The following is a 55,736-nucleotide window of genomic DNA, read 5'->3' as shown; positions in this document are numbered from 1 at the left end:
CTTGGTATGATAAATAACAAATTTGAAGAGCACGGACTAAAAAGCGAACGCTCACTCTTTCGCTCGGTCGAGAAGCGAAAACCTTATCTAATCGGCGACTTTGAGATAGAGTGGATACATATCACGCACTCAGTCATTGACGCTTCGGCGTTAGCGATTACGACAAAGGCCGGCACTATCATTCACACGGGCGATTTTAAGATAGATCACACGCCAATTGACGGCTTTCCAACCGACTTAGGACGCCTAGCATATTACGGCGAAAAGGGCGTTTTATGCCTTATGAGCGATAGCACGAACAGCTACAAAGAGGGCTTTACCAAAAGCGAAAGTAGCGTGGGTAAGACCTTTGATGCGATCTTTTCAAAGGCAAATGGACGCGTGATAATGAGCACGTTTAGCTCAAATATCCACAGAGTTTATCAAGCCATTGAGTGGGGACTAAAATACAACCGAAAGGTCTGTGTCATCGGACGAAGTATGGAGCGAAATTTATTTACAGCAATGGAGCTTGGCTACATTAAGCTTGACCGCAAAATTTTCATTGACGCAAACGAAGTTAACAAATTTAAAGACAACGAAGTTCTAATCGTAACAACTGGCTCACAGGGCGAAACGATGTCGGCACTATACCGAATGGCAACTGATGAGCATAAATATATAAAAATCAAACCAACCGATCAGATAATAATCAGCTCAAAGGCGATACCTGGCAATGAAGCAAGTGTTTCAAGGGTGCTAAATTTCTTAATCAAATCTGGTGCAAGTGTGGCGTATCAAGATTTTAGCGAAATTCACGTCTCAGGTCACGCCGCACAAGAAGAGCAAAAGCTGATGATTAGGCTAATTAAGCCAAAATACTTCTTGCCAGTGCACGGCGAGTATAACCACATAGCAAAGCACAAAGAGACGGCGGTAAGCTGCGGTGTAGATGAGAGAAATGTCTATCTAATGAGCGACGGCGATCAGGTTGAGGTGTGCCAAAAGTATATGAAGCGTGTTAAGACCGTTAAGACCGGCAAGGTATTTATTGATAATCAAATAAATAAGCAAATCGCCGATGATGTGGTCATTGACCGCCAAAATTTAGCCGAGGCGGGTGTGGTGATGATAATCGCTCAAATTTCAAGCCACAATCAAACGCTAATTGGCAAACCAAGAGTTATTAGCTACGGACTTGTTGCAAACAAGCAAGACGCCGAGTTTAGCAAGGAGATGCAAGAAATTTTGGTGCAGTTTTTAAGCAACGTCAAAGAGGAGCTTTTAAAAGACAACCGAATGCTTGAAAGCCAAATCCGCCAAGTTCTTAGAAAGCATATTTTTAGAAAAGTCAAAAAATATCCGACAATTGTGCCGATAATATATATAATGTAAGGCGTGGCGTGAAAAATTTATACATTTTTGCTGGTGTAAATGGTGCTGGTAAATCAACATTTTACGTAAATCAGCTTGAAAATGACAGCTTTTATGGTGCTAGAATAAACTCAGATGAGCTCGTTAGAGAGTTTGGGGATTGGAGAAATTTAGCCGATCAAAATAGAGCTGCTAAACTCGCCTTAAAGCTTAGAAATTCTTACTTAGAACGTGGCGTGGATTTTAATGTTGAAACGACTTTAAGTGGCAACGGCATTGTAAATTTCATCAAAAAAGCCATTAAAATGGGCTATGAACTCACGCTTTTTTACGTTGGATTAAGTAGTGTAGCACTTTCAAAGCAAAGGGTTCAAATCAGGGTTAAAAAGAACGGACACAGCATTGATGAGGCTGTTTTAGAGCGTAGATATGAGCAGAGTTTTAAGAATTTAGCTAGAATTTTACCACTTTGCAAAAACGCCTATATTTACGATAACAGCCAAGAAATTGATGATGAAAAAGAGCAGAAATTTTCAAATTTAAGGCTTTTTGCTATCAAAAAAGATGAGCAAATAAGGCTAACAGATGAAGCTAAAAATTCGTGGCTAGACAAGGTTTTAAAATGAGTGAGCTTGTAAATATCGCAAAAGATGTGCTAAGACTTGAAGCAAATGAGTTGTTAAGAAATGCCGAAATTTTAGGCGATGAGATTGAAAAAGCGGTGAGTTTGATACTAAACTCAAAGGGTAAAGTCGTAGTAACTGGTGTTGGCAAAAGCGGTCATATCGGTGCTAAAATCGCAGCCACGCTAGCAAGCACCGGCACGCCTAGCTTTTTTCTGCACCCAACAGAGGCTATGCACGGTGACCTTGGTATGATAGAAAAGGGCGACGTAGTTTTAGCCATTAGTTTTAGCGGAGAGAGTGAGGAGCTAACAAAAATCCTGCCTCACATAAAGCGTTTTGGCGTTAGTGTTATTGGTATGAGTAAAAGTGTTAGTGGCACGTTAGCAAAATTTAGCGATGTGCTTTTAAGGCTTGACATTGACAAAGAGGCCTGTCCGCTAAATGCCGCTCCGACAAGCTCAACCACGCTGACATTAGCACTGGGCGACGCTTTGGCGGTTTGTCTTATGAAAAAGCGTGATTTTAGGAAAGAGGATTTTGCAAATTTTCATCCCGGCGGAGCACTTGGTAAACGACTTTTTGTTAAGGTAAAAGATATAATGCTAACGCAAAATTTGCCAGTTGTTAGTGATGATGTTAGTTTAAAAACTGCGATAGATACGATGACACACGGCAAAATCGGTAACGTTTTACTAACAGATAAAAGCGGTTTGTTAGTAGCTGTTTTAAGCGATGGCGATTTAAGACGTGCCTTGATGAGTGAAAATTTTGACATAAACGACAAAGCTATAAACTACGCAACCAAAAATCCAAAGATAATTGATGATGAAAATATGTTAGCCATTGACGCGCTTAGCGTGATAGAGCAATACAAAATTCAGCTTCTAATAGTAGCTAAAAATGGCAAAATTTTAGGGCTACTTCACATACACGATTTAACAAGTTTGGGGTTAAAATAATGCAAAAAATGCGTCTAAATAAATTCATCTCTCATAACACAAACTACTCGCGCCGTGAGGCTGATGAGCTGGTAAAACAGGGCAAAGTTAGCGTTAATAACAAAGTTGTTAGTGAGTTTGTTAGTGTTAGCGATGACGATAAGATAAAGATAAATGGTAAGCTAGTAAAGCTAAAAAAAGATTTTACGATGATTGTTTATCACAAGCAAAAGGGCGAGCTAGTAACTAAAAAAGATGACAGAGGGCGAAAGACCATTTATGATAACTTGCCACGCGGATTTTCTAAATTTGTAAGCATTGGACGGCTTGATTATGCCAGCGAGGGACTGCTTTTGCTTACGGACGCGCCGGCGATCGCGACCGCTTTGATGAATAGCGACATTGAGCGCGAATACTACCTAAAAATCAAGGGCGAGATAAACGAAGAGGTAAAAACGGCGATGAGAGAGGGTTTTTTCGCTGCGGACGCTACCAAAGGAGCGCACGCTAAAACAGCGATCAAATCAATGGAATTCGCCCCATTTGTTTCATTTGAAATTTTTGGTAGCAGTGGCGGTTACACAAAGCTTAGAGTGATGATAAACGAGGGTAAAAACCGCGAACTTCGCAGATTTTTTGGCTATTTTGACCTTGAAGTTATGGACTTAAAGCGCGTTAGCTTTGGTAGGGTTGATCTTGGTATGCTAAAAGAGGGTAAATGGCGATACTTTGAAAAGAGCGAATATGATGATTTGCGTGATTTTTTAAAGGTTAATAACGTGCGTTACTAACGCGTTAGTGATTTTGTTAGTCCTGCACGTTTTACCATAAAAAGGCAGTTTAAGCCAAAACAAAATAGCAGCTGTGTTAGTAAAGCGTTAGTAAAAAATAGCTAAAATATCGTGTATTACGGCATAAAAGCACTAACAACTAACGTTAGTTAAAAAATATCCACTTTGTAGTTTGTTAAACAAAGTCTTAACAAACTCACGCCTATCCTTTATCTGCCACTCATCTTTGATGAAATTTTCAAGCTCATTTAGCTCGTTTATCTTATCAAAATTAATGGCGACTTCTAGCTCGTTTTTACTAAAATCTGCCTTTTTATTTAGATGATTTGCAAGTAAAATCACTGGATTTTGCGTGTTTAAAAAATACTCAAAATACGCCTTAACGTGCGGTTTTAGCCGTGTTTTACCGCTAATAAATTCCACCTTTTTTAGCTCTTTTGTGCTAATTACTGCGTTTTGATTTGAGATTAATTCAAGCAATGCATAAATTGCCGTTTGCTTATCGTTAAAATTTTCAAGGCTTAAACTTTGAGGATAGTTATCATAAAATTTGGTAAAAATTTCATTAAATTCTGGGTTTAAAAGTGTATTATTTAGATAAAAATTCTCATCTTTTTTCTCCAAACAAGCACTCACATAAAGCCTTGAAATTTCGCTTGGCGTGATATTTACCTCAAAGTCATCACTGCCGTTTAAAACCTCTTTTTTCATTACTAAACTCTTTCTAAACGAGCGGTTTAATAAGAAGTCTTTCATCTGCTCTTTTTGCACTCTTTTTTGATAGTATTTTTCAATATGAGCGTCAAAACGAAACAGCCCAAGCCCTGAGCTAAAAATATCGCCCAAATCGCTATCAAGCAGGTAACAAAGCCCGTATTTGCCGATTTCATCTACGAATTTATAAAAATATGTCGGCTTGTTAAAGTTCTCTAAAAAATCGTGCAAAATATAGTAGTCATTTTTTGGATCTTTTGTGATATTTTGCAAGAAATTTAACTGAGTTTGCATTAGTTTTAGCGTATCTTTTAGCGTGGCGTCTTGTTGTGCTTGAAGTGCGATTTTTAGGTAGTCTGATAGAAATTTCAGCTCGCCTTTTGCCACGCCTAATCTATCATCTTTACCCTGCCCAGCAAAGAGCATAAACTCCCTTAAAATACTAAATGTTGAGTAGCCCGGATATACATTATACGAGATATAAGCGATACCATTTGGCGATAAAAACCGCCTAATCGCCGCTAAAACCCCAGCCCTAACCTCATCACTAACCCAGCTATAAAGCCCGTGGGCAATAATATAATCAAACTCGCCAAGCCCCTTAAAATCGGCATCCGTGAGTTTAAAAATGTCTTTTTGCAAAAGCGTGAAATTTTTAAGCCCCAAGTCGTTTGCGATTTTATTGCCAAGACTTGTTTGCGTTAAAGATATGTCAATGCCAACGACCCGTGCGTCTTGATACTCCATTGCAAATGGCAAAATATTGCCCCCAAAAGATGAGCCAAGCTCTAAAATTCTAGCCGTTTTTAGTGGCGGCGGATTTAGGTTTAAAAACTCGCCAATTGCATTTAGCCTAACTGGCGAACTATCCGCAAAAGCTGCCGAAAAATAGGGCATTTTATCGTAATAATCTTTAACTTCTTGCATTTTTTACCTTTAAAATTTTGGGTATTTTATCAAATTTTCATATCATTTTTTTATTTATTTAATAAATTTTAAATTTTTAAGCAAATACACGGCACAGAGAGAAGGCAGAGTGGTGTTTTTAAAGCAAAAAAACTTGCAATATCAGTAAAGATAACGCTGTGGCTAATACGTGATAAAACTTTTGCAATACATTTAGTCTAAATTTTAAAGCTTTTTTGGTTAAAATTGGCAAAAATTAAAGGCTTAAAATGACTTTTGCAAAACGCATAATCCCCTGCCTAGACGTCAAAGACGGACGCGTGGTAAAGGGCGTGAATTTCGTGGGGCTGGTTGATGCTGGCGATCCAGTCGAGGTCGCCAAACGCTACAACGCCGAGGGTGCTGACGAGCTGTGCTTTTTAGACATTACGGCTTCGCATTTGGGTAATAAAACTATCGTTGATGTCGTAGCAAAGGTGGCTCGTGAGCTTTTCATACCGCTAACGGTGGGTGGCGGGATTAGAGAGATTGACGATATTTCAAGGCTTTTAAACGTGGGCTGTGATAAAGTGAGCCTAAACTCAGCTGCGATAAAGAGCCCAAATCTCATAGACGAGGCAGCTAAAAAATTTGGCTCGCAGTGCGTGGTGGTCGCCATAGATGCCAAAAAAACGGCTAGTGGATACCACGTTTTCATAAACGGCGGTCGGATTGATACTGGGCTTGACGCGTTTAGCTGGGCTAGGCAAGTGGCAAGTCGTGGCGCTGGGGAAATTTTGCTAACCTCAATGGACAAGGACGGCACAAAGGACGGCTTTGAGCTGACGCTAACTGGCACGATGAGCCGTGAGCTAAATATCCCAGTCATCGCAAGTGGCGGAGCCGGGCAAATGGTGCATTTTAAGGAGGCGTTTTTAGCTGGTGCGGACGCTGCTTTGGCTGCTAGTATATTTCACTTTAAGCAGATTGAAATTTTGGCATTGAAGCGATATTTACGTGAAAATGATATCGGAGTAAGGCTTTAAATTAAAAATTTCTAGCCTTTATGGCTAGAAATTTTAAGATTATTTTAGTATCTCATACTTATTGCAAGAGTCTTGCCACACTTCTTTACCAACGATTAGCTGTTTAATATCATTTTTTCCGATATCACAAGCTTTTTTATAGTATATCAAAGCCTTTTGTTTATCTGAATTCTCAATAATTGTTGCAAACATATTGCAACTGAAAACACGATTATTTTCATCACAATAATTTCTAAACATTGCAGTCGCTTTTACTTCATCTTTTTTTACCCCTATGCCGTTATAGTATGCAACTGCCAATCCATCGCAACCATATCCTTCTTTACCATCACAAGCTTTTTTATATAACTCTACTGCCTTTTTGGGATTTTTCTCTACTCCTTGATCAAAAAAATACATATTACCGAGCTGAAAACAACTTGAAAATTTATCCTCACTATCCTCTTTTGCTTCACACGCCTTTGTGAAATATTTTAGGGCTTTTTCGTAGTCTTGTTTTGCTTCAAAACTACCATTATAATATTGTCCACCAGCTAAATTACAAGATTTTACAACTCCATTTTCGCACTCTTTTTCAAGTGTTTTTAAATCACCATTTGCAAATACAAAAGCCGAAGTAACGGCTAAACCTAAGATGACTTTACTAAATTTTATGTTTTTCATTATTTCTCCTTTAAAATTTTAATCTTGCTTGTTAAAAATTTTTAAATCATTTTAGTGTTTTATACTTATTGCAAGCTTCCTGCCATATTTTTTGTGCGTCTTGGTCTTGTTGCACATAAGTCTTATTTTTACCAATATCACAAGCTTTTTTATAGTATATCAAAGCCTTTTGTTTATCTGAATTCTCAATAATTGTTGCAAACATATTACAACTTGTAACATCATTATTTTCATCACAGATATTTATAGATATTGCAGCCGCTTTTGTTATATCTTGTTTTACCCCTATGCCGAAATAGTATGCACCTGCTAGTCCACGGCAACCAAGACTATCTTTACCATCGCAAGCTTTTTTATATAACTCTACTGCCTTTTTAGGATTTTCCTCTACTCCTCCTTGACCAAAAATATATATATTACCAGCCTGAGAGCAACTGTTAAATTTATCCTCACTATCCTCTTTTGCTTCACACCCCTTTGTGTAATATTTTAGGGCTTTTTCGTAGTTTTGTTTTGTTTTATATGTATCACCAGTAGGAAGTTTATATGTATCACCAGTAGCAAGACAAGATTTTGCAACTCCATTTTCGCACTCTTTTTCAAGTGCTTTTAAATCACCATATGCAAATACAAAAGCCGAAGTGGCAACTAATCCAAAGATAATTTTTTTCATTTTTACTCCTTTTAAATTTTTTGCCCTATTCTACCCCCCCCCCCCCATAAAAAACTACTTAAATTTAAAAATTTATTGTTTTTTGATATTTTTAAAGGTTTAAAATGATAGTTTGTATTGCTAGATAGATGTTTGATTATTAAAATTTGAGTGAGATTTTATGTAAAAGCCAAAACCGCACTATTTCATCGGCTTGGCAAATGTAGCATTAGAGGCGTTTAGTTCGCCTCATCACAAGCCATTTTGACAAGCTCTTTGTCGTTTTCATCGGATTTTTTGCCTAGCTCACACGCCTTTTTGAAGTATTCTTTTTGAGCATTCATATCGCCATAAACTCCGCTTAAAGTCGCAAAGTCAAAGCACGATAAAAATCTACCCAAATCACACGCCTTTTTATGATAGCCCAGAGCCTTTTTCTCATCAATCTCCACACCAAGACCACTATCGTAAGCGACATTTAAATTCCAACAAGCGTCAGCGACCTTACCCTCACAGGCTTTACTAAACAGCTCCACCGCCTTTTTATAGTCTTGCTTCACGCCGTCGCCAAACGAATAAGCCCTGCCAAGCTCGTAGCAATCTAGCATATTTTTGCTATCGCAACCGCTTTGTAATCGCGAAATTTCAGCCTCATTTGCAAAGGCAAAAACGCTTAAAAACAAAATAATTTTTTTCATCTTAATCCCTTTTATAAACTTTTGCTAAAAACATTTTTGAAAGCTTTTGCGTCTTATCATCATCGGTGCGGATGATCTCTTTTAGGCTGACGCTCTTGTCAGTATTTACAAAAAAGCTAAATTTATACGAGCGTTTGCCAGTCTGTTTTGGCAGTTCGCCCATCCAAAAAACATTCGGCTCTCTTTGCGACGCCTCGGCTAAAATGCCAAATGAAAACACGCAGTTGTTTAGATAAAGTCCGCTATCTTTTGCATTGTAAGTATTTACAAGCTCGTTTTTAACGCCATTTTCATCGCACTGGGTCTTTACAAAACCGCTCTTTTTGCTATCAAATTTGCAAAATTTATTAGCCACGTTTAGCGCCTCTTCAAGGCTAAATTCGGCTTCATTTCGCAATGCTTTGCAACTCCTATTTATCGTGTTTAAGGCGTTTGCGATAGATTTTTGCTTCTCATCATCGGCTCTTTTGACCGCTTCGTTGTATTTTGCGTTTTGCGCGTCAAATTCCGACTTTAAAATTTCATCTTTGACATCGCAAACTGCGGTTACGACTTTTAAATCATCCTTGCTCTCATCAGCCCACTTCACACTTTTGCAATCCTTAAAGCCGTCTATCGCACTGCCTATCGTCATCATTTTGGCTTCGGCAAAGGTATAGTTTTTGACGATATCTACGTTTGAGTCGCCACAACCTGCCAAAACCGCACCGACTGCGAAAATAAAATTTGATTTTTTCATCACTTCTCCCTTTAAAATTGGCATATTTTATATTATTATTTTAAAAATTGACCTAAAATTTATCGCTTTTTTGATATGATTACCAAAAATTTGTAAGGGTTTGAAATGATAGTTTGTGCTGGTAAGAGCGAGAGTTTTGACTTTGCAACTCCAATAGGCGTTGGGCTTGTTGAGAGTGCGATAAATTTGACTGAAATTTTATGTAAAAAAATGCCAAATCGCATTATTTTTATCGGCTCGGCTGGGCTTTACAAAGAGGGGAATTTGTTTGAAATTTTTGAGAGCCAAAATGCCGCAAACATTGAAATTTCGCTACTTGACGCAAAATCATACGTGCCTGTCCCACAAGAAATTTTCAACGATGTTTCACACGAAACATTCATAAACTCATCAAATTTTATCACAAAAGATGAAGCCTCGGCGCATAAGCTTTTTAATCTCGGAGCATATGCTGAAAATATGGAATTTTTCTCGGTTTTATCGGTCGCAAAGAAATTTAATATCCCAGCTCGTGGTATTTTTATCGCTACAAATTTTTGCAACGAAAACGCACACAAGGACTTCATCACAAACCACGCCCTAGCAAAAGATATCTTGTGCGAATACCTAGAACACAAGGGGATTATTTGAGAAATTTACTAGATTTGACGCTTTGTGAGCTTGAAAACGAGCTAAATCCAAAATTTAGAGCCAAGCAAATTTACGAGTGGATTTACAAAAAATATGCAAACAGCTTTGAGGATATGACAAACTTGCCAAAAGATATGCGTGAAAATTTAAGCCGAAATTTTCACTTTGAGCCGTTAAAATGCGTCCGCTCTGAAACGAGTAGCGATAAGAGCGTGAAGTATCTTTTTGAGGCGACTGACGGCTCACGCATTGAGAGTGTGCTTTTGCCGATGAAAGAGGAGCTCACGCACGAGGACGGCGGTATCAAACGCCACGCCAGATATACGATCTGCGTTAGCTCACAGGTCGGCTGTCGTATGGGCTGTTCGTTTTGTCTAACAGCAAAGGGCGGACTAACTAGAAATCTCACGCCTGGAGAAATCGTAGGGCAAATTTTATGGATAAAAAAGGCGAACAATATCCCATACGAACGCCGTATAAATATCGTATATATGGGTATGGGCGAACCGCTTGACAACCTTGAAAATGTCGCAAAAGCGGTGCAAATTTTAAAAGAAAACGACGGACTTGCGATCGCTCCACGCCGCCAAACCATATCAACCAGCGGTCTAGCAAGTCAGATAAAAAAGCTCGGCGAGAAAAATTTAGGCGTTTTGCTCGCCATATCGCTTCACGCTACGACTGACGAGCTTAGAACGAAGCTAATGCCGATAAATAAGGCATACAACATAGAAGCCGTAATGCAAGCAGTGCGTGAATTCCCAGTAGATATGCGTAAGCGTGTGCTGTTTGAATACCTCGTGATAAAGGGGCTAAACGACAGCCAAAAGGACGCAAAAACGCTCGTAAAGCTACTTCACGGCATAAAGGCAAAGGTAAATCTCATCTACTTTAACCCGCACGAAGGCAGCGAGTATGCAAGACCAGATGCCCAAACGATGATAAAATTTCAAGACTATATGTCGGCTCACGGCGTAAGTTGCACGATACGTCAGAGCAAGGGGCTTGACATCTCAGCTGCGTGCGGTCAGCTAAAAGAGCGAAGCAAGGAGCCACTAACAAGCACTAACACAAAGCTAACAAGTGTTAGTAAAAATGGCATTTTAGCCCCAAATAACGGCACTAACAAACTAACTAACAAAGGATAAAACGTGAGCGGACTTGATATAGCAGAGCTAATTTTTATCGTGGCAGTCATAGCGGTCGGACTTGGACTAATATTTAAAGTCCTAAAAGATGAAAAGAATGCTTAAATTTTTGTGAGATTATAAAATCTGCTTTTATATCAAGCCACGCCTTTTTAGCTTCTTTAATATAATGGCGATTTTTAAAATTTTCATCGCTTAGTTACTTTATTTTACGCCTAAACCTAACAGCTTAGAATTTTTCTTAAAAAAGCAAAAAATAAGTGCAAATTTTATAAAATCACACCAAAAAATAGGGGATAAAATGAAAATTTCACTTCTAACTCACACCGAGCTAAAAGTCTGCTCGCACGCCATTAGGACTTGTTGGCAGAGCTTTGAGCGTGGCGATGATGGCGGAGAGAAGGACATTGAGCTAATTGACAGGGTCGGCAATAAATTCAAACACGCCTCAACGCTTGAACATCTACATTACACGTTTTACATTCAGGGCATTTCTCGGGCATTGCTTCAAGAGTTAGCACGACACAGAATGGCAAGTCTAAGCGTAAAATCCACCCGCTACACGCTAAAAGAGCTAAAAAACGAGCCAAAATTTGAGCTAAACGACTTTACAAGAGCCTTAAAATATATCGTCTTGACTGGCAACGAGCTGGTTGATAACGCAAGTATCAAAGCGCTTGAAAATCTACGTGAAATTTTAGCCACGACCACGACGAGCCTTGATATCGTAAAATACTGCCTGCCAGAGTGCTATAAAACCGAGCTTACGTGGAGCATAAACGCTAGAAGTTTGCAGAATTTTCTATCACTTCGCTCATCAAAATCAGCCCTTTGGGAGATTAGAAATTTAGCAAATGAGCTTTACAAAACCCTGCCAGATGAGCATAAATTCATTTTTAGCGAGTGCATAAAAGGCGAGAATTTGGCCGAGTAATTTAGGGTTTTGCCCTAAATTACATATTTGTCATATATGAGTTGTCATAGCTGTTTTCTATGCGTTTTTGGATATCATTTAGCCAGTTGCCAGCGAGATTTTGTGCCATTTTTAGCTTTTCTAGCGTCTTTAAATTCTCATTTGGCGCGTAAAAAAGGCGATTTAGCTCCAAAACGCTTAAATTTACGCTATCTTTTTTAGCGACCCTGACCTCATCCCCAGCCTTACACGAGCCATTTTGTAGCACTCTGTAATACCAACCGCTCTTGCCAGTGCTAAAAATTTCAGTCGCCATTTTTGCATTGCCCCAGCGTTTTGAGAGATTAAAGCAGGGTTTTCGTGGCTGAGAAACCTGCAAAACAAGCGACCCAATCTCGTGAATATCGCCGATACAGACGCTACTTTCATCAAGTCCGCTAATTGTTAAATTCTCGCCCATCGCACCAAAAGGCAGATTTTTTAAACCCAAAAACTGCTCCCAAGCTGGATAATTTTCGTAAGAATTTGCAAAAATCGCCTTCTCTTTGCCGCCGTGATGCTTCGTGTCAGCCACGCTATCGCCCCTAAATCCAAGCTCATCGGCAAAGACCTCGCCATTTAAAGCGACCTTAAACATAGCCGTTCGCCACGCCTTTTTTAGGGGTTCGGTTGCATTTTTGTCGCCGTATTCTTTGACTTCGCCTATCAAAACTGCCTTTAAAATTGCCATTTTTTATCCTTTAAAATTTTTGCAACATTTTAGCCAAAAAAGACTATTTTTTAAGAATTTTAAGATTAAAATTGAAATTTTATCAAAACAAATCAAGACTATAAAAAGCAAACTTTTGGTATTTTCAGCTGGTGTGGCTGGGTGCTGGACGTTTTTGTCATCAAATTACGATAAATTCAATTTTTTAGTTATAATTTCGCTAATTTTTATATTTATTTTTGGTTTTGGCGTTACCATAAATTTATATCGTTTTAGCGACATAATGAAAAATTTACAAAATTTGCAAAAGGACTTAAAATGAACGTAGCAGATTACGTCCCACTTATTTTATTAGCTAGCTTTATTGTGGGCTACCTTTGGGTAAAAAGCGGTAAAAAAATCCCAGATTTTTTCTAAATCCTAATCGTGTTTGCGTGAGTTAGAGCAACAGCGATTGCGTCCGTGATATCAAGCGGTTTTATCTCTTTTGTAATGCCTAAAATTTTCTTTACCATAAATGCGACCTGCTCCTTTTGTGCCTTTGCCTTGCCAGTTACTGCCTTTTTAACTTGAAGTGGCGTGTATTCGGCAAAATCGCCGTGAAGCTGCAAAATTTTAAGACTTAAAGCACCGCGAAATTGTGCGAGTTTAAGCACACTTTTTGGATTATGTGCAAAAAATATGTCTTCAATCGCCACCTCATCAAAGCTGTGATTTTTAAAAATCACATCAAGTCCTTCGCAAAGTTCTGTGATTTGATATTGAAGTGTGCTTGGCTTAATCTTAATCAGCCCAGCCTCTAACAATGCCGTCTTTTTTAGCGTCTTTTCAATAATTGCATAGCCACAATTTCGTGAGCCGGGGTCAATACCTAAAATTTTCATTTTTACCTTTTATTAAAAAGTTTTTCACATATTATTCACAATGTGAAAAAAGTTAAAATTAATTAAATTTAAGATAAAATAGGGGCTTATTTTAGTATAAAAAAGGTTTAATTTTGCTTGTAAATGAAATTTTAGAGCAGCTTGGCAGTCAAATCTCAACCAAAGAGTATGAGAGCTACATAAAGCAGCTTAAATTTAACGAAAAAGCTTCAAATGATGATAATATCGTATTTAACGCACCAAATGAGCTTGTAGCAAAATTTATAAACACACGCTATGCACAAAAAATCGCCTACCTTTTTGAAGTAAAAAGTGGCAAAAAGCCAAATGTGAGCATTCTTGTATCAAACAAAAGCAAAAATAGCAAGATAAATCAGGTCGATATCAAGCAGATGAAAACCCAAAGCACGATGTTAATCCCAAATTTCACATTTGAAAATTTCATCGTTGGTGGCTCAAATCAATTTGCATTTGAAGGCTGTAAAGCAGTGGCAAAAAATCCCGGCACAATGTATAATCCAGTCTTTATCTACGGCTCAACAGGTCTTGGCAAAACGCACCTTTTACAATCTGTTGGTAACTACTGCCTAAACAACGGCAAGGTCGTAATCTACGTAACTGCCGAGCTTTTTAAAAATGATTTTATAAACTCAATCAAACTTCACGCAATGGATAAATTTCGTGAAAAATACCGAAAATGCGATGTTTTACTCATTGATGATGTGCAGTTTTTAAGCCTTTCAGATAGAACACAAGAGGAGTTTTTTCACACTTTTAACGAGCTTCACGCAAATAAATCGCAAATCGTAATGACCTCAGATAAACCGCCAAAAACGCTAAAAGGCTTTGAAGAACGCCTAATTTCACGCTTTGGCTGGGGTTTAATCGTAGATATCACGCCACCAGAACTTGATACGAAAATTCAGATTATCAAGAAAAAATGCGAGTTTAACAATATCACGCTAAGCGATGAAATTGTAAGCTACATAGCAGTAAATTTAGGCGATAGCATTAGAGAAATTGAGGGTTTAATCACGGTTATAACAAGCTGGGCACAAATTATGAAGACCGAAATCACGCTTGATTTTGCAAAAAATGCCCTAAAAGATTACATAAAAGAGAAGCACGAAAATATCACGGCTGATAAAATTTTAGATGTCGTAGCACGTGAATTAAACGTAAAATTAAGCGATATAAAGAGCAAATCAAGAGTGCCAAATATCGTTGAAGCAAGGCGAATTGCAATTTATTTAATTAAAAATTTAACGCAAAATTCTATGCCAAGCATAGCAAAACAATTTGAAGGTATGAAAGACCACAGTGCAATTAGCAAAAATATCAAAAAGATAAATGAGCTAATTCAAACGAATGAAATTTTTCGCCTAAGAGTTGATGAAATAAAAAATAAAATCCTAACAAAATGAGAAAATAAGATGAAAAATGTGAAAAAATGTGAAAAAACCAAAATAGTTTTTCACTTAAAAAACAGCGAATTTTCAGGCGACTTTGAAGTTATTCACGATTTCACGTCGGCTACTAAAACTACTAAAAATTTTAAAAATAAAAAGGAGAAAAAATGAAAGTCTTTATAAATAAAAATGTGCTTGAAAGTATAGTTACAAACACAAATCCATATCTAGAAAAACGTGATTTAAGCGCTATAACTTCACATATTTATATCTGTGCAAAAGATGGAGTTTTAAACATCAAGGCCACAGATTATGAGATAGGTTTAGCATATAAATTATCAAATGCAAAAATCGTTGATGATGGCGTAGCAACAGCAAACGGCAAAAAATTACTTGATATCATAAAAAGTCTAAAAGATGAAGATGTCTTGCTTGAAACGATGAATAACTACCTTTATATAAAGCAAAAAAACTCAAAATACAAACTGCCTATGTATAAATTTGAAGACTTTCCCGAATTCCCAACGATACAAAACAAAGCAAAATTTGACATTGACGCTGTAATGCTCGGACGAAGTCTTAAAAAAATCCTACCAAGCATAGATAACAACAACCCAAAATTTGAGCTAACTGGTGCTATGCTTGACATAAAAGACGGCTACATAAATATCGTAGGCACTGATACAAAACGCCTTTCAATATTTAAATTTGAAACACAAACTCAAAATGAATTTTCACTAATCATCCCAAAAAAAGCCATTCACGAAATGCAAAAGCTATTTTTTGACAAGATAGAAATTTACTACGATGAAAATATCCTAATCGCTCAAAGTGCAAATTTTGAGTTTTTCACAAAACTAATAAACGGCAAATATCCAGATTACAACAAAGTAATCCCAAAAGAGCTAAAAACTAAAATAATGCTAAACAGGGATAAAATAAGCGAAGGCATTAAGACAATCTCAATGCTAAGCGACACGATAAAAATCACAATCGCTACTGAGAGCATTACATTCGAGAGCATAATTGAAGATAATTCAGAAGCCAAAACTACAATAGAATACACAACTGGCGTTCAAGATGAAATTTCAATTGGCGTGAGAAATAAATTTATGCTTGATTTTTTAAATAGCATTGAAGATGATGAGTTTGAGTTCGGATTTAACGACAACCACTTAGCGTTTTTACTCACTTCAAAAGAGTTACAAACGGTAATAATGCCTATAAATTTATAAGAAAAGAGATTAAATGAGCGAAAATAAAATTTACGACGAAGGTAATATTAAGGTATTAAAAGGTCTTGAAGCCGTTAGAAAACGCCCGGGTATGTATATTGGCGATACAAACGTAAATGGCTTACACCATATGATTTATGAGGTCGTTGATAACTCTATTGATGAGGCAATGGCTGGATTTTGTGATACGATAGATGTTGAGATTACACGTGAGGGTAGCTGTATCGTTACTGATAATGGCCGTGGAATTCCGGTTGGTATGCACCCAACTGAAAATATGCCAGCAGCGACTGTCGTTTTAACCGTTCTTCACGCTGGTGGTAAATTTGATAAAGACACATATAAAGTTTCAGGCGGACTTCACGGCGTTGGTGTTTCGGTTGTAAATGCCCTTTCAAAAAAGCTAGTAGTTACCATTAAACGTGAAGGCAACGTTCATCGTCAAGAATTTGCAAAAGGAATTCCAGTAACTGATTTAGAGGTCATTAAAACTACAAACCGAACTGGCACAGCCGTTGAGTTTTGGGTAGATGATGAAATTTTTGAAGTTACAGATTTTGATAAAAATATCCTAACAAAACGCTTTAAAGAGTTAGCCTACTTAAACCCAAAAATCACCATAAATTTTAAAGACCAAAGGGACGGCACAAACGAAAGCTATCACTTTGAAGGTGGATTAGAAAGCTTTGTAAATGATATGAATACAAAAGAGGCGGTAAGCAAGGCCGTATTTTTTAGTGGTGGCGAAGAGGACGTTATGGTTGATTTTGCCCTAATGTATAATGAAACCTATTCAGAAAATTTACTAAGCTTTGTAAATAACATCAAAACCCCAGATGGTGGCACACACGAAGCCGGATTTAGAGCTGGTTTAACTCGTGTTATTACAAACTATATCGCCGCAAACGCAGCCGCTCGTGAAAAAGATACAAAAATCACTGGCGAAGATATCCGTGAGGGCTTAATCGCCGTCGTAAGCGTAAAGGTGCCAGAGCCTCAATTTGAAGGACAAACAAAGGGCAAACTAGGTTCAAGCTACGTTAAACCAATCGTTCAAAAGATGACCTTTGAAGTATTAAGCAAGTATTTTGAAGAAAATCCAATTGAAGCACGCGCGATTATGAATAAAGCCCTAATGGCAGCACGTGGCAGAGAAGCGGCTAAAAAAGCACGTGATTTAACTCGTAAAAAAGAGGGTTTAAGTGTCGGCACGTTGCCTGGCAAACTTGCTGATTGTCAGAGTAAAGACCCAACTATTAGCGAGTTATATTTAGTCGAGGGCGACTCAGCTGGTGGATCTGCAAAGCAAGGCAGAGATAGAGTTTTTCAAGCGATTTTACCGCTAAAAGGTAAAATTTTAAACGTTGAAAAATCACGATTAGATAAAATTTTAAAATCAGATGAGATTAAAAATATGATAACAGCGTTAGGTTGTGGTATTGGCGATGAGTTTGACGCTGAAAGACTTAGGTATCATAAAATCATCATTATGACCGATGCTGACGTTGATGGCTCACACATTCAGACGCTACTTTTAACGTTCTTTTTTAGATTTTTAAATCCAGTTGTTGAAAGCGGCTGCATTTATCTAGCTCAACCTCCACTTTATCGCTATGAAAAGGGCAAAAAAGAGGTGTATTTAAAAGATGATAAAGCGTTAAATGAGTTTTTAATCCAAACTGGAATTGAAGGTATGGAATTTCAAGGCATTGGCAATAACGACTTAGTTGATTTTTTAAAGATCGTCGCCGCTTATGATAACGTTTTAAACGAACTTGCAAAGCGTTTTAACCTACTTGTAGCGCTTCGTTATTTAATAGAAAATCCAGATATCATTGGCAAAAGCTATCCTGAGATGTTTGAAATTTTAAAGAATTTTTTAGAAACTAAGGGCTATAACATACTAAATTCATACGTAAATGAGAGCGAAGCTAGAATTTATGTCCAAACCGAAAACGGACTTGATGAGTTTTATCTAAATGATAATCTTTTTGCAAATCCTCTATTTGAAGAGGCACTTCATATTAGTAAAAAGATAAAAGAGCGTGGTATGGATTTTGGCGGTCGTGATGTGATTGAAATTTTAAAAGATGTTACAGATAACGCTAAAAAAGGCTCAAATGTGAAAATCCAACGCTACAAAGGTCTTGGTGAGATGAACCCAGATCAGCTTTGGGAAACGACGATGAACCCTGAAAATCGCCGCCTTTTAAAGGTTAGCATAGCTGACGCACAAAGCGCAAGTGATACGTTTAATCTCTTTATGGGCGATGAGGTTGAGCCTAGAAGAAATTATATACAAGATCACGCAAAAGATGTAAAACACTTGGATATTTGATGACAAAAGCCCAAAACGCAGAGAGATCCCACCGCTTTAAAATAGCCTTTAAAATTTCTCTGCCTTTTATCCTTTCAACGATGTTTTTTTGCTACATTTTTTTCTCAAAAGATAGCATAACAAGCGATGATATCATACTTTTTACGATTCTTACCCTGCTTTATGTCTATTTTACGACCTATATGATTTATCAGAGTTTTAAAAGTAGCGTAATTGACGGCATTTCGCAGGTTTTTAACCGCCAAAAAATTGTTGAAATTTTAAATAAAAAGATAAAAAAAGCCGATGAAAATCAGAGTTTGGTGCTTATAAATTTAAAAAATGTTACCGATATTTCAGATAGATACGGCTTTGATTTTGGCGATACGATTTTAAGAAAAACGATTGAAAAATTAATTAGAAATTTACACGAAAACGGCATAAAAAACTCAGTCGTTGGCAGATATACAGATAGATATTTTTTGCTTTTTGCCCCAGTTATGAAGCCCAAAATTTCGCATATTTTAACGAGTTTTAGCAAAAAAATTCAAAACGAAGGCATTGATTTTGTTGAGGTCTTAATTGAGTTTGCAATAATCCCAGCAAACCACTCAAAAAATATAAAATCAAGCATAAATTTTCTCTCAAATGAGTTAAATGGTAACACATACAACTACGATGATTTAGACAAATATGAAAATGATGTTTGCAAAAATATCGCCCAAGGCAATTTCATATTTAAAACGCAAAAAGTTGCGAGTTTAGCCGAAAATAACGATATGTTTTCGGTCATTGCCACGCTTAAAACAAACAATTTTGGTAATATTTCAAAGGCGAATTTCACAGATATTGCAAACAAAAATGGTTACGAAATTACACTTGATAAGCAAATTTTTAGCCTTTTTCTTAAAAAAATCGGCAAAAAAAGCAAGGATAAATTTCTAATTGAGATCTCACCTGTTACGATTAGAAACAGCAACTTTTTAAATTTCATCAAAGACCTAGTTTTTGATGATAAAATCAATCCAAAAAATTTCATTTTTGAGTTTAGCGAGAGTGAAATTTACACACACACTAGTCGTTTTAACGAAATTTTAAAGGAGTATAAAAATTTAGGTTTTGGCATTGCTGTTACGCATTTTGGCGGCAAAAATGGGCTATTTTCTTACTTTTTGACACTTGAAATTGACTACATAATTTATGACATATTTTTTAGCAAAAATTACCGAAATCCAAAAATTGCAACGACATTTTTAAAATTTAATGAAATTTGTAAAAATTTAGGCATAAAAAGTGTAATGAAATTCGTTGAAAGGGCTGAAATTTTAGAGTTTGCCACTGCAAATAAAGTTGATTTTGTGCAGGGCTTTTTTATTGAAAAACCAAAAGAGATTAAAGGATAAAAATGAGTGAAAATTTACGATACGGAGAGCAAATTTTAAAGGAATTTGACCCAGAAACTGACCTAGAAATTTGGCAAAATAAGCACGAGCGTGATTATTTGATTAAAATTACCTTGCCTGAGTTTTGCTGTCTTTGCCCACGCTCTGGCTACCCTGATTTTGCGACTATTTACGTTGAATACGTGCCAAACAAGCTTGTTGTTGAGCTAAAAGCGATCAAACTTTATATAAACAGCTTTATGGGGCGAAATATCAGCCACGAGGACAGCATAAATGAAATTTATTCTCTTTTAGAGAGAAAGTTAGAGCCAAAATATCTAAAAATCGTTGGCGATTTTAACCCGCGTGGTAACGTGCATACCGTGATAGAAATTTCTAGCGAAAGCCCAATAAAAAAGCAAAATGAGCCACAGCCAAGAAGCGAAAATAGAGCAAATGGTGCAAGGCGGATTGAAGAGCGCGAAAAAGATAGAAAACGTGATGAAAAGCGTGAATTTAAGAGCGATAAAAAACCAAAAAGTGGCGATAAGAGCGGTTTTAGAAAACCAGCCTTTGCAGATGATAAAAAACCAAGAGTAGTGAAAAAAGATAGATGATAAGTGCAAAACTAATTGAGCATATTTTTAAAGCTGCCTCAATTTCACGCTGGAACGACTATCCAAAAATGGCAAATTTAGTTGAGCTTGACAAACAGGCTCACAAATTTATCATCGCCTATTTTTTAGCAAAACTTGAAAAAGATGTGGATATAAACTTCATCATTGAAGCTGGAATTTTTGAGTTTTTAAGCCGTGTGGTAGTCACTGACATACGTCCTGACGTCTTTCATCACATACAAAAGAGTAAAAGAGAGCAGGTAAATTCGTGGGTTATAAACGAGCTTGAGGATTTAGTTAATGAGATTAATGGCGGAGAATTTTTTAATCGTCTTAAAAACTATCTGCAAAATAGCGACAAATCGCACGAAAAAGAGCGTCTAATCCTAAAAGCAGCAAGCTACCTAGCCACGCGTTGGGAATTTTCTATCGTCTATCAAACAAGCCAGTTTTTAAGCGATATAAACGAGCTAAAACGCAAGGTTGATGAGGAGCTTGAAGATTATTTTGAGCTAATTGGAGTGCGTAAAATCGCGATGAATCAAAAACTAGCCAAGCTAGTTGATTTAAGTGGACGGCTGAGATTTCAAAAACGCTGGGCTCAAACGCCACGAATCCCTGAAACTGCGGTGCTTGGACATATGCTTGTTGTTGCGATTTTAAGCTATTTTTACTCGCTAAAAGTAAATGCGTGTGAAAAAAGAGCAGAAAATAACTTCTTTTGTGCCTTGTTTCACGACCTGCCAGAGAGCCTAACGCGTGACATAATAAGTCCCGTAAAATACGGCATAAAGGGGCTAAACGAGATTATAAACGAGTATGAGATGAGGCTTATTGATGAGCAAATTTTGCCATTTGTGCCTGAAAATTTTAGGGGCGAGTTTAGCTATATTTTAGGCATTAGAAGCCAGGGCGAGAAATTTATTAAAGATGAGTTTGAAAACCGCACTTTTGAGCATAAAATTTTACCATTTGACGGCACGCTTGATAATGTCAATGAAAACCGCTTTAACGCAATTGACGGCAAAGCCCTAAAATACTGCGACAAACTGGCTGCTTACATTGAGGCTGGGATTTCAATAAGCTATGGCGTTAAGTCAAAAGAGTTGCTTGACGGCTTTAAAAATATGTATAAATTTTTTATGGAGAAGCCAAGCGTTAATGGCGTGAATTTTTATGAAATTTGTAAGGATTTTAACGCGCATTTTAATTTAGAGGTTTAAAACCCCCTCTCAGATGGCTGCGGCACACACTATTTACAAGTGCTCTGCTGTGTTCCCACCCTGAAGCGGTGCCCATAAGTAGCATTGCACAGGTCTAAGAAGGAGCGATAGGGATTTTACAAAATCCTTGCTTAAAGCTTGGTAAAGATTAAAATTTAGGTAGCTGAAAAATTAGATAATTTTCATCTCACACGGCGGAGTTTATATTTTCTAAAATTTATGGCGATGAAAAATGAACTATATAGGTTCAAAGTTATCACTGCTTAGTTTTTTAGATGAAAGTATAAATTTAGTCGTTGGCGATTTAAGTGATAAAATTTTTTGTGATATTTTTGCAGGCACTGGTGATTTTAAAAATCGTGTTAAAAAAGTTATTTTAGCAGTATTTTAGCGATGAAAATGCTATGAAAATTGGTATATATCTCTTTGGCTTTGTAAGCTTAGGTTGTTTGTGTTTAAATTTAGAGTGTTATTAGCTCTTAGGTTTGCTCCTTTTATTATTGTATCGTTTGTGGTGTTTATGAATATATTATTGTTTGCTATTAGCTGTGAGTTATTGTTTATTATGCTCTCTTGATTACTATGTCCTTGTGAGTAGTTTAAGCCTAGGCTTCCGCTAAAAATACTTAACGATAAAAGTATAACTAATAAAACCATTTTTATAAATCTCATTTTTTATTGTGCCTTTGTATTCTATTTTAAATAAGTCTAGTTATAATCCAATTTTTTAACTCAATATTTTTTGTTTTATTCATCTATTGACTGACAATCAATTTTCATGTAAATAGTTAAATAAAAAAATATAAAATCCACAGACACAACATTACTATAAGCCAAAAAAATGCAACTCCACCATAATTTGTTATGTCGCCCTCTTTTATCTTATCCCAAGAAAAATCACATTTTCTTATACCATTTTTAAATATATAAAACACATTAATAACAATAGAAAAAATAAATATGGCGTGTATCCCCCATTGTTTATTAAAGATATATGAAATAAACTTAAAAAGTCCAACAAAAACAAATAATATCAATAAAACAGTTATTAGTGTTTTTATAAATTTTAGCAGATTACTTTTCACTTTTGTTGTCCATAAAATAATTTGGAATAACTGCTCCTCCTACACCAGCAACACCTTCAAATTCATTTTTTAGTGTTTTTAAATCATAATTAATTGGCTTTCCTACTACTCCATTTTTTATTATAATATTATTGCCAATTTTACCAGCACCACTAATTCCAAAACCTACTCCTCCACCCATAACACCTTTCTTAAAAATTTCTACGCCATTCATTCCGTCTTTATTATACTCCGCCTGATTGTAAGTTTCCGTTACCATTGAAGCAACTCCTCCCCTAACAACAGAACTTCCTAAACTTGTAGCTCCGCCAGACCACGCCCCCCATAGCAGTATTTAGTCCTAATTCTACCCAATTTATATCCCAAGGATATAAGCTACCTCCATTTCTTTCATATTGAGCGTAAAGGTTTGAACCATCACCTATTGTTCCTCCAATAGCTTGCATTATACAATCATCATTCTTGTTTTTATCCAACGAGTAAAGATAATCAGTGTTTTGTTTGATACTTGGGTCATTTAAGTTTGTGTTAAATTTGTAGTTGTTTATATTATATCCATTAATATCTAAAGCCTTAGCCGACATATCTAGTAAATTCAAAGAGTGATTTATAGCAAATTCGTTTTGTGATTTATCTTTTGGTATAAAAATTCCATTTTGATTATCTTGTTGATGTTGCAGTTCGTGTCTTAAAGCCAATAAAAACTCTGATGAATTTTTATAGACTGAGCGTTTATATACAAAGAGTTTAAATCATCAGAATTAAACTTACCACCACTATAACTTTCAAGATTTGCAAATTTTACATTTAACCCCATTATGTTTGTTATATTTTTAGCCGCTTCTTGCTTTTCTAATACAGAAGTATCGGGGTTATCTATGATACTTAAATTTCTTTCAAATTCTATTTTTTTATCTACTTTATACCCTTTAAAATACTCTCCTATATACTTAAACAATTTACTGGTTTTAGCATTATTTGTTGTAAGAACTAATTGAATAGCCTTTGTAATAGCTGTTGCTCTATTGTAGTCATCTTTTATATCCTTTCTACCCTCTTTACTAAATAATCTCATATCCACACTAACATTTATATTTGATGATATATTTGTGCTGTACAGGTCTTTGTTTATTTTAGTTGTATCTGTATTTAGTCTAGATATATCATCTGAGTTTTCTTTGTCTTTTATGTTTATACTGCCTTGTCCTATTGTAGCTAGGGTTTTAGAGTGGGTGTAGTTTAGATTTTTGTTGTTTGTGTAGTTTATTGATGAGATTTTATTATGTTGGTTTGTGTCTTTGTCTTTTTTATTGTTTTCTTGGTTGTTTGATTAGTTGGTGTTGGTTGTGTTTATGTTTATGGTATTTGCTGTTATGCTTGATAGGGTTGTTTGTTTGGTTGGGGTTATGGGGTTAGCAGTGGCAGAGATGAGGATGAGGATTGGTAAAAAGATATATGGTGTTTTCATTTTAGTTTTTACTCTTTTTGGTAAATTCTTTTTCTATTTTATCAAGTTTTTGAAATTCTCTGTTTTTATTTTCAAATTCTTTATAGTCTTGCAATTCTCCTTTGCATTTAGGACAAATTCCGTTTTTATCTTTTACATCTACGTAATTATAAACTTTTTTGCATTTTTTGCAATGCAATAATTCTGGGTATTTTGGTTTATAAAAAATTCCTATGCATATAAAAAACAAACCTATGGCTAAAAGGCCAAAAATAGTTTTTTCATCAGGTATTTGCCAACCTTGATACTTAAAATAAATTTTACCGCCAAATAAAGCCCAAATTGCTTCTACAATAAAAATAAAACCTAAAAATATAAAGCCACTTTTAACGCCCATTTTCATTTCCTTAATATTGTATCTATGTTATTTTTAATATTACTATCTTCTGAAAAAATATCTTTTATTACAGCTCCAATTTGACCTTTCGTCGTGCTTGGTGGGGTGCTGTCATTAAACATATCGTTAGCAACTTCAAAAGCAGTTGCACCATATATCCAATTTCTCGGATTTAACATAAAATTTCCAAACCAATCTGCATTAGCTTTTGGTGTAAAATTTGTTGGCTTTATGGTTGTTATACTTTTCCCGTCTATAAACATTTTAAAATTCCCTGTTGATTTTCCATTTATTACTTGTGTAAATACTGGTTGCTTGCTAATATTATCAATACCAGCTATGGCATAATTTCTTCCGCCGTATATTATAAGTCCATTTTTATTATATGTGGCGTTTTTCGGTAAATTCTGAGTTATTTTTGCCATAGCGTCTGCTTCTATGTTGTTTAAGGCAGTTTTTATATCAGTAGCTGTTGTTTTTAAGGTATTTGTGCCGAATTTAGCCACACCAGCAGTTGGCAATAATGACGGGATGTCTATATTGTAAATTTTAATATTTATCATTGCAATAAAACAAAGCTTTCAGTTATTTTGCAATTTTCTTTCCCTGATAATATAATCCACTCTTGAACAATCTCTGGTTTATCATCTCTGTTTGTTAAATACGCATAATAACACCCTTTTGGATAGTGCATTACGTATATATATCTATTTTCATCGTAAATTTCCCTGTGGTTTTGATTAGTTTTTGGAATAACAGAAGTTCCTATTTTAGGTTTTAAAACTCTTTCAACAAAAGTTTCATAAGTTGGAATATAATATTTAGAACAACCATTTAATCCTAAAATCATTAGACATAATATGATATTTTTTATATTCACTTATACCCCTTTGCTTTATTTATAACTTCTTTCCTTGTCTGTTTATTATCTCTCTTTAAATCCTTATAAATTCCAATACTTGTCATATTATCTTGTATAAATGGTGCTATTGCAAATGGTGCAGAAGGTATTAAAAGCAATCCGCTTGCAATATCTATAAGAGTATTATTATTTTGTAGATATGTTTTTAATCCTATATTCTCATAATTCCAATTAGATAAAAAGTCGTGTGGTCCTGCAAAGTATTCATTTACATAATCTGTAAAAGAACCTTTGCTATAACTACTACCAAATATAAGTCTTTCTCCTGTTTGAGAGCCACCAAATGGGGCGATTATTTCTTTCATATTTGGGTCTAAATGACTTCCAGCCAGCTTAACTTCATCACCTCTAACGCCCTTACTTCGTGTGTTTTCAGGGACAAATTCTTTGTTTTTCCCAGCATAATCATAATTATCCTTAACATACTTTCTCATCTGTAATGCACTATCGCTTAGTATTGAAGTAATCGCTCCCATTGTAAATCCATCTTTAAAGCTTTCTCCTTTTATCTGTGATGTTATACCTTGACCTACTCCGTTTATAGTAGCGTTTTTAGCATAGTCTGATATATTCATATTTTCTGTTAAGGCATTTGTTCCAAATGCAAAATTTGCATATGATAGCACACCTGCACTTATAGTATTTGTAGCTAGCAAGCCTAGGTCTATGTTTGGTTTGTTACCTGTTATGGCTGATGATATTAGTGCTGTTGATGTTTGGGTTATCACCGCCGATGTCATAGCCGATACAGCAGTAGCACTAGCAGTGCCACTAGCTAGACCTATACCTCCTGCAAAGGCAGCTCCTGCTCCTGCTGTTAGATATGTAATTATAGCTGTTATAATAAGTGCTCCTATACCACTAAGAGTAGTTGTTTTATTCTCCCACTCTTTTGAGTTTAGAGTAGCTTTTATTTGATTTATGGTCTTTTCATCTATTGGGGTTGTTTGGTTTGAGGTAAGCTCTTTTATTATATTGTCTTTAAATTCTTGCGAATTTAGAGTTTGATTTATATTGTTTGCTAGATTTGTATCAAGCTTATCGGTTATATCTTTACCATTTAATATAAACTTATCTTTTACCTTTATAACAGCTGGGATTTCTATCTCTTTTATCTTGCCTTTATCTGTTATGGTAGCTGTTAAAATTCCTGAGCCTTGTTTAAACTCTGTCTTTATATTTGTTTGCTTATCTGAGATTAGGTTTAGGATTTGGGTGTTTATGCTTGCTGTGTTGGTTTGTATGGTTGAGGCTAAGATATTTATGGTGTTTGCGTTTAAATTTATTTGATTAGAATTTAGATTTGAGCCTTGTTTGTTTGTAACTTGGTCTGTTTTGTTTAGAGAGGATTTTGAGAGTCCGCCAAAGCTTGATTTAGATGTTTGTGTTGTTTCTTGGGTTAGGTATGTAGCAGGAGTTAGATTAATATTATCTGCACTTATGTTTATCTCGTTTTGTGCTAATAAATTTGAACCTTGTATGGTTGTGTCTTGGTTTGAGATTAGATTTATCTTTTTAGCGTTTAGGTTTGAGCTAATGGATGTTTCATCTATTATGCTTGTGGTTGTTTGCTTTTTAGATAAAAAGCCTTTGCTTGTTGTTTTACTTGTTAAATCTATGGTATCGTTTGTAGATGTTATTAGTAGGTTGTTGTTTGAGTTTAGGTTTATATTATCACTTGCGTTTAGGTTTGTTGATATTAGTGTAATATCATTTGCTTTTAAATTTATGTTGTTTGCGTTTAGGCTTGAGGTTTGATTAGTGGTTATGGTGCCTGTTAGCTTTGTATCTTTGCCAGATACATTTACATTTATGCTCTCTTTTATGGTATCAATTGTTATTTGGTTATTAGCATTCAGGCTTAGATTGTTTTTAGCACTTAAATTTGAGCCTTTTATGGATATGTCGTTTGCATTTAAGCTTAGGTTGTTTGTGTTTGCGTTGCCTGATAGTATGTTTATAGAGCTATTTGCATTTAGGTTTAGGTTGTTTGCTATTAGGTTAGCGTCTTTGCTAGTGTAGTTATTTGTGTTTAAGATTATATTATCTGCTTTAAATGTGCCGTTATTATAAATATCCCCATTGGTATTTATTTTTATGTTATGCCTAGCTAATACTAGTGAGCCTGTTATACCACCTGTTTGTTTTTGGGTATTATATGAGCTGTTTATTAAAGAGTTTGCATTTTTATATAGGTTATCAAAGTAGTTTAGCATATAAGGCGGATCGGCATAGATTTTATTATTGAGAGATAACATTTAAGTCAAGTAGATATGACCGCTTGTGAAAAAGAGATAGTTGATACGCATCTTGAAAAATAGATTTTAACAGAAATAGCCACTTTGTATTTAGCGTATTGTGGCTTTATTGATACCATTTTGTATAAAGTGGTTATAAATCTAATAAAAATAAACCAGTGTGAGCGTAAAAATGATATTTTACTTTTAATTAAAATTTTTAAAAATATCAATAAAATTTCTAATAACATATCTAAAATTTAATAAAAAATACTTTTTAAGAAACAATAAAGCTAGAAAATTCACTCTCTTTGCATTTTTTATCTCTATGATATCATTGCAATAGCTTAAAAACAGAGAGTTATGCTCGACTATGATAAATGTTTTATCTTTATATATGTTTGTAAAGTAAAGAGATGATTTTTAAAATATCTTTGTTACTTAAACCTTTTACAGGCTTATCTAACCTAAAATTTTACTCTTTTTATCAAAAAAAGCTTAGTCTTTGTTGCTTCGCCAGAGATATTTAAAGCCAATCTATTTAAGACATATGAGATAGTTTAAACTCATCTAATAGCTGTAATTTCTCCTTGATTGTTTTTAGGATATTCTATCTTGCATAAAATCATTAATGTCACAACTTAAAATTTCCCATATATTCATATCAAAAAACTCTAAATTGCAATATATTTTTATCATATCCACTACCATCACAGCTCTCGCACTCGTTATAAAATTTGCTATTATATTTTTCTAAATCTAAAATTCTATCGCTATCACCACATTTTTTACACATTGTGTTTGAATTTTTAGAAAAATATCTACTATTCTTTGAAAAATTAGCACAAAATAGCTGTTTGATACTATTAAAAATTCCAGTATAAGTGGCGATATTTGAGTTTATAATAGCCTTGATAGGTTTTTGAGATGTATATTGGTATGAATTTAAATATCGTAGCAATTGTATTTAAGTAAAGAAGTTTTATCTACGCTAGATTTAGAGCTAATGTCTATTAACCTATTGTGATTAATTGTAATTTGTGCTCGAAATTTTAAAAAATCTAAATTTTGTAGTTTTATTTTTTGACAGATACTACTTTTAAAATTAATCTTTTTAAGTTTAAATTTTTGGCTTTTTCATAATTTTGCTTGGTTATAAATTTTCCGCCTTATTTTTCGCTTTTTAATCCGATATAAAAACCCTCATCGGCTATATTTATTAACTCTTTGTTTCGTTCTATTACGATAATTGTGTTATTGTGTTTATTCCTTTTGTTAAGCGTAATACTTTGCTGGAGGCGTAGTGAACTGGTTGGCTCATCTAGGATAATCATTATGTTATTTAACTTTTTAAGTAAATTTTTTGCTATTCTAAGTCTTTGAAGTTCACTGTCTGATGGCTATGGTATTGACCTGCTAAAACTTAAATGTCCAAGTCCTAAATTTACGCACTTTAACACAAATTTATCTAGCTTTTCAAATGCCAAATCAATACCTATAATTTTAGATTTAAAAATTTTAAAAATATCTTGTAAATCATAAATTTGCACAGTAAAATATCTTTTAATAAATAGCCTAAAATTTCAATATCATTAATTCAGTTATTTAACCTTGTGCTACCACACTTTTTACACAAAATATTTTTTGTGTATTGCTCTAACATTTCTGATGGTTCATTTAACATTAAGCCTTTATAATTAGCTGTTTTTACCATTGTTTTTGTATCTATTTTATAGTTTATTTTGTACTTTTTTAAAGATACTTTATATAAAAGTTTGTGTTGCAGTTCCTTGCTTATCTCATAAAATTTCAAGCTTGGATTTATGTTTATATAATTAGTATATAATTAAAATTTGCGTGCAAAAATCCTTATATAAGTCTAGCTAAGGCAAAAATGGATTATCTTTTATGGTGTTGTTTGTTTCAATTGCCTTATCTAAATCAATCTCCTTTTTAAATCCACGCCCGCAGCACTCGGAGCATAGATTTTTAGGACTTAAAGAGATTGCATTTTTGATATATTTTGTTGATAATTTAGACAAGATTAAGTTTAATTTATTTGATAAATTAAAATAACTTAATATGCTTGATCTTGGATTGATATTAAAATTTAGTTATTTTAAGGCGATACAAATTAGAATATTGTCATAAAAATTAATAATACAATCGCTAATCTCATAATCATCATTTGTTATAGGACGTATTTCATTTTTACTTACGGCATAAATAATATCAAACACCAAACTTGACTTATATAAGACACTACAACCACAAATATACACCAAAGAATTTGGCGCAATACTGATATCTATTTTTTTAAATTATTAGTCTTTACGACTTTGTGTATTATCTTTTTTACAAATCCCATTCGTTAATTAGCCTTTGGAGCAAATTTTCTCTATATTTTTTATTACAAATCACGCTTAACATATCGTTTTTTAAATTTAAACTATTAATTCTACAACCACCAGAGCAGATATATTTTAAATCACACCCTTTGCATTTTTTGATAGCGTCAATTGAAGTCTTGCGATTTATCTCATCAAACTCACCAAAGATTCTATCAGCGCTTTGAGATATGTCTAGATTATAAGAGCTAAACTTGGAACAAGGATAAATTTTGCCATTAACATCAATAACAATACTTGTACCTATGCCACAATTTTTAAATTTTATATTTTGTTTTTTGGTTGTTTTGCTTGAAATTCCTAGCTTTTGTATCTTTTTAATCAGCTCAAGGATTATTTTATTTGAAAATTTTATATCATAATTTTTAAAATTTAGCTCCTTTGGTGCAGCACCTACCATTTCTATCTCGTTGTTTATGCGAATTTCTAAATTTTTATAATCAAGCATCTTTATAAACTCAATTAAGCCATCCTTTATATCTATTAAAGTATCAGGCAACACCGTAATGGCAAGTATTAATTTAATATTTTTTATTTTTATTAATTTTATGGCATTTAAAAGCCTTTTATAGTTGCCTCTGCCCCTGTTTTTCTCATAAATATTTTTTGAGATTCCCTCTATGCTTATTTGTATTTCACTAACCAAGCTTGAAATTTTATCTATGTTGTTTTTATTTATCAAAACACCATTTGTAAAAAGCGTTATCTTATGCTCTTTTAAAGCATTAAGTAGCACAAATATATCTTTGTGCAATAGTGGCTCACCACCTGAAATAACAACCGATGTGTAGCCATTTATCTTTGTTATTTCATCAACTTTTTGGATAATTTTTTCTATATCCACATACTTTTTTTCAACTCTGCCAGCATTAACAAAACAATGCTTACAACGCATATTGCAATCGTTTGTTAAATTGATATGTATATTTTTTTGTATGGTTTCTATTGCCTCTTCATCATGACTATTTTTATACCCATCTTTGTAAAAATTATAGTTAAAAATTTTTTCAAGTAACCTTTCTCTTATGTAAGCACCGCTCTTATTAAAACGCTCGTTATACATATCTAGTGCCTTACCCAAACTTACCTTTTCTAAATATAAAAACATATTATATTCATCACTATCTAGCACGATCCATGTTGGATATTCAGGAGCGATTAGCAAATATTTTGATGAAAATTCATAGGTTGTATATTTGCTTGGAAATTCTATCTTTTGGCTCTCTAAAAGAGAGACGCTATCATCTGTAAAAATCATAAAGAACCTTGAAATTTATTAAACCCTCCAAAAAGGAGGGTGATAATTAGCAGTCTTGTCTCTTGTGTGTTGTTCTGCATTGCGATCTTTGCTTGACAACTTCTATTGGTCTCACATTAGCTTTTATTTGCAGTTTTACAACTATTTTTTTATCTTTCATACAACTTTCCTCCTTTCGCAAAATATTATTCATTTTATTTTCAGTTTGCTTAAAAATCAATAAATTATTTATAAAATTATACTAAGCCTTTTTGTGAAAATTGCATTTTGCGTGTGTGGATATTATATTTTAAAATTTTTAGCTAAAATAATAAAAAGAAAGGATAAAAAATGTCAAAGCAAAGGGTGAATATAGCACCGATTACGGCACGGATTAAGGCATTTATTGTTGATATGTTTATGATTTTAATGCCGATTTTGTATATTGCAACCTACGTTGTGCTTGACGGCAAGGATGATTTTAAGGGCTCTCAGATAGCCATTTTTATCTGTAATGCCCTTTTTGGCGTGTTTTTATCAATATTTTTTAGCTTAAAAGCCCAAACGCCGGGCTATAAATCACAGCAGATTTACCTAATCAGCCTAAAAACAGGGCGAAAAATCAGCTTTTTTCACGCCATTTTTCGCTACATTTGCTTTGTTTTGGCTGGTTTTAGCCTTGTTGGACTTTTGCTCTGCTTTTTTAGAAAAGATAGGCTAAATTTTCACGATATCATCACAAATTCAGCCGCCGTGATAAAAAAGCTATCTTAGCCTAAAACTAGCATCCCAGCCAATCTCCTTAATCGCCTTTTGGCAGTCAATTATATCATCCTTGTCGGCTATGTTAAAAATACCGCTCTTATCGTATTTCATCGCTAAAACCACTGCCAAAGCAGCAGCGTCAGCGTGCAGGCTAGAAACGCCAGAAATCGGCTCATCAAAGCCGGTCCCAGCTCCGTAAAGTAGCCCATTTCTAAGCACAATGCCAGTAAATGGGGCGTTTAGGACTTGCGATTCAAGGCTAGAAACCGCACGTGAAGTCTCGCCATAAATTGGGTCTTCAAAGTTAAGTAGCGGCGACGCTTCGGTGTAGGGCTTGGTGCCGTTTTCGTAGATAAATCCGATGCTTTGGGCGACCATTTTTTCAACCCCGCTTAGAATTGCTGCTTCTACTAAATTTCTCGTGCCGACATCTCTTAGGATTGCGTTTTTTACGAGTGCTTCGCTCATTTTATCAGCTGGCAAACCCTTTGGTAGGTCAGTTAGCTGATGAAGGACGATTTGTGGTCTGATTTTTGCCATGTCAGTTTGTAGTTTTTTAGCGTCAAAAACGTCTAAAACAATGGCTTTTACGCCAAGTTCGTTTAGCAAATTTGCCTTGTCTTTGCTTCTTGTCGTGCCGTAAATTTCATAGCCGTTTTTAAGCAAAATTTCACAAACTCGCCTACCTATCACGCCACTTGCACCAGCTAAAAACACCTTTGTCATAAAAAATCCTTTGAAAATATTTTTGCATTTTATACACAATTTTTAAATAATAAATTAATCAAGTTTTAAGGGGGAGAGGATGGATAAAATGGCTTGCGACAAAAATAAAAGGAGATTTAATGAAAAAAATGATCTTAGGGCTAAGTGTCGTCTTTGGTCTTTTAAGCTAGCTTGCTTTGCTTGAAAAAAAGGTGCGAAAAGAGCGATTTTAAGGCGTGTTTTAAGGCTGGGGAGTTTTATGATTTTGGGCTAGAAAACACCAAAAAAGATCAAAAAAGAGCCATAAATTTCTACAAAAATCCTGCCTAAAAAACGAAGCGATGGCGTGTTTTAGCCTTGGAGTCATCTACTTTGAAGGGCTTGGCGTAAAGGCAAATAAAAATGAAGGTGGCGAATTTTTAAGAAAATCGTGCAAGGCAAATAGCTTTATGGGGTGCGTGAAATTTGCAAGATATAATCAAGAGATTAGCAATAAAAACACGGCAAAAATTTACTTTAAAAAGGCGTGTGATTTAGGCAAAAATAGCCAAAATTTTAAAGAAATTTCGCAAGAAATTTGCAAATTTTAAAGCAAAAAGCCGTAAAATAACGGCTTAATTACCATTGCTACTGGGCTTAGCAACTTACTAATTTTTAATCAGCTGTGCTAAGCTAATTGCCCATATTAACGGCGACACACGCTGTATAAAACTCGCAATAACACGTAAAGACTCGCTTGATAGAATGCTAATTGATTGCATTTTGCCAACACGTGCCAAATCATTTAAGGCGCCCCTTGCACTAATTATCTATTCTACTTGCACCTGCCAAATAAAAAATGTGGTTAAGCCAGTTGGCAAAAATATTAATCAGCCAACACGTGCCAAACACAAATCTTACCAGTAAGGCTTAATTACCCCTGCTGCCGGGCTTAACGGCGACGCTACCGCCTTTACAAAGCGGACACTCATCTGGCGTGTAAATTTCAAACTCAAAATTTCCCAGGGCAAAAAGCGGCTTGTCAAAGGGCAGTTTGCACTCGTTTTTTCGCTCGGTTTTTATGTTTTTAAGTGAGCAAAATCCACGATTTGCAAGGGCGGCAAATGCCACGACTTCGCCACCTAGACTTTCAATGATTTTTGCACTCTCTAACGCCGAGCCACCAGTGGTTATAATATCCTCACAGATTATAAATTTCTCGCCCTTTTTTACCTCAAAACCACGCCTAAGGCTCATCACTTTATCCACTCGCTCAGTAAATATAAAGCGTTTTTTAGCGGCACGTGCTAGTTCATATCCAGCTAAAATTCCACCCAAAGCAGGCGAGCAAACGCTATCAAACTCCACACCATTTTGTGCTATCACACGTGCTAACTCATCAGCCAAACGCCCTGCTAAAATCGGATCTTCAAGCACCTTTGCACTTTGTAGATAAAATTCTGAGTGGTTGCCACTTGAAAGTAAAAAATGTCCTTGCAGATATGCCCCAGCGTCCCTGTAAATTTGCTCTATGTTCATTTTCAGACCTTTAAAAGCTCTGCTTCTTTCTCTTTTACGATTGTATCAATCTTTGTAATATAGCTATCGGTTATTTTTTGCACCTCATCTTGTGCTTTTTTGCTCTCATCTTCGCTTATGGCTTTGTCTTTTTCTAGCTTTTTAACCTCGTCATTTGCGTCTTTTCGCACGTTTCTAACGCTAACTTTTGCCTTTTCACCCATTGCTTTTGCGTGCTTTGCGTTCTCTTGGCGTTGCTCAATCGTCATTGGAGGGAAGAAAAGTTTTACGCCCTCGCCGTCAGAATTTGGATTTACGCCGATATTTGCCGCTTGAATAGCTGATGAGATCGTCTTTATCATTGACTTCTCCCAAGGGGTTATCGTGATAGTTGAAGCGTCGGTTGCGATAACGGTCGCCACTTGATTTAGCGGAGTTTGTGAGCCGTAGTAATCAACAAAAACGTGATCAAGCACGCTGATATTTACCTTACCAGTCCTAAGTGTCGTAAAGTCCCTTTTTAAGGCGGCGATCGCCTTTTCGTTGCCGTCTTTTTGTTTAGCGTAAATTTCGCTTAGCATTTTTATCCTTTCTATTTATTTTGTCGGTGCAACAGGTGCGCTCGGTGCTTTTTGTTCAGTGCTTTTTGGGATTAAAAGCGACTTATCAACGCTGTCAAAGATTGATTTTCTCATCTCTTTATTGTAAGAGTAGCCAAGCATTAGCGTGTTTAAGATAAAAACAATCGCAACAATGAATGTAAATTTTGCCAAAAATCCAGCTGGACCTTTTGCACCAAAGAGGCTTTCGTTGCTACCGCTATATGCTCCAAGCCCGATAGATGAGCTTTTTTGAAGTAAAACGGCTATCGTAATGATGACTGCAAGGACAAACTGCAACACTAAAAATAATGAACTCACGTGATTTCCTTTGAAATTTTTAGGGCTGATTATACAAAAAAAGTTTTAAAATTTTAATAAATCTCTTTTTCAATCTCGTAAAGTTCGTAACGTATGCCTTTAAAAAGCTCTGAATACTCTAAATTTACAAGCTTAAAGCACTCTTCAAGCACACGCGCACTCTCTTGTGCTCTTTTAAAATTTGCCGTGATTATGTCGTTTAAATCGGCTCTTTTTTGCTCATCTTTTGTGCTTGATTTTAGCACGTCATTTGTGCTATCTCTAAATTTTATGAAGTCATTTTGTGGGATTTTTGCCTTGTGGCGAAGCGTCTTGATTTTTAGGGCTAGGGCTTTGTCGTTAAAGCCATATCTTTTTATGTCTTCAACGACTCTAAGCCCCTCTTTTAGTCTATTTAAATTTGCGTCTATAACTCTATAAACGTTACTCATCACGTCCAAAAATGCCTAAAATTTGAAGCAATGAAGTAAATAAATTTACAAAGTCAAGATAAAGTGCAACCGCACCCTCAACTGGCGTTTCATAGTTGCCACGAATGATATTTTGTGTATCATAAAGTATGTAAGCACTAAATAAAATTGCAGAGATGCTTGCAATTACAAGCTGAAACATCGGACTTTGCGTGAAAATGTTTATCAAACTTGCGACTATAACAACGATAAGTGCGATAAATAGCATTTTACCCATTGTCGTAAAATCGCGTTTTGTATTCATCGCAAAAATGCTAAGTCCGCCAAAAGCAACGGTAGTAAGCGTAAATGCCTGAGCTACGATAGCCGCACCACTTGGCATACCCAAAATCGCATAAAGTAGCGGAGTAAGCGTAAGTCCGCTCATAAATGTAAATGCAAATAGCAAGATTAGATTTAGCCCAGCCTTGCGTTTTGCTGCCATTAGGGCAAACAGCGTGATAAACTCAACTATCACGATACCCCAGAACAAAAATTTGTTTTGGATTAGCGTTGCAGCTAGAAAGTAAATTCCAGTGTAAGCACCAGCTGTGGCCGCTAAAAGCGAAGCAGCAAAAAGCTGATAAGTCTGCTTGATAAACGCACTTAGGTTGCTTTGCGCGTAGGTTTGCTCTACTTCACGCTCTTGCGTGTAGTTTCTGTTGTATAAACTCATTTTTTCTCCTTTTTAATTTTTTTGTGAAATTTAGCAAAAATTAGGTAAATAAAGATTTAAAAATTTCTTAAAAAATATGTTTTTGGCTATTTTAAACAAAAAGCTGGTAAAATAAACATAAAATAAATAAAAGCAAGGCAAAATTTTGTTTGATTTTAAAGAGATTTCTGAGATTTTTTTTAACTCACTTGGCAAAAATGCCGATGAAATTAATGCACTTGGCGGTATGACAAACTCAAACTTTCTAATCACTTCAAATGGCGAAAAATTCGTGCTTAGAGTGCCGGGCAACCGCTCAAATCAGATCATAAAACGAGATGATGAGAAGCTAAATCAAACAATCGCTTCAAATTTTGGATTTAACGTAAAAACGGCGTTTTTTGATGAAGTTAGCGGGATAAAAATCACGGAATTTTTATCAAACGCCATAACTCTAAAACCAGCCACACTAAGGCAAAACAGCGAGAAAATAGCTGAAATTTTACGCAGAATTCACAGCTCAAAAATGGAGTTTAGAAATGATTTTAACCCATTTTTGCAGATGAAAATTTATCTAAATTTAGTTTCAAACGAAACGGCATTAAAGTTTAATGGATTTTTAACAGCCCTTGAAATTTTTAACGATTTAGAGCAAAAATTAGCAAAAATCAATCAAAAATTTTACGCCAAAAATGCCATCTTACTCCCAACTCACGGCGATTTGGTGCCTGAGAATATCTTAATGTGTGATGAGAGAATTTTTATCATTGACTGGGAGTATTCAGGGCTAAATGACCCGGCTTGGGATGTGGCTTCGTTGTTTGTTGAGAGCGAGTTTTCAGATGATGAAGAGGAGCGATTTTTAGGGCTTTATGGGGCAGATTTAGGGCTAAAATCAAAGATAGAAACTTATAAAAGCGTGCAAGATATTTTATGGACGGCTTGGAGTTTGGTTAAAATCTCAAACGGCGATGAGAGCTACATAAACTACGCTAAAAAACGGCTAGAATCGGCGTTAGAAAGGGCGTTATGAGCGGATTTTTTGCGGCACTTTTTAGTGGAATTTTATGGGCGTTTGATGGCACGATTTTGGCAAAAATTTCGCTAAATCCGTTAGTTTTGGCATTTTTGCACGACTTTTTAAGCTTTTTGGTTATCTTTTTATTAATTATTTTTTTAAATAAATTTAAATATATATTTACAATCAAAAGACGCTCGTTAATAATCACTGCCCTAGCCTCATTTTTTGGCGGTTTTATCGGTATGGGCTCGTTTGTTTTAGTCATTTCTTACGCAAATATCGGCTTTGCAGCGGTGTTTAGCTCGCTTTATCCCGTAGTTAGCGTGGTTTTAGCAAATTTCATTTTAAAACAAAAGCTTAGTAAAACCGGACTTTTTGGGCTGGGTTTAGCCGTATTTAGTAGCGTTGGGCTTTGTTTTTTAAGCTATGACGTGCATTTTAGCCTACTTGGTGCAATTTTTGGATTAGCTTGTGCCTTTGGCTGGGGTGCTGAATGCGTGGTGATAAATTTAGCCCTAAAAGATGAGCTAAGCCCCTTAAATGCGCTGTTTATAAGGCAGGGTGTAAGCAGTATTTGCCTGTTTTTATTAGCTGTGTTTTTGGGATTTACTATCAATTTTGAAAGCGATTTTTTAGGCTTTAAAAGTCTATTTTTAGCCGCAATTTTTGGTGCGTTTTCATACCTGCTTTACTACTTTGGTATCGCTAAAATCGGCGCTTTAAAGGCAATGGGACTAAATATCTCATACTCATTTTGGGCAATTTTAATTAGCGTAGTTTTGGGCGGCGAATTTTGGGCATTTTTGACACTTTTTGCCGTGTTAATTATCATCGGCTCACTGCTTACAAATTTATAAGGATTAAAATGAATGCGATCATCTTAGCTGCTGGGTTTGGCTCGCGGCTTAAAGAGCTAACAAAAAGCAAACACAAGGCACTTTTTGAGATTTTAGGCGAGCCAAATATTGAGCGAACGATAAAATTTCTAAACGAGCGTGGCATTAGTGAAATTCACGTAATCACCGGCTATTTAAGCGAAAATTTTAGCTATTTAGAGCAAAAATTTGGGGTAAATCTCATTAAAAATGAGAATTTTCACGTCACAAACAACCTAGCCTCATTTGCCCTTGCCCTGCCCTATTTTGGCGATAGTTTCGTTATTGATGCTGATGTCGTGCTTTTAAAAAATATCTTTGAGCTTCGCCAAAATTCGCACTACTACACGACAATTAGGGCAAACTCACAAAAGCCAGAGTGGATTATCAAAACGCAAGAAAATCGCGTCGTTGGCATTGAAATTTCAGCACTCAATGCCCCTTCACTTCTTGGCATTAGCTACTTTAATAAAACCGATGCAGACGTGATAAAACGCCATATTTTATCGCTTAAAAATAGTGCATTTTTAGACCCTAAAAAATATTACGACAACGCCGTTTTAGACGTGATTAGCGATATAAATATGGGCTTTTTAAACGTGCCAAATGAGCTTGTTGGCGAGATTGATGATAAAGATGATTTAGACGAGCTAAATTTAAAAATAAAGAGGCTAAAATGCGAAAACTAAATGATAATGAGTGTAAAAAAGTAATGCTTGAAATGGCAAATGTAATTCACGAAATTTGCCTTGCAAACGATATCAAATACTCGCTGGCATACGGGACTTTAATCGGTGCAATTAGGCACGGCGGATTTATACCTTGGGACGATGATTTTGATATATTTTTAACAAGAAAAAACTATGAAAAATTGATAATGGCTTTAAAAAAGCTTGATGATTTTTACCTGCTTGATTTAAATGATAATGGCTATAATTTAAATTTTGCAAAGCTCTGTCACAAAAGATATGTCGGCGAGTTTTTAGATAAAAAGCACGAAATTTATTTTAAAAATTTTGGCATTTTTATTGATATTTTTTGCCTTGATGAGATTGATAAAGACCAAAAAGATAATCACTTTTTAAAGCTAAGAAATTTGCTTAAAAGCATTGAAATTTTAGGCAATCCAAGCCACGAGCGAAGCGATGAAAATTTAGTTAGAAAAATCGCAAAAAGACTAATTTTTTTGCCAAAAGTTTTATACTACAAATTCTTTTTAAAACGAGAAAAATTGGTTAAAAATTATCAAAAATTAGAGCAAATTTTTAACGGCACAGGACAAGAAAATTTGGGAATTTTATCCGCTGGATTTAAAGAAATTTATCAAAAAAGTGACTTTGTTGATTATCATTTGCAAAAATTTGAGGATTATGAGTTTATGATCGTTAAAAATTACGACAGGGTTTTACGCACATATTACGGCGATTACACGCAACTGCCGCCAGAAAATGAGCGCGTCGGACACCACCCTTACGCCTTTTTTGACACAAAAATTTAGCTTTAAACCTACTTTTGCTATAATCGGCGAAATTTTAGATTTTGGAGTGTTGATGAAGGCGTTGCTTGAACGTGCTGTAAATTTTATGGAGGAGGGCTTTTTAGAGCATAAAGAGCTGTTTGAAAGCCTACAAAATAGCCAAGACCCAAAGGTGCTTTTTATCACCTGCACCGACTCTCGTGTCGTGCCAAATCTCATCACAAAGAGCCTACCGGGCGACCTTTTTACGATACGAAACATAGCAAATATCATCCCGCCATATCGCATTAGCGACGAATTTTTAGCGACCACTTCGGCGATAGAATACGCACTTTGTGTGCTAAATATAAAAACGATTATCGTTTGCGGACACTCAGATTGTGGCGGTTGTAAGGCGATTTTTGACGAGCCAAGCAAATACAAAAACGCCCCAAATTTTCTAAGTTGGATTAAGATGATGACGCCGATAAAAAAAGAGGTGTTAAAATTTAGCAGCGATGATAAGGCAAAAATCGCTTGGATGACAGAGCGATTAAATGTGATAAACTCTATTGAAAATTTACTCACTTATCCAAATGTTGAGAGCGATTTTGAAGAGGGTAAAATTGACATTTACGGCTGGCATTATATCATTGAAACTGGCGAAATTTTCAGCTATGATCCGCGTGCTGGGACGTTTAAACTGCTAAGTGCAGATGAGAGTAAAAAATGATAAACATTTTTAAAATTTTACTGCCTTTTTTGATATGTGTTCTTACTTTTGCGGATAATAATCAGACAACCTTGGTTGATATTTTTGAAAATTTAAAGAAGGTAAATGCTCAAATTGAAATTTTATCGGCTGACCAAAATAGCTCGGTTGATACGAAAATTTTAAACACAAAAAAGAGCGAACTTCTATCAAAAATACCGCAATTTATCACAAAAACCGACTTTTCAGACGCTGATATCAAAAGCTTTTATGCCAAAAAATCAGCCCTTGAAAAAACGCTAAAAAACATAACAAACAAGCAGAGCCAAAACTACGTTAAAAACGCTATTGAGCTTGAAAATTTAAATATCAACGAGCTGTTTTTTAAGAGCATAATTTCTCTAAACGAGCTGTTTAAAAAAGGTGCAAAATCAAGCGAAATTAAGGCAGTTTTGCAAGATGCTCTAATCCAGTCAAGAACCGATTTATATGTGAATTTAAAGGAGCTTTCACAAAATGTCCCTGATAGTTTAAAAGATGAGTTTAATGAGCTTGAAATTTCAAAAAAAACCAGCGAGGACGCGCTAAATTATCTTAAAGAAAACGCCGATCTGCTCGCTTCTAGCTACGTTGCAAGCGAGCTAATTTTTCACTCATCAATTGACACGATAAACGAAAAAATCGGCATTAAAATTGATGGCGTAAATTTTGGCAAAATTTTGCTAATCATCGTGATTTTTGCCTTTTTTATCTCGCTAACTAGAATCCTAGCTCGCCTAACCTACGCGCTCACGCTCTCGTTTTTTGATAAAACCGAACACGCAAAAGCGATAAAAGATCAGATTTTACAAATCATCAAAAAGCCGATCTCATCGCTACTTATTACATATTCGCTAAAAATTTGCATAGGCATTGCCTACTATCCGACACCTATGCCACTTTGGGTAGCAAACACCTTTTCTATCGTTTATATCGTGCTAATTAGCTGGTTTGTAATCACAATCTTAAACGGCTATGGTATGCTAATAATCGGCAAAATCGCCAAAAAAAGCGGCAGAAAAGAGGTTGTAAATTTAATCTTAAAAATTGTCTATTTTATCATTTTTGTAATCTCACTTTTACTGATTTTATCGCGACTTGGCTTTGATATTTCAGCTATCATCGCCTCGCTTGGTATTGGCGGACTTGCGGTGGCGTTTGCTGCAAAGGATATAATCGCAAATTTTTTCGCCTCTGTTATGCTTTTGTTTGATAACTCATTCTCGCAGGGCGATTTGATAAGCTGTGGCGGTATTGAAGGCACAATTGTTGAGATTGGACTTAGAAAAACGACTATTAGAAGTAGCGACAATGCCCTGATTTTCGTGCCAAACTCAACCCTAGCAAGTGATCCGATAATCAACTGGTCAAGGCGAAAAGCTGGGCGTATGATAAGCTTAACAATCGGACTAACCTACGATTCAAGCAAAGAAGCACTGCAAAAGTGCATTAGCGAGATTAATGATATGCTCTTAACACACCCTGAAATTTCAAGGGCTGATAACGGCGGAGCGTTTAGGGGTGCAAATCACTTGAAATTTAAAGAGAGTATCGTTTGCATTGATGATTTAGCTGGGTATAAAAACGCCATTTACGTTTCGCTTGATGCTCTAAATTCCAGCTCAATTGATATCTCTGTGATCTGCTTTACAAAGACGATTTTAAGGGCTGAATACATAAAAATAAAAGAGGACGTGATTTTTAAAATAATGGATATCGTGGCAAAAAATGGACTAGATTTTGCTTTCCCAAGTCAAAGTTTATATGTTGAAAAATTTACACCAAAAGGATAAAAAATGGCATACGATGAAGATGATTTTGAGTTTGATGAAGAATACGTTGATGATGAGGATGAAGTAGGCGAGAGATATAGCTACAACTACGACGAAAACGACTACGAATACGACGACGGCAGCGATGATGAAGAGGGGGAGTTTGAAAACTACTAATGCAAGCAGTTGAAAATATCGGGCAAAATAAGTATAAATCAATAGAAGATATCTATTTATTTATCATAAATTTGCTTCTTGGCGGACACTTTTTGGGCTTTGTCTTTGCGATGATAGCTGGGTCAAATATGATATTTTTATCATTTATTTTTCTTGGCATCACTATCTACATAAAGAGCGTTTATGACACGAGAAATAAGGTAATCTTATCGCTTTGGCTTCACGTTAGCTTTGTGGTTACGGCGATAGTTTATACAAATGTCTTTGGCTGGGGCAGTGGGTTTTATATGTTTATCATAACGCTTGTTGCGATAAACTACTTTTACGCTTGTGAGAATAAAACCCTAACTTACATTGTCGTTTCGCTTGAAAGCCTATTTGTGATATATCTTTATTATCTCTTTGGTAACGAGCCACCTAAGATTGAAATTTGGCTTTTAAACACCATTTTTGCATCGTGTTTTTTAGTAAATTTTATAATTATCGCTAGATTTTGTATGTTTGCTAGTTTTATCTCATCAGCTGGCTATAAAAATCTAAAAAGCGAACGTGAAAATTTAGAAAAAATCGCAAAATACGACCAGCTTACCGGGCTCTTAAACCGCCGAAGTATGGAGCTAATGATCAAGCAAAAGCTAAAATCGCAAAAAGATGACACGGTGGCAAATAGGGTGGTAATGCTAGGCGATATTGATGATTTTAAGCACATAAATGACACCTTCGGGCACGATACTGGCGACTTTATCTTAAAGAGCGTCTCTGATGTGCTAAAAATGACATTTAGAAAAGAGGACTACATTTGTCGCTGGGGAGGGGAGGAATTTTTAATAATCCTGCCAGATACAAAGACCGATTTTATCTATGAAATTCAAGACAGGCTTTTAAGAAACATAAGCTCAATTAGGCTGCCAAACGGCATTTCAATTACGATGACCTTTGGTATGGTTATTTGCGTAAATAGCATAAATCGCGATGTAAGCGATGTCATAGGGCTAGCCGACCAGCTACTTTATAAAGGCAAAAACAACGGCAAAGACCGCATAGAAATGGAAATTTTAAGATGAGTAAGAGCAATATTTTAACCACGAATTACAAGCTAAATAACGTTTTTAAAATTATGAGCTTTATTGTCTTTTTCGCTCACGCAACCTATCTTGTGATATTTGCCGTAATTGGTGCTGAGCCACTTGCGATTTTAAATATTTTTTCGGTTATTATCTATCTAATAATCCCAATCATTTTACTTCAAGAAAACCCAGCTTCAAGCCTTTGCTTGGTGCTTTTTCAGCTTGAAGTGATGATACACGCTATCGCTTGTATAGTCGTTCTTGGCTGGGGACTTGGCTTTGAGTTGCTATTTATCGCATTTATGATGACGACGCTTTTTGCTGACACTGGCAACAAGCAAATCACATATTTTTTTGCAGCCGCACAGCCATTTGCCTTTTTGGTTTTGTTTTTTCTCTATCACGATAGCTATAAAATCACTGGCTATTGGCGAGATTTTTTATTTACTTTTAATATAGTTTGTGTCTGCTCGTTAGCCATTGTGTTGTCGTTTTTCTTAGAAATTTCAAACCGAACAGCCTATCAAAACGCACAAAAAGAGCGAGATGATATCAAAGATATCTCAAATCAAGACCCACTAACAAAAATTTACAACCGCCACGCCTTGCAGGAATTTTTAGATGAAAACCTAAGCCAAGCTAGAAATTTCGCCGTAATGATGGGCGATATTGATAATTTTAAACGTATAAATGACACTTACGGACACAACGTGGGCGACTTGGTGCTTGTAAAAGTGGCAAATATTTTTAAAAATATTTTTAGAAAAAATGACTTTTTGTGTCGTTGGGGTGGGGAGGAATTTTTAGCAATTATTTGCGATATTGATAAGACCGAAGCGATAAATGTCGTGCGTCGCGCAAAGGAGACGATAGCCACTAGCAAGGTAAAGCACGGCGAAACCGAGTTAAACGTAACGATGACCTTTGGACTTGTTTATTGTGATGGAGGCGGCGAATTTGACATTTGGTCGCTGATAAAACGTGCTGACCAACTGCTTTACAAGGGCAAAAATAGCGGTAAAAACATAGTAATGTTTGAGTGAATTGGGGTTGGTTTGAAATGAACCAGCCCTTTATATATGCATAGTATCATCGCTATTTTCAAATCTATCTATGCATTTTTCTTTACAAAACCCCTTAATCTCTTGGCTGTTTCATAAAATTTTACAAGTTTAGTAAAAAATAAAGTCATATTATCTTTGCTAACCCAGAGTATGCCTAGCCCATTTTGGATTAGAATTTTATTAGCCCTAAGCATTGCTGTTCTTTTATTAGCATTAAAAAATAGCTGTGAGCGTGCGATATAAAGCATCATATCTAGTGCGACATCTAGCTTGTTATCCTTGCTTGATATCTCGTTTATTTTGGCTTTTACTTCATAATTTACTGGCAAAATAGGGGCGTAGTTAGTCCCTGAAATTTTAACATTAGCCGTTCTTAAAAAGCTAGAATTTAAGACTATATCCCTACCAACTAATCTATGAATATCTTGTAAATAGCCCAGATTTACTTCATCATTTATTGTCGCAAAAATACTCCCACGCCCTTTTTAAATTAGTAATTATCGCTATTTCTTCAATGGTTTTACCATCCACGCTAAACCCATTTATTATCATTTGAGTTTGTGCAAAAGTGATATCTACCTCCTCTAAAATGGCTGATTTGTGAATGCTATCTGCTAAATTTCATTTAGCGTCATTTTTATCCTTGTATTTTATTGTGGCATTATATTATAATGATGATTTGTGTTTTTTGGTAAAAATTTGTGATTTGATTATGGGGTTTAGCGAGAGTAGGGCGGATTAGAATTACTTTTTTTCATATTTTGCAAACAAAATTTTGTTTGGTTTGCAATAACTTCTTTTGCATTTGTTTTTTATTTGAAGTAGAACGTTGCCTGAAATTTAAAAAGTGTCGCTCACTTTATTTTAAGGGAGAGTGTGGCTTCTTTTGCGTTCTGTTTTTAGAACGAGCAAAGCGAAGTAGGGTCGCCCCTTGCCATAACTCGCAGAGCACAAAAATGGTATCGTAATACCATTTTTGTTGCTGTCTGCTCCCCCACGACAACGCTCTTTTGTGCAAACACCTGCCGATTTTCAATCGGCGTTCGCTAGTTTAGATTTTTTACGTTTTAACATTTTTAAAATTTTGTGTTTTTTGCAAAAATTTTCGCCATTTACTAAGTAAAAACGCTCTATCGTTGCTTTGCTTTTGCAGGCTTTTATCACTGACAAGTTGTGGTAAATTATGCAGTAATTCATCTAAATTATACGCTTAAAAAATTCAAAACTGATAATTTTGTAGCGACTATCACAAAAATACCTTTTAAAAATTTAAAAACTATGTTAAAGCAAACGGATAAAAATGGTAGCAATATATATATGAAGGTCAAGTAGTGCGGACTCGAACCGCCATATGTGTAAAGCCACTCGCCTACCTTATACTGGCGCATAGCTACTTGACCTATTGCGGAATTATATCAAAAAAACAAAAATTAGCAAAATTTAAAAAAAGGAATAAAAATGATTAGTTACACAAAAGCCCCCACTAGAAATTTCAAAAATGCATAAAAAATTTAAGGTAAAAAATTACGTGATAACACTTGATAAGTTTTTTAGGTAAGAATTTTTTACATTACTAAAAAATGGCGAGATTAGAAAGATTAAGTGAGATGGTGGGACTTGAACCCACGATAACCGCCGTTGCTCCATCTAGTGGCGACGTCCAGCTACACTCTCTACTGCCATCTATCTCACTTAATCACTATCGGCAATTATACCAAAATTTTAAAAACAAGGGACAAAAAAATAAAGTAAAGCAACGCCGGGCATCGAACCCAAGTCATATACAGCCTGCTAACGCAGCTGGAACCCTGCCAAATCTGGGCCATCTATTGCTTTACTTTGCACGATTATACCATAAAAATCACAGATTAGCAAAAATTTAGATTTTTTAAACCTTTTAAAAAAAATCTAAAAAACGTGCTAAAATAGGCATTTTAAAGGAGGTCGTGCTTGTTTTGCCCTTACTGCGGATTTGAAAAAACAAAGGTTGTAGCCACCATAAAAGGACTTGAAAATTTGCGTTTTAGAAAGTGCGATAAGTGCAATAAAACTTGGACTACCATTGAGAGTGTAAAGCCAAACGATGAGTATTTAGAGTATTTTATAAAGGTTAGGGATGAGTGTAAAAATAAGCGGGTTATCTGACGTTACAGCAAGACTTGAAGCCCTAGAAAATTTACCGCTAAAAAAGAGCCTTTTTGATGACATCGGCAATATGGCAGTAAATGAGATAAAAGATGCCTTTATAGATGAACGCTCGCCGTTTGGCGAAAAATGGCAGGAGCTAAGCGCTAAAACAAAAGAGCGTAAAAAGAAAAAAGGCAAATCAAGTAAAATTTTAAGAGATAGTGGTGCTCTTTTTTCAAAATGGGAGGTAAGAAGCGCTACAAATAGCGTAACAATCTCAAACAACACGCAAAATAACGGCTTTGCTTATGGACTAAGCCACCAATACGGCTCAAAAAAGCAAAACATCCCAGCACGTCCATTTTTGCCAGTGGATAAAAATGGCAATTTAGAGAAAAAATTAGAAGCAAATATAAAAAATCTAATCATATCAAAGATAAAAATTTAACGCTTTTAAAGATTTAAAATCCCGACATCTTTTAAGTGCGTGGGGAGCGAGCGAACAAAGTAGTAAGCCCACTGCTGGGCTTACGTCCGCAAGCGAGTGAGTGAGCATATCGCAAAGCGATGCGAGCGATGGGTAAATGTTGCCACCTGCCACTTACGACTAAAATATATCAATTTTTGAAAATCTGAGCTTTGCCCCTTTAAAAACGTTTTTAAGGGGTTTTAAACAGGTTTTCAAAAATTGGTATAGTTTAAACGGGCAGGGCGTAGGGGAGCGAACGGACAAAGTAGTAAGCCCACTGCTGGGCTTACGTCCGCAAGCGAGTGAGTGAGCATATCGCAAAGCGATGCGAGCGATGGGTAAATGTTGCCCTAGACCTGCACGCTTAAAATCTATCGCATTTTTAAATCTTTAAAAAAAATCACGAAATCGCCAAAAAGCGTCCGCAATACAAGCCTATCGCATTTTTAAATCTAAAAAAAGAGCGGTAAATCGCAAAGTAGCGTTAGGCTTAGGCTAGGCGTGGGCGAAAAATCAAACGGAGCGACCGAGTGGGTCGTGAGTATTGATTTTTTGACCGCAACGAAGCATAAGCGGGCGATACGAGCAGGCTTTTAAGGTTTTAACCTTTTTTGTGTTTTAACACCGCATTTAGTCCAGTTATCACGCTCGTGCCTTGCTTTTTACTTAGCTTTGAAATGTAGCTTAAATAGAGCAAAATAACCCTGCATTGTCTGTTTATAAATTTTATGAGCTTTAAATCATCCCAGCCTAGGGCGTTTGCTAGGGCTTTGATTTTTTCTATCTGCTTTTGCGTGATTAAGTCATCTTTTAAGAGATTTCGCCCGGCAAAATCCTGCTTAAAATCCACGCCGTCATCAGCTCTTTTGTTTAAAATATCAAGCACCAAACTAAGCTCTTTTATACTTAAATCCTTACAGCTTTTTACGCTAAATCTGACATCTAGCCACTGCTCCCAAGCGTCGTTTTCTTTGATAGTTTTATAGGCGTGGTGCGTGTGAATTTTAGTTAAAAGCTGTTTTCTAAAAATCTCTTGTTTTGGTGTCATTTTTTATCCTTTTATAGCTTTTTTCTATCATTGCTTCAATGGCTTTTTTATCCGCCCTAGGTTTTTCACTCTTTGGCGGTGGCGGTAAAAGCCTAGCTTCGTTTAGCTCATTTTGCTCCCATTCATCACGGCTAATGCGTTTAATATCGCCGATTTTATGCTGGTTATTAAAGAGCCAGTTATAAAATTTAGCACTCTCTGAGCTATCAAGGCGTTTAAAAACACCGCTTTCATTTACCACGGCGCTATTTCTTAAATTACCCTCATCATCAACTACAATCACGACAAAAGGTAAAAATCCGCTGCCTTTCTCACAGCTACAAAGTCCCTCGCCACGATACGCCTCTTTACAAAACGCAATTAGCTCATTTACGCCTTTAAAAAAGCTCTTACCGCTATTTTTTACACGCTCAAAAGCCATTTTTTGCCACGCAATGGCGGCTTTATGCACGGCTAAATCGGTGCTAATAAAATTACCCCTGAAATTATCAACAAAAATGGCAAAATTTATAAGCTCATCATCTGGTATGAAGTGGAGCTTTTGGCTAAATTTTAAAATCTTAGCCTGTGATAAAAAGCCACGAGAGTCGCCAAAGAGTTCAGCTAGGAGTTTAGCACGTTTTGAGGTCATATTTTGCCTTTTTTTAGATTTAAAAGCCCGGTATCTTTTTAATGCGTAAAGCTCAAATAGCCAACACGGCTAATTTTTCGCTTCACGCATTAAAAATATATCAATTTTTGAAAATCTGGACTTCGCACATTAACGGCGTTTTAAACAGATTTTCAAAAATTGGTATAGTTTAAACGGGCAGGGCGTAGGGGAGCGAGCGGACAAAGTAGTAAGCCCACTGCTGGGCTTACGTCCGCAAGCGAGTTAGTGAACATATCGCAAAGCGATGTGAGCGATGGGTAAATGTTATTCAAACCCCACTTCGTTTAAAAGATATCTAGAATTTAATCTAGGCTTAAATCCTTTTTAAAACACCCGTAAAGATACTTTAAAAAGGGCTTTTACGCCCTTATTTTAAATATTATTTTGCGTATCGGTATCTTGCAATTTTTTAGCCATATCAAAGCACACATCATCAAGCAAATATAAAGCCTGTGCCAGTCCAGCTCTGCCCTCATCATCCTTACAAATCCCACCAAGCCCAGCAAGTAAAACGCTAAGTCCAAGTAAAAGCTCTTTGGCATTATCTACCTCATCTAAGAAAAATACACTAACCTCTTTCATAACACACCCCTTATGGCATTTCTTACAGCGTCACGGCTTCTATCCATCCTTCGGCAAATCTCACCCTGAGATAGTCCGCTTTTATATAGCCTTACTATCTCGTCCCTTTCGCTTTTATTTAGGCGACTTGATTTTTTAACCATATCGCCTTGCGTCTGAAAATTTTGCCTTAAAAGCATATTTTCACGCTCAATAGCAGCGTAATATTTGCTTTTAAACTCATCCGCTTCGCTTGATTTTTGGGTTAGGGCGGCTAGGACTTCGGTAAATTTATCGTTTGCTATGCTGCCATTTTTTATCATCGCCTCCATTTTATTAAAGGCGGCAATAAACTCTATTTTCCACCTGTAAGCCTTTTCACCAGTAAAGCCCATAACCAAAAGCGAAAAGCCATCACGTGAAATTTTATAATACGGCTCACTTCGCACGACAGCCCCAAATTTGGCGGTTCGCTCCGTGAGCGAAAAATTCCGCTCACGAAAACTATCAGCCGGCAATTCAGCTATTTTTGCTATAATATCAGCGTGTCGTTTTTCAAACACATTTGCGACATCCAAAGAAGTGGCAAATACTCCACTATCTGCCACTTCAAACTCTACACTCTGACCATTTATAACGATAATTTCGTTCATTTTTTATCCTTTCTTGTTTTATATATAAAGACCAAAGTCGCCACAAAAACTACTACCATAAGCAAGTCAAGGTAAAACCCCTCATACATACCAGCTCCTTTAACTAAAATTTGATATAATCCAGTTAAGGGTATCAAAGCTAAGGTTTTCTAACGCCCCCCCCCCTTTTTTTTTTGGGGGGGGGTGGCTAAATCCACCCAAAAATTCGCAAAATCCAGTAAAGGATTTGCAACACCAACGCTAGAACTTGCAAGAACCTTAGCATTTGATACTCCTTTGTTTTATTTCAAAGTTGTTATTCAACTCTGATGATAAAATTATAGACTATTTTAGACTAAAAGTCAAGGTTTAAAGTTGTTTTTTGGTAGAATTTTGTATAAAAAAGTTGAAATTAGACTTTTTAAGAGTTTAAAAAATCTTTTAAATTTTGTTTAAAGCTATCACAAGCCCTAAGCTTTGCTTCTAGCTCTTGAATTTTAAAGTATTGAGAAATGGCAAAGCTCATAGGTTCGCTTACGCTGCCTACGGCAGCACTTTTAACAGCACTCTCGCTATACCCTATCAACTCGCCTAGCTGTTTATATGTTAGCCCTAGCTCTTTGCAGGTTTGTTTGATAAGATTTTCTGCCATTTTTTCCCCTTTAAAAGTTATGATATTCTACCTAAAAACCACTTTTAAAAACCTTAATCAAAAGCCCATTTTTAGGGCTTTTTGTTAAAGTTTAGCTCATCTCTAAACTCTCAATTTTTGGCACAATTCTAAAATTATCTTTTACTACTCTTTTTAGCCCCAGCTTTACTAAATCCTCATCTTTTAGCTCGGCTAAGGCCTCTTTATTTGGTGCTTCTGTGTAGGTTATGCACTCTTTGGCTAAGCCAAAGGCTTTTATTGAGCTTATTAGGCTTTCAAGCTTAGCCTTTACTCTTGGTATGCTCACACTCTTGCTTATTCGGTATCCGATCTCGCCAAAGGTAAATTCCTTGCTTCGCTTCTCGGCAAACTCAGCTTTATTATCCTCGCAAAATAGCGTGATTTGCTGCTCTATGAAGTTTTTTTCACTCTCTAAACGCTCAACTTCGCTTTTTCTGCTCTCTTTTATGCGGTTACATTCAAGCGTTACCTCGCCATTGATCTTCTCAATCCCTACGCTTAGCTCACAAAGCCTTTTTAAAGCGACATCAACGTCGCTAAAACTAGTTATTTGCATTTTTTACCTCTCTTTCTACATTAATTTTCTTGATATGTCTTGCCTTTAAGACATAGCCGTATTTTAGACAGATAGCTAAATTTGATTTTGATTTTTTAACTATCCGCACAGCCATTTTAAAAACCAAATCCGCCGTCTAAATCAAGCTCGGTTATGCCAAGCTCTCTTGCGTATTCTCGCTCTTTTTTCATACCTTCGCTAAGATGACTATCTGGGTGTAAGTCATAAAAATACGCATAAGAGCAGTGGCTAAGTAACTCTAACCCAGCTTTAAGTGCATGCTCTCTATCTTTTTGCTCGTCAAATATCTCGCTAAAAGCCAACACTGGGCTAATAGGCATATATCCGGCTTTTTTTACCATTTCGCACGCATTTTTAGCGATTTTTCGGGCTAAAAAAGGTCTATTTATCTCACTTACGCCTCTAAGTCCGCTATACGGCGTAGCGACATAGACAAGTCTCATAGTCATTTTACTCATCGTTTCTCTCCTTTCTTTAAATTTAACTTTATCGGAGGCTAATTTTAGCCCCCGACTAAATTAATCAAACATCTGCGTTATACGCTTTGACACCATCGCAACGCTCTTGGATGTTTTTAACAAGCCTGTTTAAAACCCCACGCTTTACCACTTCTGCTGTGTAGCATACAAGACTTATACTAAACTCGCTATCGTTTTTAATATCCACAAACAGCTCTACCTCAAACTCACCCAGTAAGCTAACATCCGCCTCGTAAATAGGCAGTCTAAACGTAATTTTGTTTGGGAGGGTTAAGTTTGCTTTTGTGCCGGATTTTATCTCAACATCTAAGCTTATCTTTGAGCTTGTATTTTTCTGGACGCTATCAAATTTTTTTACTGCTTGAAGGTTTTGTGCTAGTTCTATAACGTCCATATTGTCGTTTTCTTTGCCGTCTATTTCAGTTATATACATAAACAACGATTTAAGTAAAAACACAAACTCTCTTTGTGTTAAATTTTTGCTTAAATTCTTATCAAAATCATAATAAAATGGCGTATATTCTAGATTTAAGAATATACGTTTTTCGCAAAATTCCGCCTTGTCTTTGGTGGCAAAATCTACTACGCACTTTATGTTTTTATCATTAAAAAACAGCTTTGAGTTTGGCTCTTTATACTCATTAACTAGCCCCACAAAACTCTCTACATCAAGTGCTTTTATGATATAGCTGTTTCTTAGTGGCTCGTTAAGCAATCCCTCGTTTAGCGTATAATCTTTATGCGTTATAATGGCTCTTTTTTTAGTGTCAAGCTCTACGCTTGGTATTAAAGTTTCACTAATTTCTCTTTGCATTTTTTATCCTTTACTTTTTAAAATCAAATACCAGTTGTTCTGGTGCATTTCTGCTAGGCAACATCTCGTTGCTGACATAAAATCTCGTTTTTACTGGCTCTTTTGGTAAATTTAGGCCGTTTTGGCCAAAGACTACTATTTGACCGCTTTCGTGTTGGTCTGGCTTTATGGTAAGCTTTAATGTTACACTCGCTGGTTTAGAAGTAGATACGACCGAGTTTATGGCTGTTTTTAAGTTTTTTGCAGTTTCGCTTAAAAAAGCCCCTCCGCCTAAGCTACGCAAGGCATCTATTAAAACATCTATGTCGCTATTTATTACTTTTTGTGTCATTTTTTATCCTTTTTTTTGTTTTTTAGGGGCTAAGCCCACCGCCGCTCTTTAAGTGTTTTTGACGTCTAAGCACTTAATTAAACCGCCTTTAAAAGCATTTAAGCAGGTTTTTAAAAATTGGCATTAGCCAACTTTTTACGTCAAGGCGAAGTAGTGCGAGGCGATTTTTGGGGCTTTGAAGTGATTTTAAGCAAGGCTAGACATAAAGTCTGCCGCAGCGAAAAAATCACGAAATCGCCAAAAAGCGTCCGCAATTACAAGCCTAAGCGGTTTGTTAAACGCTTAAATTTTTATCACATCCACAACTTTTTTAGAGTTTTTAAGCAGGATAAAATCCCCCTCCACCCTGTAAAATTTACGTGAATAAAATCCATTAAGACCACAAATCATCGCTAATTACTCCTTTTATTTGTGTTTTTGCACTCTCTGCATAAAGCTCAGCCATTATCTCTTTTATTAGCTCCCATTTTTTCTTATTTTTAGGGTGTGAGAGCTTTGCTAAGGCTTGGCGTTCAATTTGAGCGACCCTGCCTAAGCTAAGACCTAGCACCCTTGCAACTTCGCTCTGCGTCATCATCGTTTATCCTAAAATTACCATTTGCGTGGCGTTTAAAATAAGCTCATCATCAAGCGTGGTGTCATTAAGCTGCGCTAGCCTTAACGCCTTTTTATAAAGTTTAGCCGAGCTTCTAAAATTGCCGTTTGTATAGCTAAAAATCCCAGCCGTAAAAAACTCATCGCACTCAGCCTGACTTAACCCCTGCATAGCCCACTTACCACAAATTCGTGAGTAGAGTTGCCTTAGCTCTTTGTTTTTACCCATTAGGTTGTTAAGTAAAATTTCAGTCCCGCATAAAATCATACTAGTGCCTGAAAAATCATAAATCCGCCTTAAATCCTCTAACGCTTTAAGCGGTAAATGCTCAGCCTCATCAATTAAGATGATTTTGTCATTCTCTTTTAGAAATTTCGCAGCGGCTTTTAATTTTGCATTCACACCGCTAACGCCATCAATTTTAAGAGCCCCACAAAGCTCATCAAGCAAAACTTTTGCCGAGGTGTGGCAGGTAGCTTCAATTAAAACGGCGTTTGGATTTTTTCTGGTAAACTCCCTTAAAATAGTCGTTTTACCGCTCCCAGCCGTGCCATAAATCAGGGCTATCTCACGCTCGTTTATGGCTTCGTTTATGATAAAATTTGCCATTTTTGCGTCTTTTGATAAAAAGAATTCATCTTTTTTAGTCGCCTTTTTATCTTTGCTTTGGTAGTTTAAAATGTAGCTTTCTACCTTTTGACTAAGGGTTTTTAAATCGCCCTTATAAACACCCTGCCTAAACTGGCTAATCGCCGCCGCACTTACGCCTATCGCACGAGCTAGGGCGGAGGCACTGATTTTGTTGCTCTCTAAGAAGTCAGAGAGAAGTTGTTCTACTTTCACTTTTTTTCCTTTTAAAGATTTAAAAATGCAACGACCTTTAACCAAGCAGGTCTAGGCTAGCCAAAACGGCTAAGCCTACGCCCTGCTTAGCTAAATACCGCTTATTTTTGAAAATCTGAACTTCGTTGCTTAAAGGCGTTTAAAATACCTTTAAAAACGTTTTTAAAGAGCGAAGCTCAGATTTTCAAAAATTGATATATTTTAAACGTGCGGAGCGAAAAATAAATCGTTTTGATTATTTAAGCTCCGCACGTTTAAAAGATACCGGGCTTTTAAATCTTTCAACAAAACTCCTCCCAGCTTTTATGCTTTTTATTCTTTTTTACATCACTCCCAGCCACCTTTAAAGCCTCATCGCTTAACGCCTCATTTTTCATCAAATTTTTAGCCGTTTTAGTGGCGATTTCTAGCATTTTACTCTCATTATTTGCCCCTTTTAGCACTGGTTTATCAGCCATTTTTACGCTTACGCTCTCTATAAAGTCAATAAATCCAGCACGGACTTCGTTTGTAGCTATCGTTTTAGCCTCTTTGGTCTCTTTTAGGCGTTTGTTAAATATCTTTTGAGCCATTTTTGCATTCTCAACGCTCTCGCCCACGCTATCATCAAGCACAACCGCAACGCCTATAAATTTATTATCATCATCCCACAAAAAGCACTCGTGGTTATTATCTATATTTTTATTAACCCACACACGCTCATAATTAAATAGCGCTGCGCTTTGATAATAGATACCCTCAACGCTAACACCCTTTTTATTTACGTGTTTTAGCTCTCTTTTGCCAAGCCTTGCGCTTAGGCTTAGTGCGTCCATCGCCACCGCTTCGTTAGCTTTTTGATTATAAGCCTCCGCCACGCTCATTTCTAAACGCTCCAAATAGCGCGTGTTTAAAAATTTCTCAGCGTAAAGGTCCATTAGTTTTTGCACTTGCTTTAAATTTTTAAGCTCTTTTAAATTGGTTTTATAACCCTTTTTAAGGCGTCTTTCCTTTTTAGAGTAAAAAAACTCAATGGCTTGTCTTTGCGTGATGTTATGACCGATAAATCCGGCTAAATTTGCGGTAAAGTTATGCTGTAACGCCCTAAAATTTCGCTCTACATAAGGTTTAAGCCATCCGCTATAAGCCCTAACTGCCTGATATCTGATTTCAAGGGCACTCATCACGCTGTTTATGTATTCGCTCTTAAAGGCTTTGCCGTTATCGCCTTTGATTACTTGCGGTTTGCCGTATCTTAGGATATATTTAGCCACCGCTCTTGCGATACCCACGCTATTTTCGGTGTCTGTTACGCTAAATGTAGCCACTCCTGAATACGTATCAATTAGTGCGATTATCGTGTAGCGTTTTTGCCACTCTTTAACATAGCTTTCAAACTCCTCTTTATCTTTAAATATGTTATTTACGGCCTTAAAACCTATCATTTCGCAAATATCACTTGCACTACAAATCAAAT

General features: G+C 35.9%; 66 protein-coding genes and 1 other RNA gene (1 of these 67 running past the window's edge). 30 read left to right on the top strand and 37 right to left on the bottom strand.

Features of this window, described 5'->3' with window-relative positions:
• The 4 genes in view from NYG85_RS08105 to NYG85_RS08090 are tightly spaced (at most 8 nt apart) and all read left to right on the top strand, a layout consistent with a single transcriptional unit that may run on beyond the window.
• A protein-coding gene (locus NYG85_RS08105) for a ribonuclease J (RefSeq protein ID WP_284937987.1) crosses the window boundary here: on the top strand, positions 1–1,374 show its 3' portion. It extends 711 nt beyond the left edge of the window; 1,374 of the gene's 2,085 nt are visible here — the last part of the coding sequence; its start codon lies off the left edge, out of view; the stop codon is at positions 1,372–1,374.
• Between the two features lie 8 nt (positions 1,375–1,382).
• A complete protein-coding gene (locus tag NYG85_RS08100; protein ID WP_284937986.1) occupies positions 1,383–1,979 on the top strand; it encodes an ATPase in 597 nt (198 codons plus the stop codon).
• The gene (locus NYG85_RS08095) at positions 1,976–2,938 is read left to right on the top strand and encodes a KpsF/GutQ family sugar-phosphate isomerase (RefSeq protein WP_284937985.1); all 963 of its coding nucleotides are present in this window, start codon (positions 1,976–1,978) and stop codon (positions 2,936–2,938) included. The genes NYG85_RS08100 and NYG85_RS08095 overlap by 4 nt, the downstream gene beginning before the upstream one ends.
• 8 nt (positions 2,939–2,946) lie before the next feature.
• Complete coding sequence (locus NYG85_RS08090) at positions 2,947–3,708, top strand: pseudouridine synthase (protein WP_284937993.1); 762 nt, start codon at positions 2,947–2,949, stop codon at positions 3,706–3,708.
• 132 nt (positions 3,709–3,840) lie between these two features.
• Here the strand turns inward: NYG85_RS08090 and NYG85_RS08085 are convergent, their stop codons facing one another.
• Entirely contained in the window at positions 3,841–5,349 is a 1,509-nt protein-coding gene (locus NYG85_RS08085; protein WP_284937984.1) for a class I SAM-dependent methyltransferase, read from the bottom strand.
• 248 nt (positions 5,350–5,597) lie between these two features.
• Between NYG85_RS08085 and hisF the strand changes: the two genes are divergently transcribed.
• Positions 5,598–6,353, top strand: a complete 756-nt coding sequence (hisF, locus tag NYG85_RS08080) for an imidazole glycerol phosphate synthase subunit HisF (RefSeq protein WP_284937983.1) — start codon at positions 5,598–5,600, stop codon at positions 6,351–6,353.
• A 39-nt stretch (positions 6,354–6,392) separates the two neighbouring features.
• Here the strand turns inward: hisF and NYG85_RS08075 are convergent, their stop codons facing one another.
• From NYG85_RS08075 to NYG85_RS08060, 4 genes are all read right to left on the bottom strand, one after another.
• Positions 6,393–7,016, bottom strand: coding sequence for a tetratricopeptide repeat protein (locus tag NYG85_RS08075; protein ID WP_284937982.1), 624 nt, complete (start codon positions 7,014–7,016; stop codon positions 6,393–6,395).
• 46 nt (positions 7,017–7,062) lie between these two features.
• Entirely contained in the window at positions 7,063–7,689 is a 627-nt protein-coding gene (locus tag NYG85_RS08070; RefSeq protein ID WP_284937981.1) for a tetratricopeptide repeat protein, read from the bottom strand.
• A gap of 218 nt (positions 7,690–7,907) precedes the next feature.
• The gene (locus NYG85_RS08065) at positions 7,908–8,366 is read right to left on the bottom strand and encodes a tetratricopeptide repeat protein (RefSeq protein ID WP_284937980.1); all 459 of its coding nucleotides are present in this window, start codon (positions 8,364–8,366) and stop codon (positions 7,908–7,910) included.
• Between the two features lies 1 nt (position 8,367).
• Complete coding sequence (locus NYG85_RS08060) at positions 8,368–9,105, bottom strand: hypothetical protein (RefSeq protein WP_284937979.1); 738 nt, start codon at positions 9,103–9,105, stop codon at positions 8,368–8,370.
• Positions 9,106–9,210: 105 nt separating this feature from the next.
• Between NYG85_RS08060 and NYG85_RS08055 the strand changes: the two genes are divergently transcribed.
• The 3 genes from NYG85_RS08055 to thyX all read left to right on the top strand — a co-directional run bounded on the left by NYG85_RS08055 (position 9,211) and on the right by thyX (position 11,817).
• Complete coding sequence (locus NYG85_RS08055) at positions 9,211–9,735, top strand: purine-nucleoside phosphorylase (protein WP_284937978.1); 525 nt, start codon at positions 9,211–9,213, stop codon at positions 9,733–9,735.
• Positions 9,732–10,883: a dual-specificity RNA methyltransferase RlmN gene (gene rlmN, locus NYG85_RS08050; RefSeq protein ID WP_284937977.1), complete on the top strand. Its 1,152-nt coding sequence runs from the start codon at positions 9,732–9,734 to the stop codon at positions 10,881–10,883. The genes NYG85_RS08055 and rlmN overlap by 4 nt, the downstream gene beginning before the upstream one ends.
• Positions 10,884–11,184: 301 nt before the next feature.
• Positions 11,185–11,817 (top strand): FAD-dependent thymidylate synthase, encoded by a 633-nt coding sequence (thyX, locus tag NYG85_RS08045; protein ID WP_284937976.1) that lies wholly within the window; start codon positions 11,185–11,187, stop codon positions 11,815–11,817.
• A 19-nt stretch (positions 11,818–11,836) separates the two neighbouring features.
• Here thyX and NYG85_RS08040 read toward each other — a convergent pair whose 3' ends face one another.
• Positions 11,837–12,526, bottom strand: coding sequence for an MOSC domain-containing protein (locus NYG85_RS08040; RefSeq protein ID WP_284937975.1), 690 nt, complete (start codon positions 12,524–12,526; stop codon positions 11,837–11,839).
• A gap of 115 nt (positions 12,527–12,641) precedes the next feature.
• On the opposite strand from NYG85_RS08040, the gene NYG85_RS08035 reads away from it, so the two are divergent.
• Positions 12,642–12,827 carry a hypothetical protein gene (locus NYG85_RS08035; protein WP_284937974.1) on the top strand — a complete coding sequence of 62 codons (186 nt, stop codon included), beginning with the start codon at positions 12,642–12,644 and terminating at the stop codon, positions 12,825–12,827.
• 91 nt (positions 12,828–12,918) lie between these two features.
• On the opposite strand, the gene ruvC is transcribed toward NYG85_RS08035, so the two are convergent.
• Positions 12,919–13,389 (bottom strand): crossover junction endodeoxyribonuclease RuvC, encoded by a 471-nt coding sequence (gene ruvC, locus NYG85_RS08030; RefSeq protein ID WP_284937973.1) that lies wholly within the window; start codon positions 13,387–13,389, stop codon positions 12,919–12,921.
• Positions 13,390–13,502: 113 nt separating this feature from the next.
• Here ruvC and dnaA point away from each other — a divergent pair, with 113 nt between their 5' ends.
• From dnaA to NYG85_RS08000, 6 genes are all read left to right on the top strand, one after another.
• Positions 13,503–14,813: a chromosomal replication initiator protein DnaA gene (dnaA, locus tag NYG85_RS08025; protein ID WP_284937972.1), complete on the top strand. Its 1,311-nt coding sequence runs from the start codon at positions 13,503–13,505 to the stop codon at positions 14,811–14,813.
• Positions 14,814–14,965: 152 nt separating this feature from the next.
• Positions 14,966–16,033 carry a DNA polymerase III subunit beta gene (gene dnaN, locus NYG85_RS08020; protein WP_284937971.1) on the top strand — a complete coding sequence of 356 codons (1,068 nt, stop codon included), beginning with the start codon at positions 14,966–14,968 and terminating at the stop codon, positions 16,031–16,033.
• 13 nt (positions 16,034–16,046) lie between these two features.
• A complete protein-coding gene (gyrB, locus tag NYG85_RS08015) occupies positions 16,047–18,371 on the top strand; it encodes a DNA topoisomerase (ATP-hydrolyzing) subunit B (RefSeq protein ID WP_284937970.1) in 2,325 nt (774 codons plus the stop codon).
• Complete coding sequence (locus NYG85_RS08010) at positions 18,371–19,753, top strand: GGDEF domain-containing protein (protein WP_284937969.1); 1,383 nt, start codon at positions 18,371–18,373, stop codon at positions 19,751–19,753. The genes gyrB and NYG85_RS08010 overlap by 1 nt, the downstream gene beginning before the upstream one ends.
• 2 nt (positions 19,754–19,755) lie before the next feature.
• Positions 19,756–20,349, top strand: a complete 594-nt coding sequence (queF, locus tag NYG85_RS08005; RefSeq protein WP_284937968.1) for a preQ(1) synthase — start codon at positions 19,756–19,758, stop codon at positions 20,347–20,349.
• The gene (locus tag NYG85_RS08000) at positions 20,346–21,572 is read left to right on the top strand and encodes an HD domain-containing protein (protein ID WP_284937967.1); all 1,227 of its coding nucleotides are present in this window, start codon (positions 20,346–20,348) and stop codon (positions 21,570–21,572) included. The genes queF and NYG85_RS08000 overlap by 4 nt, the downstream gene beginning before the upstream one ends.
• 3 nt (positions 21,573–21,575) lie before the next feature.
• On the opposite strand, the gene ffs is transcribed toward NYG85_RS08000, so the two are convergent.
• Positions 21,576–21,673: signal recognition particle sRNA small type (ffs, locus tag NYG85_RS07995), an RNA gene on the bottom strand.
• A gap of 131 nt (positions 21,674–21,804) precedes the next feature.
• On the opposite strand from ffs, the gene NYG85_RS07990 reads away from it, so the two are divergent.
• Positions 21,805–21,963, top strand: coding sequence for a DNA adenine methylase (locus tag NYG85_RS07990; protein ID WP_432264854.1), 159 nt, complete (start codon positions 21,805–21,807; stop codon positions 21,961–21,963).
• A gap of 11 nt (positions 21,964–21,974) precedes the next feature.
• Here the strand turns inward: NYG85_RS07990 and NYG85_RS07985 are convergent, their stop codons facing one another.
• The 9 genes from NYG85_RS07985 to NYG85_RS07945 form a co-directional block, all read right to left on the bottom strand.
• Positions 21,975–22,244, bottom strand: coding sequence for a hemagglutinin repeat-containing protein (locus NYG85_RS07985; protein ID WP_284937966.1), 270 nt, complete (start codon positions 22,242–22,244; stop codon positions 21,975–21,977).
• Between the two features lie 402 nt (positions 22,245–22,646).
• A complete protein-coding gene (locus NYG85_RS07980; RefSeq protein WP_284937965.1) occupies positions 22,647–22,916 on the bottom strand; it encodes a hypothetical protein in 270 nt (89 codons plus the stop codon).
• A gap of 16 nt (positions 22,917–22,932) precedes the next feature.
• The gene (locus NYG85_RS07975) at positions 22,933–23,355 is read right to left on the bottom strand and encodes a hypothetical protein (RefSeq protein WP_284937964.1); all 423 of its coding nucleotides are present in this window, start codon (positions 23,353–23,355) and stop codon (positions 22,933–22,935) included.
• Complete coding sequence (locus NYG85_RS07970) at positions 23,346–23,732, bottom strand: hypothetical protein (protein ID WP_284937963.1); 387 nt, start codon at positions 23,730–23,732, stop codon at positions 23,346–23,348. Before NYG85_RS07970 ends, NYG85_RS07975 begins: the two co-directional genes overlap by 10 nt.
• A gap of 394 nt (positions 23,733–24,126) precedes the next feature.
• A complete protein-coding gene (locus tag NYG85_RS07965; RefSeq protein ID WP_284937962.1) occupies positions 24,127–24,501 on the bottom strand; it encodes an adenylate kinase in 375 nt (124 codons plus the stop codon).
• A gap of 2 nt (positions 24,502–24,503) precedes the next feature.
• Positions 24,504–25,064, bottom strand: a complete 561-nt coding sequence (locus NYG85_RS07960) for a hypothetical protein (protein WP_284937961.1) — start codon at positions 25,062–25,064, stop codon at positions 24,504–24,506.
• On the bottom strand, positions 25,061–25,381 hold the full coding sequence (locus NYG85_RS07955) for a hypothetical protein (protein WP_284937960.1): 321 nt from the start codon (positions 25,379–25,381) through the stop codon (positions 25,061–25,063). The genes NYG85_RS07960 and NYG85_RS07955 overlap by 4 nt, the downstream gene beginning before the upstream one ends.
• On the bottom strand, positions 25,378–27,639 hold the full coding sequence (locus tag NYG85_RS07950; protein WP_284937959.1) for a hemagglutinin repeat-containing protein: 2,262 nt from the start codon (positions 27,637–27,639) through the stop codon (positions 25,378–25,380). The genes NYG85_RS07955 and NYG85_RS07950 overlap by 4 nt, the downstream gene beginning before the upstream one ends.
• Positions 27,640–30,015: 2,376 nt before the next feature.
• Complete coding sequence (locus tag NYG85_RS07945; RefSeq protein ID WP_284937958.1) at positions 30,016–31,326, bottom strand: radical SAM/SPASM domain-containing protein; 1,311 nt, start codon at positions 31,324–31,326, stop codon at positions 30,016–30,018.
• Positions 31,327–31,656: 330 nt separating this feature from the next.
• Between NYG85_RS07945 and NYG85_RS07940 the strand changes: the two genes are divergently transcribed.
• A complete protein-coding gene (locus NYG85_RS07940) occupies positions 31,657–32,079 on the top strand; it encodes an RDD family protein (protein WP_284937957.1) in 423 nt (140 codons plus the stop codon).
• Here the strand turns inward: NYG85_RS07940 and NYG85_RS07935 are convergent.
• Positions 32,071–32,796, bottom strand: coding sequence for an NAD-dependent epimerase/dehydratase family protein (locus NYG85_RS07935; RefSeq protein WP_284937956.1), 726 nt, complete (start codon positions 32,794–32,796; stop codon positions 32,071–32,073). The two genes, NYG85_RS07940 and NYG85_RS07935, sit on opposite strands and share 9 nt — an antisense overlap.
• Before the next feature lie 180 nt (positions 32,797–32,976).
• Here NYG85_RS07935 and NYG85_RS07930 point away from each other — a divergent pair, with 180 nt between their 5' ends.
• Together NYG85_RS07930 and NYG85_RS07925 are read left to right on the top strand one after the other, a co-directional pair.
• Positions 32,977–33,105 (top strand): hypothetical protein, encoded by a 129-nt coding sequence (locus tag NYG85_RS07930; RefSeq protein ID WP_284937955.1) that lies wholly within the window; start codon positions 32,977–32,979, stop codon positions 33,103–33,105.
• Positions 33,106–33,116: 11 nt separating this feature from the next.
• A complete protein-coding gene (locus tag NYG85_RS07925) occupies positions 33,117–33,365 on the top strand; it encodes an SEL1-like repeat protein (protein WP_284937954.1) in 249 nt (82 codons plus the stop codon).
• Positions 33,366–33,684: 319 nt separating this feature from the next.
• On the opposite strand, the gene pyrE is transcribed toward NYG85_RS07925, so the two are convergent.
• Genes pyrE through NYG85_RS07900 form a run of 5 tightly spaced genes read right to left on the bottom strand, consistent with a single transcriptional unit; the run spans position 33,685 to position 36,317 of the window.
• Positions 33,685–34,293: an orotate phosphoribosyltransferase gene (gene pyrE / locus NYG85_RS07920; RefSeq protein WP_284937953.1), complete on the bottom strand. Its 609-nt coding sequence runs from the start codon at positions 34,291–34,293 to the stop codon at positions 33,685–33,687.
• A 2-nt stretch (positions 34,294–34,295) separates the two neighbouring features.
• Positions 34,296–34,853 carry a ribosome recycling factor gene (gene frr / locus NYG85_RS07915; RefSeq protein WP_284937952.1) on the bottom strand — a complete coding sequence of 186 codons (558 nt, stop codon included), beginning with the start codon at positions 34,851–34,853 and terminating at the stop codon, positions 34,296–34,298.
• Positions 34,854–34,868: 15 nt separating this feature from the next.
• On the bottom strand, positions 34,869–35,192 hold the full coding sequence (gene secG, locus NYG85_RS07910; RefSeq protein ID WP_284937951.1) for a preprotein translocase subunit SecG: 324 nt from the start codon (positions 35,190–35,192) through the stop codon (positions 34,869–34,871).
• Between the two features lie 53 nt (positions 35,193–35,245).
• Positions 35,246–35,623 (bottom strand): thiamine-phosphate pyrophosphorylase, encoded by a 378-nt coding sequence (locus NYG85_RS07905; protein ID WP_169753148.1) that lies wholly within the window; start codon positions 35,621–35,623, stop codon positions 35,246–35,248.
• A complete protein-coding gene (locus tag NYG85_RS07900; RefSeq protein WP_284937950.1) occupies positions 35,616–36,317 on the bottom strand; it encodes a Bax inhibitor-1/YccA family protein in 702 nt (233 codons plus the stop codon). The genes NYG85_RS07905 and NYG85_RS07900 overlap by 8 nt, the downstream gene beginning before the upstream one ends.
• A gap of 145 nt (positions 36,318–36,462) precedes the next feature.
• Between NYG85_RS07900 and NYG85_RS07895 the strand changes: the two genes are divergently transcribed.
• The 9 genes from NYG85_RS07895 to NYG85_RS07855 are packed head-to-tail and all read left to right on the top strand — an operon-like array spanning position 36,463 to position 44,458.
• On the top strand, positions 36,463–37,329 hold the full coding sequence (locus tag NYG85_RS07895; protein ID WP_284937949.1) for a choline/ethanolamine kinase family protein: 867 nt from the start codon (positions 36,463–36,465) through the stop codon (positions 37,327–37,329).
• Positions 37,326–38,174: a DMT family transporter gene (locus NYG85_RS07890; RefSeq protein WP_284937948.1), complete on the top strand. Its 849-nt coding sequence runs from the start codon at positions 37,326–37,328 to the stop codon at positions 38,172–38,174. Before NYG85_RS07895 ends, NYG85_RS07890 begins: the two co-directional genes overlap by 4 nt.
• Positions 38,175–38,182: 8 nt before the next feature.
• Positions 38,183–38,881, top strand: coding sequence for an NTP transferase domain-containing protein (locus NYG85_RS07885; RefSeq protein WP_284937947.1), 699 nt, complete (start codon positions 38,183–38,185; stop codon positions 38,879–38,881).
• Positions 38,869–39,690: a LicD family protein gene (locus NYG85_RS07880; protein WP_284937946.1), complete on the top strand. Its 822-nt coding sequence runs from the start codon at positions 38,869–38,871 to the stop codon at positions 39,688–39,690. The genes NYG85_RS07885 and NYG85_RS07880 overlap by 13 nt, the downstream gene beginning before the upstream one ends.
• A 52-nt stretch (positions 39,691–39,742) precedes the next feature.
• Positions 39,743–40,381, top strand: a complete 639-nt coding sequence (locus tag NYG85_RS07875; protein ID WP_284937992.1) for a carbonic anhydrase — start codon at positions 39,743–39,745, stop codon at positions 40,379–40,381.
• Complete coding sequence (locus tag NYG85_RS07870) at positions 40,378–42,192, top strand: mechanosensitive ion channel family protein (protein WP_284937945.1); 1,815 nt, start codon at positions 40,378–40,380, stop codon at positions 42,190–42,192. The genes NYG85_RS07875 and NYG85_RS07870 overlap by 4 nt, the downstream gene beginning before the upstream one ends.
• A 3-nt stretch (positions 42,193–42,195) precedes the next feature.
• Entirely contained in the window at positions 42,196–42,348 is a 153-nt protein-coding gene (locus tag NYG85_RS07865; RefSeq protein WP_284937944.1) for a hypothetical protein, read from the top strand.
• On the top strand, positions 42,348–43,412 hold the full coding sequence (locus tag NYG85_RS07860; protein WP_284937943.1) for a GGDEF domain-containing protein: 1,065 nt from the start codon (positions 42,348–42,350) through the stop codon (positions 43,410–43,412). Before NYG85_RS07865 ends, NYG85_RS07860 begins: the two co-directional genes overlap by 1 nt.
• On the top strand, positions 43,409–44,458 hold the full coding sequence (locus tag NYG85_RS07855) for a GGDEF domain-containing protein (RefSeq protein WP_284937941.1): 1,050 nt from the start codon (positions 43,409–43,411) through the stop codon (positions 44,456–44,458). Before NYG85_RS07860 ends, NYG85_RS07855 begins: the two co-directional genes overlap by 4 nt.
• 68 nt (positions 44,459–44,526) lie before the next feature.
• On the opposite strand, the gene NYG85_RS07850 is transcribed toward NYG85_RS07855, so the two are convergent.
• Positions 44,527–44,919, bottom strand: coding sequence for a Fic family protein (locus NYG85_RS07850; RefSeq protein ID WP_284937991.1), 393 nt, complete (start codon positions 44,917–44,919; stop codon positions 44,527–44,529).
• Positions 44,920–46,429: 1,510 nt separating this feature from the next.
• Between NYG85_RS07850 and NYG85_RS07845 the strand changes: the two genes are divergently transcribed.
• Both NYG85_RS07845 and NYG85_RS07840 read left to right on the top strand, forming a co-directional pair.
• The gene (locus NYG85_RS07845) at positions 46,430–46,624 is read left to right on the top strand and encodes an NrdR family transcriptional regulator (RefSeq protein WP_284937939.1); all 195 of its coding nucleotides are present in this window, start codon (positions 46,430–46,432) and stop codon (positions 46,622–46,624) included.
• Positions 46,596–47,054, top strand: coding sequence for a phage virion morphogenesis protein (locus NYG85_RS07840; RefSeq protein ID WP_284937938.1), 459 nt, complete (start codon positions 46,596–46,598; stop codon positions 47,052–47,054). The genes NYG85_RS07845 and NYG85_RS07840 overlap by 29 nt, the downstream gene beginning before the upstream one ends.
• Before the next feature lie 622 nt (positions 47,055–47,676).
• Here the strand turns inward: NYG85_RS07840 and NYG85_RS07835 are convergent.
• The 13 genes from NYG85_RS07835 to NYG85_RS07775 form a co-directional block, all read right to left on the bottom strand.
• A complete protein-coding gene (locus NYG85_RS07835; RefSeq protein WP_284937936.1) occupies positions 47,677–48,123 on the bottom strand; it encodes a phage protein GemA/Gp16 family protein in 447 nt (148 codons plus the stop codon).
• On the bottom strand, positions 48,098–48,754 hold the full coding sequence (locus NYG85_RS07830) for a hypothetical protein (RefSeq protein WP_284937935.1): 657 nt from the start codon (positions 48,752–48,754) through the stop codon (positions 48,098–48,100). The genes NYG85_RS07835 and NYG85_RS07830 overlap by 26 nt, the downstream gene beginning before the upstream one ends.
• Before the next feature lie 393 nt (positions 48,755–49,147).
• Positions 49,148–49,357: a hypothetical protein gene (locus NYG85_RS07825; protein WP_284937933.1), complete on the bottom strand. Its 210-nt coding sequence runs from the start codon at positions 49,355–49,357 to the stop codon at positions 49,148–49,150.
• Positions 49,354–49,989, bottom strand: a complete 636-nt coding sequence (locus NYG85_RS07820; protein WP_284937932.1) for a Rha family transcriptional regulator — start codon at positions 49,987–49,989, stop codon at positions 49,354–49,356. Before NYG85_RS07820 ends, NYG85_RS07825 begins: the two co-directional genes overlap by 4 nt.
• A gap of 400 nt (positions 49,990–50,389) precedes the next feature.
• The gene (locus NYG85_RS07815; protein ID WP_284937931.1) at positions 50,390–50,620 is read right to left on the bottom strand and encodes an XRE family transcriptional regulator; all 231 of its coding nucleotides are present in this window, start codon (positions 50,618–50,620) and stop codon (positions 50,390–50,392) included.
• 91 nt (positions 50,621–50,711) lie between these two features.
• Positions 50,712–51,197: a host-nuclease inhibitor Gam family protein gene (locus tag NYG85_RS07810; RefSeq protein ID WP_284937930.1), complete on the bottom strand. Its 486-nt coding sequence runs from the start codon at positions 51,195–51,197 to the stop codon at positions 50,712–50,714.
• The gene (locus NYG85_RS07805; RefSeq protein WP_284937929.1) at positions 51,184–51,312 is read right to left on the bottom strand and encodes a hypothetical protein; all 129 of its coding nucleotides are present in this window, start codon (positions 51,310–51,312) and stop codon (positions 51,184–51,186) included. Before NYG85_RS07805 ends, NYG85_RS07810 begins: the two co-directional genes overlap by 14 nt.
• Position 51,313: 1 nt before the next feature.
• Complete coding sequence (locus NYG85_RS07800; RefSeq protein WP_284937928.1) at positions 51,314–51,676, bottom strand: DUF7768 domain-containing protein; 363 nt, start codon at positions 51,674–51,676, stop codon at positions 51,314–51,316.
• 64 nt (positions 51,677–51,740) lie between these two features.
• Positions 51,741–52,511 carry a DUF2303 family protein gene (locus tag NYG85_RS07795; protein ID WP_284937927.1) on the bottom strand — a complete coding sequence of 257 codons (771 nt, stop codon included), beginning with the start codon at positions 52,509–52,511 and terminating at the stop codon, positions 51,741–51,743.
• Between the two features lie 10 nt (positions 52,512–52,521).
• Positions 52,522–52,842: a YfdP family phage-associated protein gene (locus NYG85_RS07790; RefSeq protein ID WP_284937926.1), complete on the bottom strand. Its 321-nt coding sequence runs from the start codon at positions 52,840–52,842 to the stop codon at positions 52,522–52,524.
• A gap of 373 nt (positions 52,843–53,215) precedes the next feature.
• Positions 53,216–53,419: a sigma factor-like helix-turn-helix DNA-binding protein gene (locus NYG85_RS07785; protein WP_284937925.1), complete on the bottom strand. Its 204-nt coding sequence runs from the start codon at positions 53,417–53,419 to the stop codon at positions 53,216–53,218.
• Between the two features lie 3 nt (positions 53,420–53,422).
• Complete coding sequence (locus tag NYG85_RS07780; RefSeq protein WP_284937924.1) at positions 53,423–54,280, bottom strand: AAA family ATPase; 858 nt, start codon at positions 54,278–54,280, stop codon at positions 53,423–53,425.
• Positions 54,281–54,561: 281 nt separating this feature from the next.
• A partial coding sequence (locus tag NYG85_RS07775) for a TnsB C-terminal domain-containing protein (protein ID WP_489752958.1) occupies positions 54,562–55,736 on the bottom strand: 1,175 nt, incomplete at its 5' end.

The sequence above is a fragment of the Campylobacter gastrosuis genome, from assembly GCF_030249845.1.
Lineage (GTDB): Bacteria > Campylobacterota > Campylobacteria > Campylobacterales > Campylobacteraceae > Campylobacter_A > Campylobacter_A gastrosuis.
Note: the sequence above shows the minus strand (reverse complement) of the source record. Positions and strands in the feature narration are given on the sequence as shown.

Excerpts from the sequence above, each read along its gene's own strand:
- NYG85_RS08075 (WP_284937982.1), bottom strand. The coding sequence starts at position 7,016 with ATGAAAAACATAAAATTTAGTAAAGTCATCTTAGGTTTAGCCGTTACT.
- NYG85_RS07820 (WP_284937932.1), bottom strand. The coding sequence starts at position 49,989 with ATGAACGAAATTATCGTTATAAATGGTCAGAGTGTAGAGTTTGAAGTG.
- NYG85_RS07800 (WP_284937928.1), bottom strand. The coding sequence starts at position 51,676 with ATGAGTAAAATGACTATGAGACTTGTCTATGTCGCTACGCCGTATAGC.
- NYG85_RS07860 (WP_284937943.1), top strand. The coding sequence starts at position 42,348 with ATGCAAGCAGTTGAAAATATCGGGCAAAATAAGTATAAATCAATAGAA.
- NYG85_RS07965 (WP_284937962.1), bottom strand. The coding sequence starts at position 24,501 with ATGGGCGTTAAAAGTGGCTTTATATTTTTAGGTTTTATTTTTATTGTA.
- NYG85_RS08090 (WP_284937993.1), top strand. The coding sequence starts at position 2,947 with ATGCGTCTAAATAAATTCATCTCTCATAACACAAACTACTCGCGCCGT.
- NYG85_RS07785 (WP_284937925.1), bottom strand. The coding sequence starts at position 53,419 with ATGATGACGCAGAGCGAAGTTGCAAGGGTGCTAGGTCTTAGCTTAGGC.
- NYG85_RS07935 (WP_284937956.1), bottom strand. The coding sequence starts at position 32,796 with ATGACAAAGGTGTTTTTAGCTGGTGCAAGTGGCGTGATAGGTAGGCGA.
- frr (WP_284937952.1), bottom strand. The coding sequence starts at position 34,853 with ATGCTAAGCGAAATTTACGCTAAACAAAAAGACGGCAACGAAAAGGCG.
- NYG85_RS07940 (WP_284937957.1), top strand. The coding sequence starts at position 31,657 with ATGTCAAAGCAAAGGGTGAATATAGCACCGATTACGGCACGGATTAAG.
- NYG85_RS08055 (WP_284937978.1), top strand. The coding sequence starts at position 9,211 with ATGATAGTTTGTGCTGGTAAGAGCGAGAGTTTTGACTTTGCAACTCCA.
- NYG85_RS07865 (WP_284937944.1), top strand. The coding sequence starts at position 42,196 with ATGGCATACGATGAAGATGATTTTGAGTTTGATGAAGAATACGTTGAT.
- NYG85_RS07870 (WP_284937945.1), top strand. The coding sequence starts at position 40,378 with ATGATAAACATTTTTAAAATTTTACTGCCTTTTTTGATATGTGTTCTT.
- NYG85_RS07890 (WP_284937948.1), top strand. The coding sequence starts at position 37,326 with ATGAGCGGATTTTTTGCGGCACTTTTTAGTGGAATTTTATGGGCGTTT.
- NYG85_RS07825 (WP_284937933.1), bottom strand. The coding sequence starts at position 49,357 with ATGAAAGAGGTTAGTGTATTTTTCTTAGATGAGGTAGATAATGCCAAA.
- hisF (WP_284937983.1), top strand. The coding sequence starts at position 5,598 with ATGACTTTTGCAAAACGCATAATCCCCTGCCTAGACGTCAAAGACGGA.
- NYG85_RS07985 (WP_284937966.1), bottom strand. The coding sequence starts at position 22,244 with ATGAGATTTATAAAAATGGTTTTATTAGTTATACTTTTATCGTTAAGT.
- NYG85_RS07960 (WP_284937961.1), bottom strand. The coding sequence starts at position 25,064 with ATGATAAATATTAAAATTTACAATATAGACATCCCGTCATTATTGCCA.
- thyX (WP_284937976.1), top strand. The coding sequence starts at position 11,185 with ATGAAAATTTCACTTCTAACTCACACCGAGCTAAAAGTCTGCTCGCAC.
- NYG85_RS08000 (WP_284937967.1), top strand. The coding sequence starts at position 20,346 with ATGATAAGTGCAAAACTAATTGAGCATATTTTTAAAGCTGCCTCAATT.
- NYG85_RS07980 (WP_284937965.1), bottom strand. The coding sequence starts at position 22,916 with ATGGTAACGGAAACTTACAATCAGGCGGAGTATAATAAAGACGGAATG.
- NYG85_RS07875 (WP_284937992.1), top strand. The coding sequence starts at position 39,743 with ATGAAGGCGTTGCTTGAACGTGCTGTAAATTTTATGGAGGAGGGCTTT.
- NYG85_RS07905 (WP_169753148.1), bottom strand. The coding sequence starts at position 35,623 with ATGAGTAACGTTTATAGAGTTATAGACGCAAATTTAAATAGACTAAAA.
- NYG85_RS08070 (WP_284937981.1), bottom strand. The coding sequence starts at position 7,689 with ATGAAAAAAATTATCTTTGGATTAGTTGCCACTTCGGCTTTTGTATTT.
- NYG85_RS08040 (WP_284937975.1), bottom strand. The coding sequence starts at position 12,526 with ATGGCAATTTTAAAGGCAGTTTTGATAGGCGAAGTCAAAGAATACGGC.
- ruvC (WP_284937973.1), bottom strand. The coding sequence starts at position 13,389 with ATGAAAATTTTAGGTATTGACCCCGGCTCACGAAATTGTGGCTATGCA.
- NYG85_RS07925 (WP_284937954.1), top strand. The coding sequence starts at position 33,117 with ATGGCGTGTTTTAGCCTTGGAGTCATCTACTTTGAAGGGCTTGGCGTA.
- NYG85_RS07835 (WP_284937936.1), bottom strand. The coding sequence starts at position 48,123 with ATGACACCAAAACAAGAGATTTTTAGAAAACAGCTTTTAACTAAAATT.
- gyrB (WP_284937970.1), top strand. The coding sequence starts at position 16,047 with ATGAGCGAAAATAAAATTTACGACGAAGGTAATATTAAGGTATTAAAA.
- NYG85_RS08085 (WP_284937984.1), bottom strand. The coding sequence starts at position 5,349 with ATGCAAGAAGTTAAAGATTATTACGATAAAATGCCCTATTTTTCGGCA.
- NYG85_RS07855 (WP_284937941.1), top strand. The coding sequence starts at position 43,409 with ATGAGTAAGAGCAATATTTTAACCACGAATTACAAGCTAAATAACGTT.
- NYG85_RS07840 (WP_284937938.1), top strand. The coding sequence starts at position 46,596 with ATGAGTGTAAAAATAAGCGGGTTATCTGACGTTACAGCAAGACTTGAA.
- NYG85_RS07830 (WP_284937935.1), bottom strand. The coding sequence starts at position 48,754 with ATGACCTCAAAACGTGCTAAACTCCTAGCTGAACTCTTTGGCGACTCT.
- NYG85_RS08060 (WP_284937979.1), bottom strand. The coding sequence starts at position 9,105 with ATGAAAAAATCAAATTTTATTTTCGCAGTCGGTGCGGTTTTGGCAGGT.
- dnaN (WP_284937971.1), top strand. The coding sequence starts at position 14,966 with ATGAAAGTCTTTATAAATAAAAATGTGCTTGAAAGTATAGTTACAAAC.
- NYG85_RS08010 (WP_284937969.1), top strand. The coding sequence starts at position 18,371 with ATGACAAAAGCCCAAAACGCAGAGAGATCCCACCGCTTTAAAATAGCC.
- NYG85_RS07970 (WP_284937963.1), bottom strand. The coding sequence starts at position 23,732 with ATGAGATTATTTAGTAAAGAGGGTAGAAAGGATATAAAAGATGACTAC.
- NYG85_RS07815 (WP_284937931.1), bottom strand. The coding sequence starts at position 50,620 with ATGGCAGAAAATCTTATCAAACAAACCTGCAAAGAGCTAGGGCTAACA.
- NYG85_RS07885 (WP_284937947.1), top strand. The coding sequence starts at position 38,183 with ATGAATGCGATCATCTTAGCTGCTGGGTTTGGCTCGCGGCTTAAAGAG.
- NYG85_RS07950 (WP_284937959.1), bottom strand. The coding sequence starts at position 27,639 with ATGCTAAACTACTTTGATAACCTATATAAAAATGCAAACTCTTTAATA.
- NYG85_RS07810 (WP_284937930.1), bottom strand. The coding sequence starts at position 51,197 with ATGCAAATAACTAGTTTTAGCGACGTTGATGTCGCTTTAAAAAGGCTT.
- NYG85_RS08095 (WP_284937985.1), top strand. The coding sequence starts at position 1,976 with ATGAGTGAGCTTGTAAATATCGCAAAAGATGTGCTAAGACTTGAAGCA.
- NYG85_RS07805 (WP_284937929.1), bottom strand. The coding sequence starts at position 51,312 with ATGGCTGTGCGGATAGTTAAAAAATCAAAATCAAATTTAGCTATCTGT.
- NYG85_RS07880 (WP_284937946.1), top strand. The coding sequence starts at position 38,869 with ATGCGAAAACTAAATGATAATGAGTGTAAAAAAGTAATGCTTGAAATG.
- pyrE (WP_284937953.1), bottom strand. The coding sequence starts at position 34,293 with ATGAACATAGAGCAAATTTACAGGGACGCTGGGGCATATCTGCAAGGA.
- queF (WP_284937968.1), top strand. The coding sequence starts at position 19,756 with ATGAGTGAAAATTTACGATACGGAGAGCAAATTTTAAAGGAATTTGAC.
- NYG85_RS07945 (WP_284937958.1), bottom strand. The coding sequence starts at position 31,326 with ATGATTTTTACAGATGATAGCGTCTCTCTTTTAGAGAGCCAAAAGATA.
- NYG85_RS07795 (WP_284937927.1), bottom strand. The coding sequence starts at position 52,511 with ATGCAAAGAGAAATTAGTGAAACTTTAATACCAAGCGTAGAGCTTGAC.
- NYG85_RS07900 (WP_284937950.1), bottom strand. The coding sequence starts at position 36,317 with ATGAGTTTATACAACAGAAACTACACGCAAGAGCGTGAAGTAGAGCAA.
- NYG85_RS07990 (WP_432264854.1), top strand. The coding sequence starts at position 21,805 with ATGAACTATATAGGTTCAAAGTTATCACTGCTTAGTTTTTTAGATGAA.
- NYG85_RS07790 (WP_284937926.1), bottom strand. The coding sequence starts at position 52,842 with ATGACACAAAAAGTAATAAATAGCGACATAGATGTTTTAATAGATGCC.
- NYG85_RS08065 (WP_284937980.1), bottom strand. The coding sequence starts at position 8,366 with ATGAAAAAAATTATTTTGTTTTTAAGCGTTTTTGCCTTTGCAAATGAG.